The organism is Corynebacterium sp. TAE3-ERU2 (assembly GCF_019209955.1).
Classification (GTDB): domain Bacteria; phylum Actinomycetota; class Actinomycetes; order Mycobacteriales; family Mycobacteriaceae; genus Corynebacterium; species Corynebacterium megadyptis.
The window spans coordinates 1-57,671 of sequence record NZ_JAHUTL010000001.1; the positions used below are offsets into that span (position 1 = coordinate 1).

A 57,671-nucleotide genomic window follows, 5' to 3' on the forward strand; every position below is an offset into this window, starting at 1 on the left:
ACATGCGACCAAACAAACCCCAATCACAAGGGCACCTGATCCACACACAACCAAACACGCACACCACAACAAAAGCAGCACACATCAACAAAACAAAGCTGGCACACTATCGAGTTCTCAAACAACATCCGCACACCATCAAACACCACACACAAGCAGTGCCATCAAGCAGCGTGTCGAAAGCTTAATACACAAGCGCCATAACAGTCAAACCAACAACCGAACAACACCCGGTAAAACCTTCACCACCAACAAAACAACCAACACAACCGCGCCGGCCGCCTCGCTGACTCCGAAAACACTACACACAACCCCCACCCAACACCAAAACCCCAGCACAACACACAAAAACAGGTGCCAGTATGGCTACGATGTACACGTTTATAGCCGCCCCTCTGAGCGCCGGGGGCGTAGCGCCCATTGCCGGCAAACACCGGGAGATATACAGCCCCCTATGGCCTCATGCTCCTCATGCGAACGAGTGCCACCAACCCGTAGATCAGCCCTTCGACAACACGAGATTCATACGGAACGCCCTAGCTCTCTCCCCTCAAGTAGCGGCCCTAGCCACTCACACCTATTCTTCGCCCCGACCGCTTTACCCCCTCCCCACCTTTCTCCACCCCGCGCACCACAGAGTGTGGGCCACCCCCTTCGGGTGACGTAGAGCAAAGCAAACAACCGTTTTGTCCCCATGCGACCGTCACACTGTACGGAACAAGCCCTTACCTTCAGCTGTCGATTTCGGCCCGAACGCCGAAAAATGCTTTGCCCACACTACACACCCAACATAGGTTTGCCTACAATAAGTATGGTCGTTCATTATTTTATGCCCCACCCAGTGGCCACGGTGAGACCCCGCGGCCAAGAGGAGTGTGGATAGTGCCCGCTGAACAGCCACTACAAAGCGCCTCCATCGCCACAGCGTTCGCTTTATCGACTAAAGAACCGGGTGATCAAGTGGATGACTATCTGTGAGATGGAGCAGGTCACACAATGGCGCTGCAGTTAGCTGGGACAGCGGCTCACGTCGGTAGTACCGGCACTAATTAGAGAGAGCGGACGGCTTGGGTTTCCGTGATTCGCCGTCCTTGCACACCGTTCACCCCTCCGACCACCGCTGCATAGATGCAGCTTCAACCGAAAGGATACTGTTATGTCTAGCTCGAGTAACACTGCTTACAGCGCGGCAAAGAGTCGAACCCTGACTATCACCGACCTAATGACGATCGGTATTTTCTTCGTCATCAACCTGGTTGCCGGTGTTGCCATCTCCTTCATCGGCATCACCCCGGTGACCTACGTCATGATCACGTCCGCACAAGCCCTCATCCTCGGCATCCCAATGATGCTGTTCTTAGCCAAGGTGCATAAGCCGGGCATGGTTTTAATCTTCTTGGCGCTTGGCGGCATCGCAAGTCTGTTGCTTGGCTTGGGTGTGTGGGCACTAGTTCTCAGCCTAGTGATGGCCATAATCGCCGAGCTGGTGTTACGCGCCGGCAAGTACGAAAGCTCTATCCACAGCATTATTGCCTATGCCTTCATGGCGGTCGCCCCTACCGCGTCCTATATTCCACTGTTCTTTGCTACCCAGCAGTACGTTGAAGACAGCGATATAGAATCCAATTATGGCGCCAACTTCGCTGATGGCCTCGCTTCAATCGGCCAGATGAGCTGGCTATTTGCCATCATCGTTATTGTGACCTTCATCTGCGGCATCTTCGGTGGGTTACTTGGCCGCCGCATCTTCACTAAGCACTTCGAACGCGCGGGCATTGCCTGATGTCGCCGACCATGCCTGGGTCGGGTGCGCGAACCGCAGGACTCCATCTCGATCCACGCACCACGGTGCTCGTCATCCTTGTGGTCTCTTCGGTGTTGTTATCACCAGCGGGATCTGGCGGGGTACTGGGCAGCGTTGCGCGGTGGATCCTGATTGCCGTCCCCGGCGTGCTCTTCCTCGCGTCGGGTCTGCTGGCACCAGCACTACGCTACGCAATAACCTTCGCTGCACTCGCTGGCATTCCCAAGTTGATTGTGTTGACAGTGGCGGAACGCCACATTTTTGTCGATATTTTCGCCACGTGGTTCGGTGGCATATCGCTCATTATTCCCGGCATCACGTGTTGCTGGTACATGCTGCGCACCACCTCGGCCAGTGAGTTCGTCGCCGCTATGCAACGAATCCGCTGCCCCAACGCATTGTCCATTCCTACGTCGATTATCTTTCGGTTTTTCCCAACTATCGCAGAAGAGTACCGCGATATCCGCACTGCTATGCGGATGCGCGGCATCTCTGGTCTGCGTAATCCGGTTGCCATGCTCGAGTATCGCTTTGTGCCATTGTTGGTCTCCGTAGTTGGCATTGGCAATGAACTCGCGATGTCAGCGGTAACTCGAGGATTGGGATTGCCTCGCCGGCGCACCACCCTCTGCACTATTGGATTTCGTGCTGGTGACATCGTCGTTATTGCGGTTCTCGCCACCTGCCTGGGCTTACTGATAGCAAATAGGGTGATGGTCTCTTGATCGAGCTACGCAATGTATCGATGTCCTACGGAAGAAAGTCTGCCGAGCCGGTATTGCGTGAGCTCAACCTTACGATCCCCGAAGGCGAGCTAGTGCTGTTGTGTGGCGAGTCAGGCTGCGGTAAGTCCAGTCTGCTTCGTTTAATCAATGGGGTGGCGCACTCATTTTGCGATGCTCAGATATCTGGGGAGATACTGCTCGATGGAGAGCTGATCACTCACGCCGAGCCGCACGATATCGCCCAGTACGTCGGCTCGGTGTTCCAGAACCCCAAGTCGCAGTTCTTCACCCTTGAGGTGATAAGTGAACTGGCCTTTGGTTGCGAAAATCTCGGCATTGCCCCTGAAGAAATTCGAAGACGAATCGGGGAAGTAACCGACAAATTTAGTATGTCGCATCTCATCGACCGGCAGCTTTTCGCGCTCTCTGGAGGCCAAAAACAAAAGGTGGCGTGCGCGTCGGTAGCAGCAATGCAACCACAGGTACTACTTCTCGATGAACCGTCATCGAACCTAGACCTTAAGGCCATCGACGAGCTGCATGACATCGTTGCGCGGTGGAAAAAGCAGGGTCGCACGCTGCTGGTTGCCGAGCATCGGCTGTCCTACTTGGCTGATATCGTCGACCGAGTGCTCGTGATGCGCAGCGGTCAGATTGCCCAGGAATTCAGTGGTGACCAATTCCGTGACATGAGTGACGAAGAGTTGCACGAGATCGGATTGCGTTCCTCACGGCCAGTACCCGAGGTCGTCGACGAGCCCCGTCTTGTCGAGCACACTATGACGTTGGACAAGTTGCGATTCACCTACCCCAAAGCTTCCGTACCTGCGCTGAATATTGACCAGGCGGAGCTGCCAACAGCGCAGATAATTGGCGTGGTGGGGCGAAATGGCGCCGGCAAATCCACCTTCGTACGAGCCCTAACTGGCATCGAGCCCCGAGCAAAAGGCGCACTGCATGTCGGTGGTCGCAAGCTCTCGAGTCCTCGGCAGCGCCTGCGTCACTCTTACCTAGTGATGCAGGATGTTAATCACCAATTGTTCGGGGAAAGCGTAGACGCCGATGCCATGATCGGCACCGGCAGCATGAGTGCAGAGGAACAAGATCACCTGACCGAGGTTCTCAGCGAGCTTGATCTCGCGGATAAACGAGAGCAACACCCCATGTCGCTGTCCGGCGGTGAGCGCCAACGCGTGGCCATCGCCTCCGCATTGCTCAGTCAACGCGAGTTGCTTGTTTTCGACGAACCAACCAGTGGATTGGATCTGCGCAGGATGCGCCACGTAGCCCAGCTGCTGGACAACCTCGCCCGGCAGGGCAAAACCGTTCTGGTAGTCACCCATGACGTGGAGCTATTGGCGCGCTGTTGTGATTCGCTGCTGCTTATCGATGGCGGGAAGGTGTCCACAATAGAGGCGTGCGATAGTACTTCACTGGAACGCACAGTGCGTTTTCTGCGCGGTGACGAACACTAACTCCGTTGCGTCATCCCTACAAGAAAAGAGACTCGCAGGATTTCGCTGCGAGTCTCTTTCGTTATAGCGGGTAGGTGCTGGAGCGACGCCCTAGAGCTTCCATATATTGGCGTCGCGTTTTTCACCCCAGAAACTGCGGTAGCGCGGCGAAGACTCCATGAGCTGCTCGTGAGTACCAATAGCTTCGACGGTGCCGGTCGGGCTGAACACTACGATCTGGTCCGCATCACGGATCGTGTGCAACCGGTGAGCAATCACGATGGTGGTGCGCTGACGGGACAGCGCCTTCATACCATCCAAGACCATGTGCTCGTTGTGAATGTCCAGGGAGCTTGTCGCCTCGTCAAGCAGCACAATCGGCGCGTCCTTGAGCAGCGCTCGAGCAATAGAGACGCGCTGGCGCTCACCACCGGAGAGGTTCCGCCCGCCCTCGCTGATGAGGGTATCGAACCCATTGGGCAGGTTATCGGCAATCTCGGTCACACCTGCGAGCTCCGCGGCCTGCAGCACTTCCTCTCGGGTAGCGTCATGGCGGCCTAGACGAATGTTCTCGTACAGGGTGTCTTCGAATAGGTACACGTCTTGAAACACCATGGCCAGCGAATCCAACACCCCGCGGGTACCCAGTTCTCGCACATCAGCACCACCGATGCGGATAGTGCCGTGGTCGACGTCATAAAAGCGCGCAGCGAGCTTCAGCACAGTGCTCTTACCGCAGCCACTGGGGCCCACGAGTGCAGTGGTAGTGCCAGGCTGGACGCGGAAGGTAACGTCACGGATTACAGGAGTGTCTGGCACGTAACCGAAACCGACACTGTCGAATTCGATGCTGTGGTTATCCACCTGCGCGGGGGTTTCGGGTTCCGGCAGTGCTTCGGCATCTAGAATCTTCTGGATCTCCCCGAGAGTGTTGCGTGCGGCTTGCAGACCCTCGCCATAAGGCAGTCCTGCCATCGCCACGCGGGCAAGAATGAATACCAGCACGATGACGCCGATATAGGTTCCAACGTCCAACCAATCGTTGAGCAGCAACACGGTTGCGAGAGCATCGATAACGACGGTGCCAATCATGATGATCACCGCCAGTCGGCCCATGATCATCTCCCCAGTTTTCTGAGTGTGCTGCTGGGCGCTGAACTGCTCGCGAATTGCGGCACGCACGGCGCGCTCCCCCAGGGAATCCGGACCGGCCGCGCGCAGTACTGGTTGAACTTGGGCGAATTCGAGAACCTGAGCGGCCCCTTCTTCATTGCGTTCACCCTTCTGGCGCTCTGCGATGCGATACTGCTGCATGAGACGGTGGTAGGCGTACCAGACCACTGCGGCCACGGCGACGGTGGCAAGCCCCAATCGCCAATCCACAGCAATGAGGAAAACGCTCGCCAAACCTGCTGAGGCTGCGCCGTGCAGCATCGGCCGCAACATCATTGCCGGCGCGTTAGCAGCGAAGAGTGCGCCGCTCGTTGCCGTCACCCCAATCTGGCCGGAGCGGTCCTCATCGAAGTAGCCCAAGGGAAGCTCTACAGTGCGCTCCGCAATGAGTTCATGAATCCGCAGCACGTAGTCGTGGCCTAAGTCTTGGGCGATGACCTCGGTTGGCCAGTCAACAGCTGCGTACGCAATAACGGCAATGAGAATCCACGGCAGCCATGCGGCAGCCTGCGACGGCCCTTCGGTGAACAGGGTATCGAGGAACAAAGTGATGAGAATCAAGCCTGCGGCAAGAGCCAAAGACGACAACGTGATGAGCACGAGGACTAGTACCAACCGACGGCGATTGGCTGGGCTACCAAGTGAATAGAGTGTGCGGATCATTCGGCTGCCTCTCCGTAGACACCTGCTTGGGCTTTCTTATAGCGCTGCCACATCGTGGCGTAGCCCTTATCAGCGGCGAGCAATTCTTTGTGGGTACCTGATTCGGTGACTTCACCACGCTCAAGCATGAGGATCCGGTCAGCACCGGTGATGGTGTGCAATCGGTGCGCAATAACTACTAGGGTGCGCCCAGTGACGAGCTCGCTTATTGCCTTCTGGATGGCGGCTTCCGAGTCGGGATCGGCGAAGGCGGTGGCCTCATCGAGAACGAGAATCGGCGCGTCGAGCAGGATGGATCGGGCGATCGCTAGGCGTTGTTGTTCTCCACCGGAAAGTTGGGCGTCCTCGCCGATAACTGAGTCATAGCCGCGCGGCAGTGCGGTGATGCGTTCGTGAATCTGGGCGGCCCGCGCGGCGCGGATTATCTCCTCGTCGGTGGCTTCTGGATTGGCTAGGCGAATATTGTCACGCACGCTCAACTGCATCAGATAGGCGTCTTGGAAAACGAAACCCACCCGATCATAGAGCTGTGTAGAGCTGAGATTGGTGCTGGGAACACCGCCAATCCGCACCGCACCGACCGTCGGATCAAGCAATCGCGGGATAAGGGAGGCCAAGGTGGATTTTCCTGAGCCAGAGGGACCAACCACTGCGGTCACACTGCCGGGCTCAAGTTTTTCACTGATCCTAGTGAGCACTGGGGTGTCTTCGACATAAGAGAAGCCGAGATTATCGAATTCGATACCGGTATCGCTGGGTTCCTTATCGCCACTGGCTGGTGGCAGCACGGGGATGTTGAAGAATTCGGTTAGTTCCGCGGCTGCGGCTTTGGCCTCGGTGAACATGATATTGGTGCGCGAGAGCATCAGTAATGGGGCCGCGATGTTGTTAATCAACAAGAATGCCGCAAGAACATCGAGCACCGGCACCTCAGCTGAGCTAATCAGCCACGGCCCAGCCACAGCGACGACCAGCAGGCCAAATGCCGTGGAGGTGAAGATCTTCATCAGGGCCGTGGGGTGGACGGTGGAGCGTACCCAGTCGCGATAGAAGCTGCCAAAACGCTTGGAACGGGTGAGGAAGATGCTCTCGTCATAGCCCTCGGGGGTGAAGACTTTAATAACAGGGATGCCACGCACCAACTCAACGACAGCGGCGTCGAGCTGCTTCTGACTTGTTTTAAAGTGCTCGGCCTTTTCCTGAAACTGGCGCATCATGAACGGCATCGTCGCAATGGCCAAAAGCAACGGGATCAACCCAAGCAGTCCAATCCGCCAGTCGAGAACAAACATGTAGCCTAGGCTCAGCAGCGGCACGACGATGCCTGCGGAGTAATCGTGCGGACCGTGTGCAATGAGCTGGTGAATCTTGGTGACGTCGTCTTCGACGTAAGTCTTTACGGTGCCCGAGGGCGTTCGGGTGAACCAGGACAGCGGCAGTCGGCCCAACTTGGTGATCTGTCGTTGTCGTAGATGCTCGCCGAGTACCCCGTCAGCCTCGTGGCTGACTTGAAGGCTCTTCACAGTGGCCTGGCCGTGTAGCACGGTCGTGATGATGAGTGCTGCGAGCAATAGCCACAGTTGCGGGGCATTAATGGGTTGCCCGTCTACGGCTGGTAACACAGTGCGCACCAATTCGACGAGTGCTATCACCGGCACCAACGATAGGACAGCTGCCAGTATCGCCAGAAGGAATGAGATGGTGATCTGTTTGTGGGCAGGTTGCGATATCTGCCAAAAAGTAGTGGGCTTACCTGCCATCGGTATCTCCCTCGCTGAGTCGTCGGCAGCTGCATACCAATTGGAGTCTTTGCTCGGTATGCCTAACCTTAACACTAAGGAGCGAGACGTCGTTTTCACAACAAACAGAAGCGTTTTCTTGAGGTGGTTGTTACGTCTATCGTCTTTCTCGGCCGCAGGAGCCGGTAGCGCGCTGGCACTGCTCGGCACCATCCTGCGCTGCATCTTCGACAGCTCACCTCTCCCCTACACGCACAAAAAGGCGAGGACCGCGCGGGCTGTTCCCACGTGGTCCTCGCCGTGCAGCGCTACAGATGCGGCTATGTCAGCAGGCGCACGCCCGCGAAGTTCTTCTTGCCGCGGCGCAGTACTAACCAGCTGCCGTGCAGCAGGTCCTCGGCGCTGGGCTCCCACTCCGCGTCGGATACCCGCTCATTATTGGCGTAGGCGCCGCCTTCCTTAATGGTACGTCGAGCAGCACCCTTTGACTCGGCCAAACCGGAGGCCACGAGCAGATCGACGATGGTGTGCGGCTCATCGGCCGCGATATCCACGACCTCACCATTGGAGGTTTCGGTGACCGCAGCAGCCAGGGTCTTCTCGTCGAGATCGGTGAGTTCACCGCGGCCGAACAGGGCCTGCGCAGCACGTTCCACGGCCTTGCGGGCCTCCACGCCGTGCACCAAGTCAGTCATTTCCTGGGCGAGACGCTTCTGGGCCTCACGCTTGTAGGCGCGCTCGGCTACTTCCTGCTCGTACTCGGCGATTTCTTCCTTGCTGAGGAAGGTGAACCAGCGCATGTAGTCGATGACCACGGAATCGCCGGCGTTGATGAAGTACTGGTACCAGGCGTAGGCGCTGGTGAGCTTCGCGTCCAGCCAGAGCTTGCCGCCTCCGGTGGATTTGCCGAACTTCTGGCCATCGGCGTCGGTGACCAGCGGCACGGTGAGTCCGTGCACCTTCTTCTGATCGAGGCGGCGGTTGAGATCCACACCGGAGACGATATTGCCCCACTGATCGGAGCCGCCGATCTGCAGCGCACAATCGTAGGTGCGCTGCAAATGCACGAAGTCATTGGCCTGCAAGAGCATGTAGGAAAACTCGGTGTAGGACATGCCATCGCTGTCCAGGCGACGCTTCACGGTGTCGCGATCGAGCATGGTGTTGAGCGAGAAGTTCTTGCCCAAATCACGCAGGAATGCGATCACGCTCAGCTGGCCGGTCCAGTCGGCATTGTTAAGCATCAAGGCGGTGCCGTTGTCGCCATCGCCAAAGTCCACGAAACGCTCCAGCTGGGCTTTAATGGATTCGACGTTCTCCGCGATGGTCTCCTCGGAGAGCATGGACCGCTCCCCCACGTCGCGCGGGTCGCCGATCATGCCGGTGGCGCCGCCGGCGATAGCGATCGGGCGGTGGCCGAACTGCTGGAAGCGCTTGAGCATGATGAGCGGAACGAGGTGGCCGGCATGCAGCGAGGAGCCCGTGGGATCGAAACCGCAATACAGGGTGATCGGGTTCTCGCAGGCCTCGCGCAAGGCATCGAGGTCGGTGGACTGGTTAATCAGGCCGCGCCAGTGCAGCTCATCAATGATGTTGTCAGACATGAAGTCCTCAGGGCTAGAAGATGGATTATTTTTCGGGGAAGTCGCGTGCCTCGTCGGCGAGCAACACAGGGATGCCATCGTCGATGCGATAGGCAATGTGCAAGCGAGGGTTCACCAGCACATCCGCGTCGGCGTCATAGCTCAGCGGTCCCTTGTCTTGGGGGCAGGCAAGCACCTCGAGCAAATCGGGATCAATACTCATGGCATATCATCCTATCGCCCGATGACGGGTGTGGTGGCCCATTGCCGATACTCGGCCGCGAGCGTGTCGACGCGCTCGCGTTGCTCATCGACGCGCACCCCGGCAGTACCTCCGCGGGTGGTGCGGGAGGCGACGGCGCCATCGATGGTGAGGACCTCGCGCACCTTCGGGGTCAGCCGCTTATCCACACTGGCCAGCTCCTCATCGCTGAGATCAACGAGGTCCACCCCTCGGGACTCGGCGAGGCGCACGCAGGCGCCGGAGGCCTCGTGGGCTTCCCGGAAGGGCACGCCCTCGCGCACCATCCACTCCGCGAGATCGGTAGCGAGGGTGAAACCGGCGGGGGCGAGCTCGCGCATGCGCTGCTCGTTGAAAGTGAGAGTGCCCACCAGCCCAGTCATGGCGGGCAGCAACAACTGCAGCTGCTGCACGGAGTCCACGATGGGTTCCTTGTCTTCCTGCAGGTCGCGGTTATAGGCCAAGGGCATGGCTTTGAGGGTGGCAAGCAGACCCGAGAGATTACCGATCAAGCGGCCGGACTTACCGCGCACCAGCTCGGCGACATCCGGGTTTTTCTTCTGCGGCATGATCGAACTGCCGGTCGACCACGCATCGGCCAGGGTGACATAGTTGAACTCCGGTGTGGACCACGCAATGATCTCCTCGGCGAAGCGGGACATATCCACCGCGATCTGGGCCAGCACGAAGGCCGTCTCCGAGGCGAAATCGCGGGAGGCGGTGGCGTCCAATGAGTTATCGGCGGCGGAATCAAAGCCAAGCTCTTCGGCGATGGCCTCGGGGTCCAAGTGCAGCGAGGAGCCGGCGAGAGCACCGGAGCCATAGGGCGAGACGGCGAGGCGCTTATCTAGGTCCTGCAGGCGCTGGACATCGCGCAGCAGCGGGTGGGCGTGCGCGAGCAGCTGGTGTGCGAGCAGCACCGGCTGCGCAGCCTGGAAGTGGGTTTTGCCCGGCATGATTGCGCGGGGGTGCGCGGCTGCTTGGCGCGAGATGGCGTCGACAAGCTCGAGCACGCCGAGGCTGATCTCACGGATAGCGTCGCGGACCCACATGCGAAAGAGCGTGGCCACCTGATCGTTGCGGGAACGGCCGGCGCGCAGCCGCCCGCCCACCTGCGGACCGACGCGATCGATGAGGCCGCGCTCCATGGCGCCATGTACGTCCTCATCGCTGGGATCCGGGGTGAAGCTGCCATCGGCCACGTCGGCGCCGAGCTGTTCGAGGCCGGCGAGCATGGTGTCATAGTCCTCATCGCTGAGCAGACCCGCCTTGTGCAGCACCCGCGCGTGGGCCTGCGAGGCGAGCACGTCATAGGGGGCGAGGACCCAGTCGAAGTGGGTGGACACGCTCAGCGCAAACATCGCCTCGGAGGGCCCGCCGGAAAAGCGCCCGCCCCACAGCGCACCCTGGTTGGTTCCGTGCTTATCCATGTGAGTTCCTTTAATTGGTTGGTGGTACACAGCCGAGACGCCGACCCGAGGCCGCACAGGCTTCGAATCGGCGCACAGACTCTCTAGTTTAGGCCTCGCGGTCGCGCTTGCAGGCGATCTGGGAGGACAGGCCGTGGAGGTGGACGAAGCCCTTGGCCATGGACTGGTCGAAGGTGTCGCCGGTGTCGTAGGTGGCCAGGTTGAAGTCATAGAGCGAGCTCTCGGAGCGACGACCATTGACCACGATGCTGCCGGCGTGAAGCACGAGGCGGATATCGCCGGTGATGTTCTGCTGGGTGGAGTCGATGAAGGCATCGAGGGAACGCTTCAGCGGGGCGAACCACAGGCCGTCATAGACTTCCTCGGACCAGCGGGCGTCCACGCCACGCTTGTAGCGGGCGAGCTCGCGCTCCAAGCAGACGTCCTCGAGGGCCTCATGGGCCTTGATGAGGATCATGGCCGCGGGTGCCTCGTAGACCTCACGGGACTTGATGCCCACCAGGCGGTCCTCCACCATGTCCAGCCGGCCGACGCCCTGGGCGCCGCCGCGACGGTTGAGCTCCTCGATGGCCTCGAGCACGCTCACCTTGCGGCCATCGATGGCCACGGGCACGCCGTTCTCGAAGGAGACGATGACCTCATCGGGGGCGTTGCCGAGGGTGGGCTCTTCGGTGTAGGCGTAGAGATCCTTTGTCGGCGGGTTCCACAGATCCTCGAGGAAGCCCGTCTCCACGGCACGACCCCATGCATTCTGGTCGATGGAGAAGGGAGACTTCTTGGACTGCTCGATCGGCAGGTTGATCTCCTCGGCGAAAGCAATGGCCTTATCTCGGGTCCATGCGTAGTCACGGGCCGGGGCGATCACCTTCAGGTCCGGGTTGAGGTCGGCGAAGCCCACCTCGAAACGCACCTGGTCATTGCCCTTGCCGGTGCAGCCGTGGGCGACGTGGGTGCCGCCGTGCTCCTCAGCAGCCTGCACCAGGTGCTGCACGATCAGCGGCCGAGAGATAGCAGACACCAGCGGGTACTGCTTCATGTACATGCCATTGGCCTTGATGGTGGGCAGGCAGTAGTCCTCGGCGAACTCGTCCTTGGCGTCGATCACGATGGATTCCACGGCGCCACAGTCCAGGGCGCGCTGCCGCACGGACTCCATATCCTCGCCGCCCTGACCCAGGTCGATCGATACGGCGATCACTTCCCCGCCGGTCATCTTGGCCAGGTACGGAATAGCAACAGAGGTATCGAGGCCGCCGGAATAGGCAAGCACAACGCGGTTAGTCATAATCAGTCATTCTCCTTGGTGGTAGTCACCACAATGGTGTGTTTTCAGTGTAAGTATCTAGTTCTCGCTGCTGCGGAACATTCACAGTGTAGTCTGCTACTCCGCGATGATGAGGGTGCACGCGCGCACTCTGATCATCGCGGGAGGGTTAGCTGTTCTCGCGGCTGGTTTTGCGGAAGCGTTCGGCCAATTCCGCGCCGGTGAGCGGCTCCCTGGCCAGAACGAAAACCGTGTCATCGCCGGCGATCGTGCCTACTACCTCGTGCATCCCTACGCGGTCGATGAAACTCGCCAGGTATTGGGCGGCCCCGGGCGGGGTGCGCAGCACGGTGATATTGGCGCTGTGATCGACAGAGACGAGCAATTCTTCCAGCATCCGACGCAGTTTCTCTCGTGGCCCTCGCAGCTCATTGCTGGCGGCGGGTTCTTGGTATCCCACGGCATAGAAGGCACGGCCACCGTCGGGGCGCACCTTCTTCGCTCCCAGCTCATCGAGGTCGCGGGACAAGGTGGCTTGGGTGATATCGATGCCCTCGTCGAGCAAAAGCTCGGAGAGTTGCACCTGGCTGGAGACGCGGCTGTCGTTGAGGATCTCGAGGATCCGCGCCTGCCGGGCGGTTCTGGATACGGGCTGGCTCACGCGCTACCGCCTTCCTGGTGCTCCATCAGCCACACCATCAGTGCCTTTTGGGCGTGAAGTCGATTTTCCGCCTCATCAAAGACCACCGACTGCGGGCCATCAATCACCTCTGCGGTGACCTCACTGCCGCGATAGGCCGGCAAACAGTGCAGGAAGATGGCATCGTCCTTAGCCTGCGCCATGACCTCGGCATTGACCTGATAGGGCTGGAAGGGTGTGGTGCGGTCGATACCGTCTTCTTCCATGCCCATCGATACCCAGGTATCGGTGATCACCACGTCGGCGCCGGCAACATCGGCCACATCGGCGCTGACGGCAACGGTGGCTCCCGTGCGCTCGCCGATAGCGCGGCCACGCTCGACGAAACGCTGCTCCGGTTGGAAACCCTCGGGGGCAATGATGGTGATGTCCATGCCCGCGGTGGCGCAGCCGAGAATATAGGAGTTAGCCATGTTATTCGCGCCATCGCCGAGATACACCGCTTTCCTTCCGTGGAGTCCCTCCGGGCCCGCTTCGGGGCAGAGATGCTCCACGCAGGTCAGCAGATCGGCGAGGATCTGACAGGGGTGCAGATCATCGCTTAGGGCGTTGATGATCGGCACCGTGGCCGTGGTCGCCATCTGCTCGAGGTTCTCGTGGGCATAGGTGCGCCAGGCGATGAGCGAGACGAAACGCGATAGCACCGCGCCGGTGTCTTCGAAGGTCTCTCCCTTGCCCATCTGGCTGCTGCCGGTGTTCACCACGATGGGGCTGCCCTGGAGCTCGGCGATGCCGGCGTGGAAGGAGAAACGGGTGCGCGTCGAGGTCTTGTCCAGCAGCAGCGCTACGGTCTGCGGCCCAGCGAAGGTGCTTTTCGCATAGCGATCCTGCTTCAGCTCTAGGGCTAGTTGCAGCACCTCCGCCTGTTCGGCGGGGCTGAGGTCATCATCGGCGAGGAAATGTCGCACTGTGGTCATTGCTGTTCTACCTCTTTACAGGTCTCGGCGAGACGGACGATCGCGGTGTCAATATCGGATTCGGTGATGACCAGCGGCGGGGTCAGACGCAGCACGTCATCGCCGCAGGCGTTGAGGATCAGACCGTGGCGATAGCCGGCCTCTACCACCTTCTTCGCTAGCGGCTTGTGCAGTACCAGCCCCAGCATGAGGCCGCGACCTCGCACGTGATCCACCAGCTCTAGCTTGTCGACGCCGTCCGCGAGGCGCTCTCCCTTCTGCCGCACGCTCGCGAGGAAGGCGGGATCAGCAACAGTGTCCACCACGACGCGGCCAGCGGCGCAGACGATCGGATTACCGCCAAAGGTCGTGCCATGGGAGCCGGGCCCAAAGAGCTCAGCGGCACGCCCAGTGGCCATGCATGCCCCGAGCGGCAGCCCGCCGCCCAGGCCCTTGGCCATGGTGATCACATCGGGGATCACTCCCGCTTCGTGCTCGAAGGCCCAGAAGTCGCCGGTACGAGCAATGCCGGTCTGTACCTCGTCGACGATCATGAGGATCCCGTGGCGATCGCATAGCTCGCGTACGTCCCGCAGGAATCCCTTCGGCGCGGGCACCACGCCGGTTTCGCCCTGGATGGGTTCGAGCATGATGGCCGCCACGTCCTCGGGCGCGCGAGCAACCATCTCGCTTAGCGCGTCGATATCGCCATAGGGGTAGTACTCCACCCCTGCCGGCAAAGGCTCAAATGGGGCGCGCTTATCGGGCTGGCCGGTCAACGCCAGCGAGCCCATGGTGCGGCCATGAAAACCATGCACCGCAGTGAGCACACGCGAGCGCTTGGTCAAGCGCGCAAGCTTGAATGCGGCCTCATTGGCTTCTCCTCCGGAGTTGCAGAAGAACACCCGGGCGCTCTTCCCGGCCGCCTCGTCGAGACGGGACAGCTGGGCTTTGAGCTGCTGCGCCAAGTCCACGGTGGGGGCCGAAGCAAAGAGGTTCGAGACATGCCCGAGGGTCTGGGTTTGCTGCGAGACGGCGTCGACAAGCGCTGGATGTGCATGTCCCAACGCATTGACGGCGATGCCGGCGAGCATATCGATGTAGGTGTTGCCAGCGGCATCGCGCACGTGGGCGCCCTCACCGGAGGTCAGTTCCACCGCGGGCGTGCCGTAGGTGTTCATCAGCGCGCCGGACCATGATTCAAGAGCAGTCATGACTGGTTTAGGCGTCCTTTCTGAAAATAGTGGACTCGGGATAGTCCTCGGTGTCATAGGAATCCGGCAGCACCATGGTGCCAATACCGCCCTCGGTGAGCAGCTCCAGCAGCACGGAGTGGGCAATGCGGCCATCCACCACGTGGGCGGCATTGATGCCCTGATCGACTGCCCGCAGGCAGGATTCCATCTTCGGGATCATGCCCTCGTGCAGCTGCGGCAGGATCTTGGACAATTCCGAGGAGGTGATCTTCGATACCAGCGAGGACTTATCGGGCCAGTCGGTATAGAGACCCTCGACATTGGTGAGGATGAGCAGACGCTCCGCGCCAATAGCGCTGGCCAGAGCGCCGGCGGCGGTATCCGCATTGATGTTGTAGACCTCGCCGTCAAGCCCCGGGGCGATGGTAGAGACCACGGGGATACGGCCGGCATCAATGATGTCCATCAAGGCTTCAGGATTGACATCGACGATATCGCCCACGAGTCCGATATCGAGATGCTCGCCACCGACATCGACATAGCGCTTGGTAGCGGTGAACAAGCCAGCATCCTCGCCGGAGGTTCCCACCGCATAGGGGCCATGAGAGTTAATCAATCCCACGAGATCGCGGCCGACCTGGCCAAAGAGCACCATGCGGACGATCTCCATCACCTCAGAAGTGGTGACACGGAAACCTCCCTTGAACTCCCCCTCCAGGCCCACGCGGCTGAGCATCTTCGAAATCTGCGGGCCGCCGCCGTGCACCACGACGGGCTTGGCGCCCACGGTGCGCAAAAAGACCATGTCTGCGGCGAAGGCAGCCTTGAGCTCCTCGTCCACCATGGCGTTGCCGCCGTACTTGACCACCACGATCTTGTCGCGGAAGTGCTGCAGCCAGGGCAGCGCCTCAGCAAGCACATTGGCCCGGACTTCGTTGTCCAGATTCCTCGTTAGGTCGTTCGTCATCTCATCTTCTCTCGCAGCGATACCGCCGTGCGGCGGGGTCGCTAGATTATGTGCCCGAATGGAACACGCTGCACGTCGTGGGCGGCTATTTAGCTGGAGTAGGCGCTATTGATTTCGACATAAGCATGGGACAGATCAGTGGTACGCACCATGGCGTAGCCCTCACCGCCCGTGCCCAGATCCACGCGGACATCGATATCCGCGCCGGACAGATCCACCTCGCGGGCGTCCGGGGTGCCGCCGGTATCGATGCACACGGGGTGATCGTTGAAGTACACGGAGATGTGCTCCGGATCCATGTCCGCATCGGCCATGCCGACCGCGGCGAGCACCCGGCCCCAGTTGGGATCGGAGCCGAACATCGCGCACTTGAAGAGGTTATCGCGGCCCAAGGTACGGGCGGCGTTGAGCGCCTGAGCATCCGAGGTGGCGCCGGTGACCTCGATCTTGACCCGCTTGGTCACGCCCTCGGCATCGGCCTGCATGGCATCGGCCAGATCAGCGCATACCGCGAGCACCGCGGCATCCAGCTCCTCCTGGGTGGGCTCGATGCCCGATGCCCCCGAGGCCAAGAGGAATACGGTGTCATTGGTGGAGGTCGAGCCGTCAATATCGAGGGTGTCGAAGGTGACGGCGGTGGCCTTGTGGATCGCCTCATCGGCCATGGCGGCGGTGATCTTCGCATCGGTAGTCAGGCACGCCAGCATGGTGGCCAGCGAGGGCGCAATCATGCCCACGCCCTTGCCCATACCGGCCATGCACCAGCCCTCACCGCTGAAGAAGCTCTGCTTATCGGTGGTGTCCGTGGTCAGAATGGCCTGGGCGGCAGCGGCGCCGTGATCACCGAGATCACCCACCAGAGCGCGCACGCCAGCGCGGGCTTTATCCATGGGCAAAGGCTCACCGATCAGCCCGGTCGAACACGCCGCCACGTCCGTGGGACTGCACTCCAGAGCTGCGGCGACCTGCGCGGTGAGCTCCGCCGCGTCCTTGTCGCCCTGGACACCATTGCAGGCATTCGCGTTACCGGAGTTATACAGCACCGCGGTGAGCTGGCCATCAGCCACGGCCGTGCGCGATAGCTTCACCGGAGAGGCCACAATGCGATTGCGGGTAAAAGCGCCGGCGGCCACGAATTCCGGGCCTTGATTAACCACAAGTGCCATATCCGACTTGCCCGAGGGCTTAATGCCTGCAGTCGTTGCTGCAGCCACAAAGCCGGCGGGAGTGGTGATGCTCTGAGTGCTCATGGGCGAAAATCCTTGACGTTATGTGAGGGAATAAGAACAACAGTGGAAGGCCGAACGCTGGGCAGAGGGGATAATCCCCGCGCCCTTAGGGGGCCACACCCACCAAGGGTAGCCCCAGTGTTTCCTCCCAGCCGAGAGCCAGGTTCATGCACTGGACCGCGGCACCGGCGGTGCCCTTGGTGAGGTTATCGATCGCGGAGGTCACCAGTAGTCGGCCGGAGAGTTCATCCAGCTCCACCTGCACCTGGCAGCTATTCGCCCCCACCACATTCTGGGTCTGGGGCTGCTGGCCGGCGGGCAGCAGCTGCACGAAGGGCTCCTCGGCGTAGAACTGCTCATAGGCGGCGCGGGCGGAGGCCGCGCTCACCCCGGGACGAACCGGGGCGGTTGCGGTGGTGAGGATGCCGCGCGGCAGCGGGGCCAGCACCGGGGTGAAGCTAAGCGTGATCTCGCTGTCGGTGAACTCCGCGAGGTTCTGAATCATCTCGGGGGTGTGACGGTGCTTACCAGCGGTGTTATAGGCCTTGAGTGAACCCATGGTTTCCGATCCCAGCAGCGGCACCGCCGCCTTCTTGCCGGCGCCAGAGACACCCGTGATGGAGGTGATCGCAATATCGGGCTCGATGAGCCCTGCCGCCACCGCGGGCATCAGCGCCAAGGTGGCGCCGGTGGGAAAGCAGCCCGGCACGGCGATGCGGGTGGCGCCGCGCAGCTGCTCGCGGTGGCCAGGCATCTCAGGAATGCCATAGGGCCAGCTGCCTGCGTGCTCTGATGCGTAGTAGCGCGTCCACGCCTCTGGATCGCGGAGGCGGAAATCGGCAGCGCAGTCGATCACGATGGCCTCTTCCCCGACCTGGCGGGCGATCTCGGCGGAAAAACCATGCGGCAATCCGAGGAAAACCACATCATGGCCGGCCAGGTTCTCGGCGGTGGTCTCCTCGATGACGCGCTCGTGCAGCGGCAGCAACTGAGGCATCAACTCTGCCACGCTCTGGCCAGCCGTGGAATTCGCCGTGAGGGCGCCAATGCGCAGCTCTCCGCTGTGATAGGCGGGATGAGCGAGCAGCAGGCGCAGGATCTCGGATCCGGCATAACCTGTGGCTCCAGCGACGGCAACAGAAATAGTCATAGAAGCTAAGTATATCTTTTATGCAGCAGTTTGCAAACTATGCATTGCCGTGGCGTGGCGGGTGGAGGCCGGTGGTCGCGCCGGTGGGGACATAGCCCGCACCGCCTGCGGGGGATGCGGGGAACGAGGCGGCGGGGTGAACGACACACAAAAGCGGAGAACCCCCCCATGGGGTCCTCCGCTACTACGCATCAGAGCGTATCGGGGTGTGCAGGGCGTGAGCCCCGCTGGTGCGCTGCTAGGCGCGGATGGTGGCGTCGAGCTTTTCCTTGGCTAGATCCACGGCTGCCATGCGTGCGGCGTTGCACTCCTCGTCGGTGAGGGTGCGATCCGCGGCGCGGAAACGCAGCGCGAAGGCGAGGGACTTCTTGTTCTCGCCGAGGGCCTCGGAGCGGTAGATATCGAAGAGTTCGACATGCTCGAGTAGCTCTCCCGCGCCCTGGGCCACCACGGTGCGCACGGTCTCTGCGGGGATATCCTCATCCACCACGAGTGCCACATCCTGCAGCAGCGCCGGGTAGGCAGAGAGGACGGGCGCGGGGAAGTTCTCCTCCAGCGGCAAGGCGGTGACATCCAGCTCCATGGCGCAGGTACGCGGCGGCAGCCCGGTGTCCTTGCACACCTGCGGGTGCAGCTCGCCGGCATAGCCGACCACGGTGTTGTCCACGCGCAGCTCGGCGCAGCGGCCGGGGTGCCAGGGCAGCTGTTCGGCATTCGCCAATTCCAGCTCCACGCCCGCGGCAGCGGCGACGATGCGCGCGGATTCGATGGCATCCGCATAGGTGTAGGCACGGCCGGCACCCCACGGCCCCTCGGCCACCTTGTTGCCACAGGCGACCGTGGCCACGTGCAGTGGCTGATAGGGCAAGGAGGTGAGCAGCTGCTCGATCTCTTCTGCGCTGGGTCGCTGCGCTGTAGAGGGCATAGGAGAGCTGTCGGCGCGGTGGAAGGACACCTGCTCTTGGCCGAACAACGCCACGCTGGCGTGGCCCCGAGCAACATTGCGCTTTACGGCGTCGAGCATCGCCGGCAGCAGGGTGGTACCGAGTACGGAGTGATCCGATTCGAGCGGGTTTTGTACGTGCACGACGTTGCGGCGCTCATCCTCGGAGTCCAATCCCCACTGATCGAGGATTGCCGTTTCCATGAAGGGGGTGGGCAGAATCTCCGCGTAGCCGGAATAGGCCAAGGCATGGCCGATGGCGCGGCGGCGTCGCTGCGCGGGACTCAAACCCCTACCAGCAGGAGCGGTGGGCACGATCGAGGGAATCGATTCCAGGCCCTCGAGGCGCAGAATCTCCTCCACGAGGTCCACGTCCATGGTGATATCGGGGCGCCAGCTCGGCGGGGTGATGGCCAGGGTGGTGTTTTGTCGCGCCACCTGGCAGCCCACCTCCTCCAAGCGTGCCACCACCACGGACTCCTCGTAGTGCACACCGGCATAGCGGGAGGGGAAATCCACATCCATCATCACGGTCACGGGCTCGTGCTCGGCGACCTCCACGAGGGTGCGCTCTTCAGCGACCTCTCCCCCACCCAGGCGGGCAAGCAGGCTGGCGGCAACGTCGAGGGCCACCTCCACCAGCTGCGGATCGACGCCGCGCTCGAAGCGTCGAGAAGCCTCAGAGCTCAGCTTGTGTCGGCGGGAGGTGCGCGCCACCGTGATCTGATCCCAGATAGCGGCTTCGAGATAGATATCCGTCGAGTTCTCGTTCACCTCGGAGGAGCTTCCGCCCATCACGCCGGCCAGGGACTGCACGCCGTTGTCATCACAGATGACCACATCCTCGGGGTGCAGCTCGCGCTCCACGTGATCGAGCGTGGTCAGCGTCTCGCCCTCGGTAGCGCGGCGGACCACGAGGTTGCCGCTAATCAGCGAGGCATCGAAGGCGTGCATCGGAGTGCCGAGCAGCAGCATCACATAGTTCGTCACATCGGTGGCGAGGTTTACCGGGCGCTGACCGCACAGCATCAGCTCGCGCTGCATCCAGAAGGGCGTGGGCACGGCCGGGTCGATGCCCGTGACCTTACGCAGCCCGAAGCGCCGCGCCTTGGTGTCCTCGTGCACATCCACGTCGAGCAGCGAGCCGGCAACCTCGGGAACGGCGACCTCAATATCGGCCACCGCGGGAGTCTGCGCGGGGTCCACAAAGGGCATGTTCAGGCTCGAGGCGATCTCCCGCGACAGGCCACGGGCGGAAAGCGCATAGCCGCGATCCGGGGTGATATTCACTTCGAAGACGGTGTCATCTAAGCCGAGCACCGGGCGGGCGTCCGCACCCGGCTCTGCCACGCCCTCCGGCAGGGTGATGATGCCCGGGTTCTGCTTATCGGTCAGCCCCAGCTCCATAGCGGAGCAGATCATGCCGGCGGAGGTGTGGTCATAGGTAGTGCGTGCGGAGATCTCGAAACCACCGGGCAGCACGGTACCCGGCAGGGAGACCACCACATAGGAGCCCTCGGAGAAGTTTCGGGCGCCGCAAACAATCTCTTGGAGCTCGCCGGTGCCATTGGCCTCGCCAACATTGACATGGCAGAAGCGGATGGGCTTTTTAAAGCCCGTGAGTTCTTCAATGCTGTCCACCCGGCCGATCACGAGCGGGCCGGTGATCTCCGGCAGCGGCGCATAGCCCTCGGTTTCGAAGCCGACCCGCACGAAGGCGGCGTCGAGCTGCTCGGAGTCGATGCTGAAATCGGGCTGCTCGGCATAGGCGCGGAGGAGTCGGGTGATCCAGTTCTGAGAAATGAACATTGTGTCTTAGCTCTTTTTCCTTCTTAACTCTGCTGCGTACATCACGGTGCGGCACAGCACTGCGCCGCTCGCGTGATTTCTATGCCTGCACTCCGAAGGGCAAGGTGAAGCGCACATCGCCCTCGACCATATCGCGCATATCGGAGAGTCCATTGCGGAATTGCAGGGTGCGCTCCAGCCCCATGCCGAAAGCGAACCCAGTGTATTCCTTCGGATCAATACCGGCGGCGATCAGCACATTCGGGTTCACCATGCCGCAACCGCCCCACTCGATCCAGCCGGCGCCGCCCTTCTTATTCGGGAACCACACGTCCACCTCTGCCGAGGGCTCGGTGAAGGGGAAGTAATTGGTGCGCATACGAGTGCGGGTCTCCGGGCCGAAGAGGGTCTTAGCCAAATGATCGAGCGTGCCGCGCAGGTGCGCCATGGTCAGGCCCTTATCCACGGCCAACCCCTCCACCTGGTGGAATACCGGGGTGTGGGTGGCGTCGAGCTCATCAGTGCGGAACACCCGCCCTGGGCAAGCGATATACAGCGGCAGATCGCGCGACAAAAGGGTGCGCACCTGCACCGGCGAGGTATGGGTGCGCAGCACTTGGCGGGAGCCTTCGGGAGCAATATGGAAGGTGTCCTGCAGGGTGCGCGCGGGGTGGTCCGGGAGGAAGTTCAGGGCATCGAAGTTGAAGTACTCGGCCTCCACCTCGGGGCCCTCGGCGATTTCCCAGCCCATGCCGATGAAAATATCGGCGATATTCTCGCTTAGCGTGGTGATCGGGTGCAGCGCCCCCTTTTGACTGCGGGTGGTGGGCACCGTGACATCGACGCGCTCAGATTCCAGCACCTCGCGGTTGTGCTTCTCCTCCAACACGGTATGCGTCTGCGCATAGTGCTTTTCGACGCGACCACGCGCCATATTCACCAGTCGCCCCAGCTCTTTGCGCTGCTCCTTAGGCACCTGGCCGAGGCTGCGGCGGGCCTGGGGAATGGGGGCTTGATCACCTAGGTGTGCCTTGCGGGCCGCCTGCAGCTCCTCCAGCGAGGAGGCGGTATCAAAAGCGTCGATGGCCTCGGTGGCGGCCTTGTTTAAGCTCTCTTCGGTCAGTTGAATCTCAGACACCGTCTCTTCGTCCGAACCTTTCTGCGCGGCAGTACACATTCTGTGGGCATTGTAGTGGGTAGCAGTTTACTGCTCTGCCTGTTGCCTGCACAGCACAGGGGGTGGAACAGCACCCGCCGTATCGACTCATGCGCCCGCGCCTAGGTTCGCGCCCTCACCGGCGCAGGACACCGGATAGGGAGCATGAGCTCGCTAGGAGTTCAGGGCCTTCGAGGATTCGTACATGCAGATCGCTGCGGCGGTGGCGAGGTTCAAGGACTCTGCGCGGCCCCGCAACGGGATGCGGATGCGCACATCGGCCTGCTCGATCAGCTTCTCGTGCAAGCCATGCGCCTCATTTCCGAAGAGCCAAGCGGTGGGCTGTGCGAGAACCTCCTGGGAATCGTCCAGGCTGGTCTCACCTTCGGCGGTGGTGGCCACGATCTGTAGCCCCTTCTCCCGGACGGCGTCGAGAACCTTCGGGATATTGGGTTCGCGGGTCACGGGCACGTTAAACAGCGAACCGGCCGAGGAGCGCACCACCTTTGGGTTGAGCGGGTCCACGGTGTCCCCAGCGAAGAGCACATGATCGGCGCCGGTCGCATCGGCGACACGGATCAGTGTTCCCGCATTACCCGGCTCTGAGGTGTCCACGGGAATACTAACCAACGTAGGCGCGGGCGCCTCGGAAAAGGCATCGACGCGGGTGACGATCGGGGTGCACACAGCAATGATCCCCGTGCCCGAGACGGTGTCTGCCAGCTTTTTGGCAGCACGGTCGGTCACGGGGTGGACGTATACGCCCAAGGATGCGGCGGTATTGACGATGCCGGCGTGGCGGGCGTTCGCGGATTCCGTCACGAAAATATCGGTGGCTACTCCGCGGCGCACTGCCGCTTCCACCGCGTTTTCGCCTTCCGCGAGGAATCGCTGGGCCTTTTTGCGCCCAGCTGGGCGGAGCAATTTGGCGGCGGCCACCACGCGCGGGGTGCGTTCGGTAAAGGCATCGCTGAAGTCTAGGTGCATGGCCCTAGGCTAGCAGCACCGCCGCGGTTGCTCACTGGCGCTAGCTCAGCGGCACTCCATTAGCGTCGCGGTCATAGCCGCCCATGCCTGCCAGGATCATGATGAACTCGACAAAAGCCCAGATTCCCACGGCGATAAGGACGAATGCGCCGATGATCAACAGCAGACCCAGGTAGCCGAAGATGGTGCACACCAGCTGGGCCGCGCCGCGGCCATTCCGGCCGAGGTAGAAGTTGTGCACGCCGAAGGTTCCGAGGAAGAACGCGAGCACCGCGGCGAGAATTTTGGACTTTTGCTGCACCGGTGCCATGGTCTGGGGATAATTCCCAGCCATGCCGTACTGCTGTGCCGGAACCTGCTGGCCATACTGCTGTGCCGGAACCTGCTGGCCGTACTGCTGTGCCGGAACCTGCTGGCCATAGCCCTGGGGGTTCTGGCCATAGCCTTGGGGATTCTGGCCGTAGCCCTGGGGAGTCTGGCCGTAGCCCTGGGGATTCTGGCCGTAGCCCTGGGGAGTCTGGCCGTAGCCCTGGGGATTCTGCGCGTGGTTCGGGAAATCATAAACGGGACGGTTCTTCTCCACGGGCAAACCGTCCTTGTCGTACTCGATTTCAGCCATGGCCTTCGTCAAGCCACCTTTCTCTTACCTTTAGTTCTGTTCACCGGCACCTAGCTCGAGGCGCCCACTGGGTGGTGCGCACCGGCTCGGTCCGTGCCGATGATTCGTTCAATCTAACCATGTCGCCTCGGCCTTCGCAGCCATGACCACGAAAGTGAGGGTAATCTGGGCGAACGGCGTCGATAAGCATTGCCAACACTCGACACGATCGCGCCGGATACTATGCCTATATGCGTTGTTATCCTGCACAATCAACGCGTAACTCACACTAGACAACGCCCCGGACACCTGCCGGCGTGGCATCGCTTATGTGTTCGACACGTGGTGCGGAGATAGTGTCCTTGGTGCTCGGTCGGGCCCATAACGCAGACATCCACCCAGCACCAGAGATGGTGCGGGGTGGATAGTGCTGCGGTCGCTGCCCTTCTACAAGGCAGCGCCTGCTGCTTGAGCGATTAGGCAGCGTTCTTCGGGGCGTTGACGTCCTCCGGAAGAGCGGCCTTGGCTGCGTCGCAGATAGCGGAGAATGCAGCGAAGTCGTTCACGGCGAGCTCAGCAAGAATCTTGCGGTCAACCTCAATGTTGGCCAGGCGCAGGCCCTGGATCAGACGGTTGTAGGTGATGTCGTTCAGGCGCGCTGCCGCGTTGATACGAGTGATCCACAGGCGACGGAACTCACGCTTCTTGGTGCGACGATCGCGGTAAGCGTAGGTCATGGAGTGCAGCCACTGTTCCTTGGCCTTACGGTAGAGGCGGGAACGCTGGCCGCGGTAGCCCTTAGCGGAATTCAGAATCTTGCGACGCTTCTTCTTAGCGTTTACTGAGCGCTTGACACGTGCCACAGTGATACTTCCTTAACTGATCAATTAAAAGTGTTGGTGAATGAAGGGGTGCGGGTGGGTGAGGCTCTTAAGCCTTGCCCAGCATGCGCTTGACGCGCTTGACGTCCGACTTGGCAACGTCGGTGGTGCCCTTCAGACGGCGGGTACGAGTGGAAGGCTTACCCTCCAACAGGTGGCGGCGGCCGGCCTGCTCGCGACGGAGCTTGCCCTTGCCGGTGATCTTCACGCGCTTAGCCATACCCTTGTGGGTCTTCTGCTTCATAAGTCTTCTTCCTTAGAACCCTGTAAAAAGTTTCTGTCTAGTTACTTCTTGCCCTTGCGTACAGGGCCGAGAACCATGGTCATGTTGCGGCCGTCCTGCTTGGGACGGGCCTCGACGATTCCGATGCCGTCGACGTCTTCTGCAAGACGCTCCAGCAGACGGAAACCCAGTTCCGGTCGCGACTGCTCACGGCCGCGGAACATGATCGTCACCTTGACCTTGGAACCCTTTTCCAAGAATCGAACGACGTTATTCTTTTTAGTTTCGTAGTCGTGGTCGTCGATCTTCGGACGGAACTTCTGCTCCTTGACCACCGTCTGCTGCTGGTTACGGCGGGACTCACGGGCCTTTTGGGCCAGTTCGTACTTGTACTTGCCGTAATCCATGATCTTGCACACCGGCGGCTTGGCCTTAGGTGCAACCTCAACGAGGTCGAGGTCTGCGTCGTAGGCAAGCTTACGAGCGTCCTCAATACGGACGATTCCTACTTGTTCACCACCGGGGCCAACAAGTCGGACCTCCGGTACTCGGATTCGCTCATTAATGCGAGCTTCAGCGCTGATGGGGACTCCTCAGATCGACGAAAATAACGTGACTCTTGTTCTTTCACGCCCCGCCTTAGCCGGCGCGGCGCGTAACTGACCGCTTAATCGATATCTCGCGCAATGATCCCCGAACCTTCCCGCACCCACGGTGTGACAACACACGCGGAGCGGAAATAAGAAAACTCCCGTCCTTCTCGGCAGTATCCTGCGAGAAGAGCGGGAGATCCACTCAACACACCTCACTGGCGAACACACAGTGCTCGCCCGCTGTGGCGTGATGCAAACCCTGATCCTCACATATGCGGGCCTCGGGTGGGAGGGATCTCCACTTTGATTAATCCACAACAGCCGTAACACACGACTGTAAGCGGTAGTGCTCCACACCTTAACAGCTCACTGCGCCGAGAACAAATCCCCTCCGCGTACTACTCCGCCCAGCACTGCGACGGCACACCCCAGCGGCGGGAAGACACCCACCCAGATACCCCGTTCGGGGAGCACCCGTAGAGCAGTCTAGCTGGACTTCGTGCGCATGTAGTACACCCTTCATTGTCTTGCCGAGCGACGGTTTCACGGCTGGCTTAATCTATGTTTTATGGCAGAAAATTCTTATCCTTCTCCTCGTCCTCAGCAGCCACCCCACGGGCAACCACCTCAGGAGCAACCTCCGAATAAGCCGCCGTCACAGTCGCAGACAACGGATAGTGAGCGAGAACAGCTCTACCTCGCCTTAAATCAACTATCTCGCGCTGCTGACTCCATGCAGCAGGCAGTCTCCGTTATTCGGAGCTCGCTTGACTCTGGGGCGGCGCATCCTCTGCACTCCCCTCGCGGTGGCCGGCGCCCGGCAGGTGCACCACAGAACTGGAATCAGCCGAGCCCGCAGGCACAGACCGCGCCGAGTCCGCAGCCTTATGGCTATGGCTATCCGCAGCCCGGCGGGCAGCCGCCCTATCCCCCGCCACCACCTGGATATAGCTCCCCAGTACCGGCGGGCTATCCGGCGCAGGGCCAGGGACCGCGGCAGGGCGCGCCCATGGGCCCGCACCCAGGCCACACGCCTTATAGCAGCGGCCAGCCGGAGCACACAGCACGGAGACAGTGGTGGCGCGATGAGGTATCAACGCTGCGCGTCATCGCCGCCGGCGGCGGTATCCTCACCCTGTTCGGCGTCGGCTTTTTGGTTAATATCGCGATCTCGAATGGCTGGTTTGGCCCTGGGGCGCGGGTGGCGACGGCATATCTCCTAGCCGCAGTGATGCTTTTTATCGCTGTGCGCCACTATCGCAGCACCAGCACCGCCACAGGCGCCGTCACGGCGCTGGTGGCGACCTCCGCTGGCACCGCCTGTGTCACCACCCTGGCGCTCTACTCGCCTTTGGGCTGGATGCCCAGCTATCTCGCGGCAGCTCTGATTCTCTTGCTCAGCGCAGCATATGTGTGGTTGAGCCACTGGATGCGCGCCGAACTCGCCGTGGTTCTTTTGTCCACGGTCTCTGCACTATGTCTCATTTTCCTCGCCTCCGAGGGGGTCTCCTCCGGCGACAGTATCTTCGTGGCCGTCCTCCTGCTTGCCGTGATGGTCTACGGCGTCGCCTGGCTGCGCGGGTGGTCGAAGGCGCGCGTCGCCAGCGCGCTGATAGGCATGGTCGGCATCTACGCAGACCTCAACGCCGTGCTGCTGTTGATGGACGAGCGCGGGTTCGGACCCGGTGTTCTTCTGCTCTATACGGCGGCCGCCTACGCGTGGCTATGCCTCGCGGGTATTCACGCCGCCCGCCACCTCGCACAAACTGCAACCCAGCAGGGAGAACGCGCGGACGCCGCAGCCACCGAGCAGCTTCGCCGCTCTGTACTCTCGCATCTGCTCGTGGTGCTCCTCGTGGGTCTCACTATTGCGGGCAACTCCCCTGCCCTCTATCCCCTTCTGCTCATTCTCCCCGTGGCCATCGTGAGCGGCTACGCGGCATACACAGCACACGGCCTCGGCAGCATAATGACGAACACCGGAGATCTCGGCGGCGGCTGGGGGCTGCTGGCTCCGCTGCCTCCCGCCCCGCCGCAGCGTGGTCAGACACATCGCAGTAGCTATTCGCTCAACGAAGCCGCGCTGCTCTTCGCCCGCGGCTACTATGCCCTATTCCAGCTCCTGCTGCCGCTGGCAGCGGTAGTGGCCTGGTTCGCCGCTGATTTCTCCGCCGCTCATGCTGAATTGTTTGGTCTGGTCTTTCTCGCCGTGTCCATGATCTTGGTGTGGGCAGCCGTCCGCGTCGCCACGCTAGTGCCGATGTCTGCTTCCGGCAGGGCGCAGCTATGGGTGGGGTGGCTCATCGCCATCCAGCTGATCATGCTGTCTCAGACGCTGACCGTGATGACCCTCCTGGGCACTGCTTATACTCGCCTCGGCGAGCAGCCGCCGCTGTTCGTCGTGCTCACCACACTCGGGGTGCTGGGCGCCTTCCATGTGCCCTCACTTCTGCGGGGGCTATCGACACGGTCTTATGTGCTGGGCGGGGTGCTGACGCTTTCTCTATCGCTCACGCTCATTGTTCTCGCCGTCACCCGCGCCACCGCGACGCTTGCCCCCAGCATGATCTCTGCCGCATTCTTCACCTCGCATGCCGTGGCATCGGTGTGCTGGATGGTGGCAGCGGCACTCATCATTCTGGGCAAGACCCCCATCGCCCGCGACTATGAGTTTCCCGTCGGGCTATTGCTGGCCCTTGCCGCTACGGTCAAGGTGGTGTTCTTTGATCTCACCACTCTCGACTCTGTGGCACGCACGATCACCTTCCTCGGCTGCGGCCTCGTTCTCCTCGTGGTGGCGATCATTCGCTCCCGCACGATCAGCCCCTCCGCCACTGATACGACGGGCACGGCCGCGGCACCGCACCAGGCCCAGGACCCTGCCGCTGCGCAGCCAGCGATGGCCGCAGCGGATACCCGTCCCCAGCATCCCGATCCAGGCGCGGGCCGCTAGGGGCATTCCAGCTATGGCGGCGCTGGCTGCGGCTGCGCCGCCATCGCTGCGCCGGCGTAGCTCCGCTGGCTGCGGCTTAGACCGTGGCCAACAAGGGCTGGAGGAATTGACCGGTATAGGAGCCGGAGACCTGGGCGACATCCTCGGGTGTGCCTTCGGCTACCACCTGGCCGCCGCCGTCGCCGCCTTCGGGCCCCATGTCAATAATCCAGTCGGCAGCCTTGATCACATCGAGGTTGTGCTCGATGATCACCACCGAGTTGCCCTTATCCACTAGGCCTTGGATCACCAGCATGAGCTTGCGGATGTCCTCGAAATGCAGGCCCGTGGTGGGCTCGTCGAGAATATAGATGGTGCGGCCATTGGAGCGCTTCTGCAGCTCTGCGGCGAGTTTCACGCGCTGCGCCTCGCCACCCGAGAGCGTGGTGGCCGATTGGCCCAGCCGCACATAGCCCAAGCCCACTTCGGTGAGCGTGTTGAGATAGCGGTGGATCGAGGTGATCGGCTGGAAAAACTCCGCCGCCTCTGCGATGGGCATGTCCAAGACCTCGGAGATGTTTTTGCCCTTGTAGCGCACCTCGAGGGTTTCGCGATTGTAGCGCGCCCCGTGGCACACTTCGCAGGGCACGTAGACATCCGGCAGGAAGTTCATCTCGATCTTCAAGGTGCCATCGCCCTTGCATGCCTCGCAGCGGCCGCCCTTGACGTTGAAGGAGAAGCGCCCCGCCTTATAGCCGCGCACCTTGGACTCGCTGGTCTCGGCGAAGAGAGTACGAATCTTATCGAATACACCGGTATAGGTCGCCGGGTTCGAGCGCGGGGTGCGACCAATCGGAGACTGATCCACCTGCACCAACTTATCGAGGTGCTCGATGCCTTCCACGCGCTTGGCTCGCCCGGGCACGAGCCGAGCGCGGTTGAGCTCATTGCTCAATACCTTGGACACGATCTGGTTAATCAGCGTGGATTTACCCGATCCGGAGACACCAGTGACACAGGTCAGTACCCCGAGCGGGATGGTCACATCCACGTTCTTCAGGTTATTTTCCCGCGCGCCTACCACCTTGAGGCAGCGTTCTGGGTCAATCGGGCGGCGGTGTGCGGGCACTCCCAGCACCCTCGCCCCGGAGAGATAATCGCCGGTTAGAGAATCGGCGGCGTTGAGTATTCCCGCCGGCTCACCTTGGTAGACGATCTCGCCGCCGTATTCACCGGCGCGCGGTCCGATATCCACCAGCCAGTCAGCCGCCTTGATGGTGTCTTCGTCATGCTCGACCACGATGAGGGTGTTGCCGAGATCGCGCAGCCGCTCCAGGGTGGCGATCAGGCGCTGGTTATCGCGCTGGTGCAAACCAATGGAGGGCTCGTCCAGCACGTAGAGCACCCCCGCCAAGCCCGATCCGATCTGGGTGGCGAGTCGAATACGCTGCGCCTCACCGCCGGAGAGTGTGCCGGCAGCGCGGTCGAGGGTGAGATAGTTCAGCCCCACATCCAGCAGGAAGCGCAGGCGTGCTTGTACCTCTCGCAGCACTGCACCTGCGATCATTTCCTCGCGTTTATTCAGGGTGAGATTGTCGAGGAAGGCGCGGGCATCCTCGACCGATAGCGCCGATACCCCAGCAATGGATTGCTCGCCGTGGCCCTCCGAGGCGAGACGCACGGAGAGGATTTCGGGCTTGAGTCGCGAGCCCTGGCACGCGGGGCAGGGCACCTCGCGCATATAGCCGCGGAAGCGTTCCTTCTGGTGCTCGGAATCGGTTTGCTCGATCTTGCGCTCCACGAATGCGATCGCGCCCTCGAAGGGGGCGGTCCAGTCGCGGCGGCGACCATATCGGTTCTTATAGCGCACCCGCACCTCGGTGCTGGAGCCGTGCACGAGTGCCTTTTGCTGCTTCTTCGTCAGCGAGGAATAGGGGGCGTGCGCATCGAAGTCCATTGCCTCTGCCAGCGCCTCGACGAGCTTGACAAAGTATTTCTTATTCGGCGAGGAGTGCCACGGGGCGATCGCATCCACCACCTTGGCATCGACATCCGGAATCAGCAGCTCCGGATCCACGACTAGGCGGGAACCGAGACCATCGCAGCGCTCACAGGCGCCATAGGGAGAGTTAAAGGAAAAGGCGCGCGGTTCCATCTCATCGAGATGAAAGTCGTGGCCGTTGGGGCAGGCCATCTTTTCGGAGAAACGACGAACTCGGTGCGGGTCGGCGTCGTCAAGCCCCACAAAATCAAGGACGACTACCCCATCGGCCAAGTTCAGCGCCGTCTCGATGGAGTCGGTGAGGCGCTGCTTCTGCGATTCCTTCACCTGCAAACGATCAACCACCACATCAATATCGTGCTTGATCTGCTTCTCCAGCTTGGGCGGCGAGGATAGCTGGTGCATCTCGCCATCGACCATCACGCGGGCATAGCCCTGGGCGGCGAGATCCGCGAAAAGATCCACGAACTCGCCCTTGCGAGTGCGCACCACCGGCGCCAACACCTGGAACTTGGTGCCCTGCTCCATCTCCAGCACCTGATCCACGATCTGCTGCGGCGTCTGGCGGTCGATCACCGCATCGCATTCCGGGCAGTGCGGCGTGCCCGCGCGGGCATAGAGCAGGCGGAGATAGTCGAAGACCTCGGTAATCGTGCCCACCGTGGAGCGCGGGTTGCGGTTGGTGGACTTCTGATCGATCGACACGGCCGGCGAGAGTCCCTCGATCATCTCCACATCGGGCTTGTCCATCTGCCCCAAAAACATGCGCGCATAGGACGAGAGCGACTCCACGTAGCGACGCTGCCCCTCGGCGAAGATGGTGTCGAAGGCAAGCGAGGACTTGCCCGACCCAGACAAACCCGTGAAGACCACGAGCTTGTCGCGCGGGATATCAATATCTACCCCTTTGAGGTTGTGCTCGCGGGCTCCGCGGACAATGAGGCGTTCAGCCACAGGCTTTCCACTACCTTTCCTAGTGCACGACATCGGTGTTGATGCTGGGCATCGTCTCACTTCAACGCCGCTGATACACAATTCATTCCCGTGGAGGAGATACGGTCGTCTGCCCCACCGCCCCACGGCATAGTCGAGTGTTCCCCACCGCGTCCGACCACCGTCTCTGTGTCTCATCTAGTGTAGTACGCATGAGTGCCGAACTAATTTTGGATTCCCTCTCTGTATCCGAGATGGATAACAACTGCTACCTTGTGGTCGCTGGCGATGAGGCGATGCTTATCGACGCCGCCTCGAACCCAGACGCCCTCATGGAGCTCGCCGCCAAGCACAAGGCCACGATCACCACGGTGGTCACCACCCACCGCCATGGCGATCACGTGGGTGCGCTCCCAGAGATCCTGCAGCGCACCGGCGCCCGCCACATCTCTTCGAGTCTGGATGCGCCCGCGCTGCCCTGCGATGTGGACGAGGAGCTGGATCATGGCGATACCCTCAGCTTCGCCGGCCACGAGATCCCCGTGTTCATCCTCCGCGGCCACACCCCGGGCGGTCTCTGCTTGGAATTGACCATCGACGGCGAAACGCACCTCATCGTCGGTGACAGCCTCTTCCCCGGCGGCGTGGGAAAGACCAACTCTAAAGAGGATTTCGCCCGCCTGATCACCGACGTCAAGGAACGCGTCTTTGATGTCTACCCGCCCGAGGCGCACGTTCGCCCCGGCCATGGAGATTCCACCACGGTGGGGGCCGAAGCACCCCATCTCGACGAGTGGTGCGAGCGCGGCTGGTAGGCACCACAACGCTTATCGACGCAGCGTGCCAGATATTCCTCCACCTACCTGAGAACACGGCGCGCCTCGTCCTTATCTCCTTTTCGTCTAGGATGGTGTGAGGTAAAACTTCAGTTCGAGTCCGACACGGGCTAGGAACTACCAGAAAACATATAAGGAGCTGGAAGAACGAATGATCCGTAAGATCGCTCGCCCCATGGTGGCCACCGTCTACATCGCTGACGGTGTGGACACCATCACTAATACCGAGAAGCATGTCGAGGGCACCAAGACCATCCTCGACCGTCTGCGCTCGGTGCTGCCCAATGACTACAGCCGCAAACTGCCGGAGGATCCGGAGACCGTGGCCAAGGCCATTGGCGTGACCAAGACCAGCGCCGGCACCCTGCTGGCTTTGGGCAAGGCTCCGCGCCTGGCAGCCGGCACCCTGGCGCTGCTGTCTGTTCCCACTATTCTCGCTCGCCACGCTTTCTGGGAGACCCAGAACGAGGACGAGAAGGCCGCTCGCCGCAGTGGCTTTATGACGGACGTCGCTCTGTTGGGCGGGCTGTTCATCGCCTCCGCCGACACCGCCGGCAAGCCGGGGCTGAAGTGGCGCGCTAACCGTGCCGCTAAGGATGCCAACAAGACCATCCAGTCCGCTCTTCCGGGCAAGTCTGACACGGAAAAGTTCAAGGAGAACGTGGCCGAGCAGGCCTCCGCCGTCAACTCCGCCACCAAGGACTTCCTCTCCAGCACCTCCGAGAAGGTCTCCGGCTACGCCGACGAGGCTAAGTCTTATGTGGACGACAACAAGGATGACTGGTTGAATCTGGCCAAGTCCAACACCAAGACCGCTAAGAAGAAGCTGGTCAAGGCTGCCGACCAGGCCCAGAAGCGTGCCGAGAAGGCCCGCAAGGATGCCTCCAAGAACGCTCCGAAGCTGCAGAAGCGCGCCGACAAGGCCCTGCGCAAGGCACAGAAGAGCTTGGACAAGAAGGTCAAGGACTTCGCCTAAGCCAGCTCGGCACTGAGTATCAGTGCCACCATATCCAGCGACGCCCCAGTTGTGTCCCCGTGCGGGAGCAGCTGGGGCGTTATGCGTATCGAGAGCGAGGCGGGGTACGGTTCAACGCTGCGAGGTACCGGGTGGGAACAAACTCGATGCCTCGGCTGTTGGCTCTACTACGATGCTGTAGCTCATGCTGCCCGCCGCTGGCGTCGCCCCGCGGTAGTACCTGGCGCGTATGATCGTCATTTCTCGTATCCTGCATTCGATGTGTGTGACGTGATCAGAAAGGATCTCTCTTGCCGCATAGTCCGCACGGCCCTCTCCCCGACTCCGACGCTGCCCGCGATAACGCGGCGACCGCTGATGCTATCGCTACCGAGCAGCGCTATGTGGATGGTCTTTTCGATCATCTCGACGAGGACATCCGGGCCGCCCGCGAGCGCCTAGCGGCCGTGTCGCTGCGCCCCGAGGGAGTGGATCCGGACACAGATGATCTCATTCGCCGCGAAGCCGAGTACCACAGCCTCAATGAGAAGCTGGATCGTGCCGCGCTCGCCCAACTCGGATTAGTCTTTGGCCGCATTGATGTCGATGATCCCGATCCTGATGATCCCATCGAGCTCGATGGGCAGCGCGTGGATCGCCGCTATATCGGGCGCATGGGGGTTCAAGACGCGGCCGATAATTACCGATCGTTGCTCTTGGATTGGCGCGCCCCCATGGCACGCCCCTTCTATCTGGCCACCACCGTTAATCCGGCGGGGGTGCACCGTCGACGCCATATCCGCACCCGCGGCCGCACCGTCACCGCTGTCGATGAGGAACGGCTCCTCGGCCAGTCCCCAGCCACATCGGGTGGAGAGGCTCCCGCCGATATCGCCGGCGAGGCCGCTCTGGCGCACGCGCTCAATGCTGCCCGCTCCGGCCACATGAACACCATCGTGGAGACGATCCAGCGGGAACAAGACACCATCATCCGCGATAACAACCGCGGCGTGATGGTCGTCGATGGCGGACCAGGCACCGGCAAGACCGCGGTGGCGCTACACCGTGTGGCCTATCTGCTCTATACCTGGCGCGAACAACTGGCCAAGACCGGCGTGCTCATTGTGGGGCCTAACCGTCGCTTCTTGGACTATATTTCCCGGGTGTTGCCGGAGCTCGGAGAAACTGGCGTGGTTCTCTCCACCATTGGCGAGCTCTATCCATTGGTCACCCCCACCGGCCAGGACACCCTGTTGGCTAAGGAGATCAAGGGCTCCTCGGAGATGGCCTATATTCTGCGCGAGGCAGTCAAGGCCTATCAGCAGGTGCCCGCTGAGGAGATCCCTCTCACCGTGGATGGGGTATCGCTGCGGATCAGCCCGGCCATGGTGAAAAAGGCGCGCACCCGCGCCCGACGCTCGCGCAAGCCGCATAACCGCGCCCAGCCAATTTTTGCCGATAGGCTGCTCGAGCTGCTGGCCGAGCACATGGCCGAGGTGATCGGCGCCGATCCCTTGGGGAAGGAGAATCTGCTTTCTGCCGCGGATATCGCCCAATTGCACGATGATCTCAGTGAGGAGGCGCAGGTACTCGAGATCATCGACACCCTGTGGCCTAGGCTCAGCCCGCAGCAGGTGCTGGCGGAACTCACCTGCGACCACGATCGTCTCACCGCAGTGGCCGCCGACTATGACGAGGCCACCATCGAAGGATTGTTCCGGCCGGGCTATGATCCGAACGCCCTCGACGATGCGGTAATCGCGTGGACTCCAGCCGATGCCGCACTCCTGGATGAGCTCTCGCTGATCATCGGCATCGACAACCCCGAGGAGTCGGCAGAGCAGGCCGAGCAGCGGTGGCGCCAACAAATTGACGACGCCCAGGATGCGCTGGATATTCTCATCGGCTCCGCCAACTCGGACTTGGACGATGAGTTCGATGCCGAGGTGCTCTCCGCCCACGACGTGGTCGATGCCGAGACTCTCGCGCAGCGACAGCAGGTGCGTGATAATCGCTCCACGGCGGAAAAGGCCCGTGCTGATCACACCTGGGCCTTTGGCCACGTGGTGGTGGACGAAGCCCAAGAGCTCTCCGAGATGGAGTGGCGGATGGTGTTTCGCCGGGTGCCGAGCCGGTGGATGACCATTGTGGGCGATACTGCCCAAACTGGCTCCCCCGCTGGCGCGGATAGTTGGGCCGAGACCTTCGCCGAGTTCGTCGGCTCGCGGGTACGCCATCACGAATTGACTGTGAATTACCGTACTCCGGCGACGATCATGGAGCTGGCGCAGACACTCTTGCCGCTCATCGCCCCCGAGCAACAGCCCGCGCAGTCGGTGCGTGATGTCGATGGCGCAGTCACGCAGCTTCCCAAGGAGGCCTCTGTGCCCCGCATTGTGGAGGCACTCAAGGAGGAGCATCCAGAGCGGATGGTGGCCGTCGTCGCCGCCCCAGAGGTTCTCGACACGCGCGCCGACCTGCAGAATATGGATGAGGCCCGCAGCGTCGATGAGGTGAAGGGATTAGAGTTTGACCACGTTATCGTGGTCGAGCCGGAGGCCATCGCAGCAGCCTCGGCACGCGGGCTGAATGATCTTTATGTGGCGTTGAGTCGCGCTACGCAGACGGTGACGGTGGTGGGCGCGAGCATCGCCGACGTTGCTGCCGCCTATGCAGAGCTCTGATGCGTAGTAGACAAAGCACCCGCCCGAAGGGGCGGGTGCTTCTTAGGTGGTGGAGCGCTTAGCTGACGGTGTGAACGATCATCACATCGCAGTCAGACTGGCGGGCCACATCGGCGGGCACGGAACCCAGCAGGCGGCCGGTGAGGGAGTTGATGCCACGGTTACCGACGATGAGCAGATCTGCCTTGTACTCGTTAACGATGCCCATCAGTGCCTGCACTGGGGTGCCGGCCTTGAGCGCGGTCTCGATCTTGGTGGCACCGACCTTCTTGGCCACCTCGGCGGCGCTGTCGAGGTTCTTCTGTGCCGGGTCATTACCGAGAACGGTGACGGAGTCCTGGCGGAGAGTCTTGGAGGCTTCTTCCGTGCTCTCGTAGTAGGCGGAACCGATGACCAAGGTGGCGTCGAACGCCGCGGCAATGGAGGCAGCACGCTCGACGGCCAGTAGCGAAGACTTGGAGCCGTCGGTACCCACGACGATGGTCTGGTAGTTTTCGTTCATCGACAAAGAACCCCTTTAACACATACCTAGGTTGTATTTGCTGTTGGACTTTAGGTTACCACCGACGTGTCCGCATCGGCCCCAAGGTGAGCGTCGTGGTGCCGCTTGCCGGGATGGTGCAGAGAAGAAAGGGCGGCGTCGATAAGCGGCGCAGCACTTAGGCGCAGCGCATAGCCGCGGCACCGAACTGCGGTGCCAGACTAGATGCCGGCCTCGGTGATACCGCGTAGTTCTTTCTTCAGATCGCGGATCTCATCGCGCAAACGGCCCGCCAGCTCGAATTTGAGTTCCTTGGCGGCGGCAGACATCTCCGCGGTGAGCGAGTCAATGAGGCTGCGCAGCTCCTCTTGCGGCATGGAGGAGATATCGCGTTTATCCACCAGCGCAGCGTCGGCGGCCGCATCGGGGCGTGCCTCGCCCTCTTCGGCGTTGTCATAGACCTGGTCAAGGATATCGGCGATTTTCTTGCGCAGCGGCTGCGGGTCGATGCCGTGTTCGCGGTTATAGGCGAGTTGCTTCTCGCGGCGCCGCTCGGTTTCGTCGATCGCTGCCGCCATGGATTCGGTCACCTTATCGGCGTACATGTGCACCTCGCCAGAGACATTGCGGGCGGCGCGGCCGATGGTCTGGATCAGCGAGGTGGTCGAGCGCAAGAAGCCTTCCTTGTCCGCGTCGAGGATCGCCACCAGCGACACCTCCGGCAGATCCAGGCCCTCGCGCAAGAGGTTGATGCCGACCAATACGTCATAGTTGCCGGTGCGTAGTTGGCGCAGCAGCTCCACGCGCTGCAGCGTGTCGATATCGGAGTGCAGATAGCGCACCCGCACCCCATTTTCCAGCAGATAATCGGTGAGGTCCTCGGCCATCTTCTTGGTCAGGGTGGTCACCAGCACGCGCTCGTTTTTCTCAGTGCGCAGGCGAATCTCGTGGATGAGATCGTCGATCTGGCCTTCGGTCGGTTTCACCACCACCTTCGGATCCACCAGCCCGGTGGGGCGAATAATCTGCTCCACGAACTCGCCGCCGGTAGCGGCCAGCTCATAGGGGCCAGGGGTGGCGGACATGTACACGCATTGGCCCTTGCGGGCGTCGAATTCATCCCAGGTAAGCGGGCGGTTATCCAGCGCCGAGGGCAGGCGGAAACCGAAGTCCACGAGGTTGCGCTTGCGCGACATATCACCTTCGAACATGCCGCCGATCTGGGGCACGGTCACGTGGGACTCGTCGATGATGGTGAGGAAGTCTTCGGGGAAATAGTCGATCAGGGTCGCCGGAGCTGAGCCTGCGGGCCGCCCATCGACGTGCCGGGAATAGTTCTCGATGCCGGAGCAAAAGCCTACCTGCTGGATCATCTCGAGATCGTATTCCGTGCGCATCCGCAGCCGCTGCGCTTCGAGCAGTTTGCCGCGATTCTCGAGGTCCTCGAGGCGCTCTGCCAGCTCGGCCTTGATGTCTTCTACCGCCTTGGCCATGCGTTCCTCGCTGGCCACATAGTGGGTGGCGGGGAAAATGCGCAGCTCTTCTACCTGGCGGATCGGATCGCCGGTGACGGGGTGAATGTAGTAGAGGGAATCAATCTCATCGCCAAAGAACTCCACCCGCACCGCGAGCTCCTCATAGGCGGGAATGATATCCACCACATCGCCCTTGACGCGGAACGCGCCGCGCACAAAGGCCACGTCGTTGCGATCGTATTGGATGTCTACCAGCAGCCGCAGGAAGCGATCCCGCTCCACTTCTTCGCCCACGCGCAGCACCACCGAGCGATCCAGATAGGATTGCGGGGTTCCGAGACCATAAATGCAGGAGACGGAACTAACGACCACAACGTCGCGCCGCGAGAGCAGCGCCGAGGTGGCGGAGTGGCGCAGGCGCTCCACATCGTCATTGATGGAGGAGTCCTTTTCGATATACGTATCGGTCTGCGCCACATAGGCTTCCGGCTGGTAGTAGTCGTAGTAGGAGACGAAGTATTCCACCGCGTTATTGGGCAGCAGCTGCCGCAGCTCATTGGCCAACTGGGCGGCAAGCGTCTTATTCGGCGCCATCACCAAAGTGGGGCGCTGCACCTGCTCGATCAGCCACGCCGCCGTGGCCGATTTACCGGTACCGGTAGCGCCCATGAGCACCACGTCCCGCTCGTTGTTATTGATCCGAGCAGTGAGTTCCTCGATCGCCCGCGGCTGGTCGCCGGCCGGTTGATACTCCGAGATCACCTCGAATTTCCCGTTCGAGCGTTCCACCTCGCCTACGGGGCGAAACTCGGACTCGGACAACACTGGGTGCTCTGCTGCAAAAGCCATAGCCTCGAGACTACCCGCCCGTGTTGGCCCGCTCCCAGAGCTGCTCAACCTGGGCGGCTAACTCGTCTATGCTCCCGGAATTATCCAGCACCACATCAGCCGCCGCGCAGCGCTCCTGCTCCCCCATCTGCCGCGCAATACGATGACGCGCATCCTTTTCATCGAGCCCTCGCTTATCGACGAGGCGCTGCAGGCGCAGCTCCTCCGGGGCGGAGACCACCGCGGTGATGTCCACCGCGCGATCGAGTCCGAGCTCGATGAGCAGCGCCGAATCGTGCACGATCACCTCTGCCCCGCTCTCCGCTGCTTCGGCGAAGAGTTCGCGGGTGCGCTCGGCGATGCGCGGGTGGGTGATGGCGTTGAGGCGCTCGGTTCGCTTTTCATCCACGAAGGCCCGCTGCGCCAGAACTCTTCTGCGTAGTACCCCAGAATCGTCCACAATATCCTCGCCAAACTCGGCTGCGAGTTCCGCGAGTGCCGGCTGTCCGGGTTCGACGATCTCTCGTGCGATGAGGTCTGCGTCGATAATGAATGCCCCCTTTTCCTTGAGGATCGCCGTCGCTGTGGACTTGCCGGAGCCGATGCCGCCTGTGATGCCAATGATCGTCATGGTGTCTTAGTCTACGGGCGTAAGCTTGAACCGGTACATACTACGGTCGAGAGAAAGACGAGGTCACACATATGGTGTCGCCACATAAGCTCGTGGTGATCGGAGTTGGGCACGTGGGAAGCTATGTGCTCGCTGATGCGATGAAAATGGGACTTTTCGGCGAGATCGTGACGATCGACATCGCCGAGGGGGTGGCCCACGGCGAGGCCCTAGATCAGCATCACGCTACCGCCCTGAGTTCCATGACATCCACGGCGGTGCGCGCTGGAGACTATAGCGACTGCGCCGACGCGGATGTCATTATCTGCGCCGCCGGCCCCTCCATCATTCCTTCCGCAGAGAACAGCACTCCTGATCGTGCCGAGCTCGCCTCCATTAACGCGGCGGTGATCCGCGATGTGATGAAACAGGTGGTGGACTACACCCGCGATGCGGTGGTCATCATGATCACCAATCCCTTGGACACCACCCTTTACGTGGCGGAGAATGAATTCGACTACCCCGCCGGCAAGATCTTCGGTACAGGCACCATGCTTGACTCTGCGCGACTACGCAGAATAGTTGCGGACAAGCTCGGAGTGTCCCCGCTGAGCGTCAGCGGCTACATGATGGGCGAGCACGGCCTGTCCGCTTTCCCTGTGCTCTCGCATCTGAGCGTGGGCGGATTGTCCGTCGCCGAGCTGGAGCAGACCTTTACTGGGGTGCACCTCGATCCGGAGCGTCTCGCCGAGGACACCGTCCAGGCCGCCTACGAGGTATTGAACTCCAAGGGCTGGACCAATGCCGGTGTGGCGCAGTCCGCGGTACTCATGGCGCGGCATGTTTTGCTCGATGAAAAGGTGATCGTGCCGGCCTGCACCACCGCCCGTGGCGAGTATGGTTTCGATGGCGATGTGGCGTTCTCCATGCCCACCCTGCTGGGGCGCGGCGGCGCCGAGCGACGCTTCGCTGTCTCGCTCAATGACTGGGAAGAGGCCGCCCTGGAGCGCTCGGTGGCAGCGATCCGCACCGCGATCAGCGCCGCCCAGGCCACCTAGGACTTGCCCCACGAGGGGCGGCGAGGGGCGTGTTCTCCCCCATCAAGACACACGACAAGGGGCGCTGCGTGATCGCAGCGCCCCTTGTATTTGTGTGCTCCTCGCTGCCCGCTAGGCGGGCTAGAACTTAAGGAGCGGAGGTTTAAGCCTGAGGCTTATTTATCTTCCACGTCGAGGAACACGGTGCCGTGGGTGATGGTGCCATAATCGGCAACGACGTTGATAGCGCCCTGCTTCTTGTGGTTGGTCACCAGCACCGGGGTGATCGGCGAGTAGCCGGCGGCCTCGATGGCGGCGCGGTCGAACTTCAGCAGCGGAGTGCCGGCCTCGACCACATCACCCTTCTTCACGAGAACCTCAAAGCCCTCGCCCTTCATATTCACGGTGTCCAGGCCCACGTGGATGAGCATCTGCAGCCCATTGTCCAGCTTCACGCCCACGGCGTGACCGGTGGGGAAGGTCATAACGACCTCGCCGTCGCCCGGGGCGTATACGGTGTCGCCGGACGGATCGATGGACGCACCCTTGCCTACAGCACCCATGGCAAAAGCCTCATCGGGAGTGTCGGCCAGCGGCACCAGCGTGCCGTCCAGGGGAGCCTCGACCTTCTTCTCGGTCTTGACTGCGGTAGCGGTGCCAGCAGCAGCTGCACCAGCGGCAGGAGCGGCGGCAGCCGGAGCGGCCTCGTCCTCGGCGATGCGGGCGCGCACCTCATCCTTTTCTTCCTTCGAGCGGTAGTCGAAGAAGACCACGAGGAAGAAGGAGGTGAAGAAGGCGACAGCCAAACCGATGGCATAACCCAGGGTGGGGGTCATGACCGGGATGGTGAGCAGCGAGGTGAACACGAAGGTCTGAGCCTTAATGCCGAACAGGCCCATTACGACACCGCCGGCGAAACAGCCAGGAAGTAGTCGCAGGTAGGTCTTCTTAAAGCGCAGCACGATGCCGTACAAGCTGGGCTCGGAGATACCACCAAGCAGGCCGGCGGCAAGACCACCGGTGGCAACCTGACGCATCTGGCGGTTGCGCTCACGCACAGAGACCACCAGCACACCGGCGACGAGGCCGAAGCAGGCGAAGTTCCATGCACCCATGGGGCCCTGGATGACGTCGAAGCCGAAGGTGGCAATGTTCTGCAGCATGACGGCGTTGAGCGGCCAGTGCAGTCCCAGCGGCACCAGGAAGGGGTACAGCAGCGGGATGATGATAGCGAGGATGAACGGCGAGAACTCGTAGGTGTTCATGAACAGTCGAGCGATACCGTCACCGATGAAGATACCGAAGGGACCCACCACGAAGGCGGTCAGCGGAATCATGACCAACAGGGAGATGAAGGGCACGAACACCATCTGCACGGCTTCGGGGAGGACCTTCTTCAGGCCCTTTTCCACCCAGAACAGACCGATGGCGGCCAGCAGCGGCGGGAAGACTTGTCCACCGTAGTTATTGAGCACCAGGGTCAGGCCGGCGACATCGATCTTGTAGATATCGATACCCTCGGTCGCACCCTGCTCCACGACGGTGTGGATATTATCCTTCAGCCCGATGAACTCGGGAGTGAGCAAGGCGGCCGGAATTGCGGCGCCCACCCATTCATTTGCTCCGAGCTTCTTGGCTGCGGAGGCACCCACCATGATCGGCAGGAAGTAGAACACCGAGCGCCACATAGCGTGCATGAGCACGTAGACGCCGGACTGCTCCGCCAGCGGTTCATCGAATGCCTGGATGCCTGCGGTGTCGAGCAGCACCAAGATGGTGATGATCAGCGAGGCACCGAGCAGAGCCCACAGAATGGGACGGAAGGTATCGGAGAGGAATTCGAAGGCGAAGTCCACCCAGCCGAACTTGCCGCGAACACCGGCGTATTCCTTCTTCGCGGACTTCCTGGAGGCACCGCCTTCGCCGCCAGCAATGTGTTCCATGCCGGGCAGCTTGATGATGTCGTTGTAGTAGTTAGCTACGCCGCCACCCATGATCACTTGCAGACCATTGGATCCCTGCGGCACAACGCCCATCACTTCGGGAATATTGTCGAGAGCGTCTTGATCCGCCAATGAGCGGTCGCCTAGTTGCATACGCAGGCGAGTAGCACAGTGCGTAAACGAGTCAATGTTTTCAGGTCCGCCGAGATTGGCCAGTATGGCCTCAGCGGCTGACGCATTCTTAGTCGCCATTGCGTCTACCTTTCGTAGAGAGTTTATGAGAAAAGACTTAGGCCCACCCTACTTGGTAATCCGAAAAAGACTCGCGCCGCAGTTCGGCACACCAGCAGCATCAGTGGGCATATATGAGCCACCAATAGAAATTGTGGGTTTCTGTCCGATTCGCCACCATCGTGTGTGGCATCACGATAATTATAGGACACAAATCCACTCACACATAGCGCCGCTACTATGCCGTAAGTCACATTTACTTAGTGCTGCCTAATGACAATGAGAATAATAAACACCCAGTTAAAACGCCCTAGCGCTGGTTTTCACGGCTCCTGCCGCCCCGCGCTGCAGCATCTCCCACGCCACAGTAATGCCCTGTGTACGGGCATTTTATTAGTGCCCGAATAAACATTTTTCTTCCTATCGACCCCACACGAAGCCACACTGCATGGGTGTGCTACGGGGCTGTAGAAAAACTTCACACTCTCCTGCGTAGTGGCACAAAAAAGTGCCCTACCCCTGGGGGTAGGGCACTTCCTTATCGATGACGCGTGTAGCGGTCACCGAGTGGAGGCTTAGTTGCCTTCCAGCTTCTCCTTCAGAGCAGCGAGCTGCTCATCGGAAGCGAGGGAACCACCGGTGGTGGCTGCGGCCTCGGCTACGCCAGCGTCAGCGCTGGAGTAGTTGGAGGCTGCACCCTGCTGCTCGCCGGCCTCGGCGGCAGCCTCGGCTGCGGCGCGGTGACGCTCGATCTGCTGGGTGTGCAGCTGGAAGCGACGCTCGGACTCTGCGTAGCGAGCCTCCCATTCCTGGCGCTGCTCGTCGAAGCCCTCGAGCCACTCGTTGGTCTCCGGGTCGAAGCCCTCCGGGAAGATGTAGTTGCCGTTCTCGTCGTAGGAGTCGGCCATACCGTACTTGGAGGGGTCGAACTCCTCGGAGTAGTCGTCATCAGCCTGCTTCAGGGACAGGGAGATGCGGCGACGCTCGAGGTCGATGTCGATGACCTTGACCATGAGGTCTTCGCCAACGTTGACAACCTGATCCGGCACCTCGACGTGGCGCTGAGCCAGCTCGGAGATGTGGACGAGGCCCTCGATGCCCTCTTCGACGCGCACGAACGCACCGAAGGGAACCAGCTTGGTGACCTTGCCGGGCACGATCTGGCCCACAGCGTGGGTGCGGGCGAAGACGCGCCACGGATCTTCCTGGGTGGCCTTCAGGGACAGGGACACGCGCTCGCGGTCGAGATCGACGTCGAGAACCTCAACGGTGACCTCGTCGCCCACGGTGACAACCTCAGACGGGTGGTCGATGTGCTTCCAGGACAGCTCGGAAACGTGAACCAGGCCGTCGACACCGCCGAGATCGACGAAGGCGCCGAAGTTGACGATGGAGGAGACGACACCCTTGCGCACCTGACCCTTTTGGAGCTGGTGCAGGAACTCGGAGCGAAGCTCGGACTGGGACTGCTCGAGCCATGCGCGGCGGGACAGGACCACGTTGTTGCGGTTCTTGTCCAGCTCGATGATCTTGGCCTCGATCTCCTGGCCGATGTACGGCTCGAGATCGCGGACGCGACGCATCTCAACGAGGGATGCAGGCAGGAAGCCGCGCAGCCCGATGTCAAGGATCAGGCCACCCTTGACAACCTCGATAACGGTACCGGTGACGGGCTCGTCGTTGGCCTGGAGCTGCTCGATGGCGCTCCATGCACGCTCGTACTGAGCGCGCTTCTTGGACAGGATCAGACGGCCTTCCTTGTCCTCCTTGGTGAGAACAAGTGCGTCGATCTCGTCTCCGACCTCGACAACCTCTTCCGGATCGACATCGTGCTTGATGGACAGCTCACGGGAGGGGATAACGCCCTCGGTCTTGTATCCGATGTCGAGCAGAACCTCGTCGCGATCGACCTTGACCACGGTTCCCTCAACGATGTCACCATCGTTGAAGTACTTGATGGTGGCGTCGACGGCTGCGAGGAAGTCCTCAGCGGAGCCGATATCGTTGACGGCTACCTGAGGGGTGTTGTTGGTGGGCATATGTTAGTTGCTCCGAAAAATGTTGAAATAGGAATCTCGAATGGACAGGAAACGTATCTCTTGACGAGTAGATCGTGCGCCGTATTTGACGCTCTGACCAGCTTGTTCAATCTCACGCGCCCCATTTTCAGCCGTCCTATTACACCTGAAAACCGTGGACGCGTTGCGACACGCCTCCAACACTCTACTGCACGTTTTCGCTTCCGGCAAATAGAGTTACCTGCATGAACTCTCGTTTCACACCCGCCACATTTTCCGCAGCGAACCGATCGTGGTGGGACCACGACGCCGCCAATTATCACGCCCAACATCCCGAGTATCTCTCCTCTTTCTATTGGTGCCCAGAGATGCTGCACGAAGAGCAGGCGCAGCTGTTGGGTGATGTCTCCGACACCACGGTGCTAGAGCTCGGCTGCGGCTCCGCCCCCTGCAGCCGCTGGCTCGCCGAGCGCTTCCCCACCGCCCGCATCATCGGCGTCGATATCTCCGAGCAGATGTTGCGGCGCGCGGCGATTGACGACGCCACCCTGCACCTGCTCCACGCCGATGCCTTAGCTCTACCGCTGCGCCCTAGAAGCGTGGACACCGTTTTCTCGGTCTTTGGCGCGCTGCCCTTCATCGAGGATCTCTCCGCCGCCTTCGCCGAGGTCTCCCGTGTGCTGCGCCCCGGTGGGCGCTTCGTGTTTTCCGTCAATCACCCGATGCGCTGGATTTTCGCCGATGATCCCAGCGCCGAGGGCCTTCACGTGGCGTATTCCTATTTTGACGATGCATATACGGAGGCGGATGATCAGGGCGTGCTTTCTTATGCTGAAGGCCACCACACGGTCTCCGACTACGCTAATGGTCTGGTAGCCGCCGGTCTCAGTATTCGTCACATGATCGAACCCGAGTGGCCAGAGGATCTCGAGACCACTTGGGGGCAATGGTCGCCGCTGCGGGGACGCATCTTCCCGGGCACGCTCATCATTTCCGCGCGCAAGGACTAAGACAGCACTCCCGACCGGCCACCCTATAAGAAAGGACACTCGCGGGCCTCATGGGCGGCATTCTCACCAGCTACGGCATTATTCTCGGCCTGATCGCCGTGGGTTTCGCCGTGGGCTCTACACGGGTCATTGCGTCCGAGGAGCAGCGCACAGTACTCGACCGACTCGCCTTCTATGCCGCGCTGCCGGCCCTGTTATTCACGGTCTTCGCCCGCTCCACACCGGAGCAGATGTTTTCTCCTGTGGTGGTGGCGACCTCGGCGGCGGCGGTGATCACCGCGGCTGCCTTCGTGGCTATCGCCTGGGCTGGTGGCTGCCGGCAGCGGGCAGACCTGACGATTGGGGCGGCGTCGTCAAGCTATATGAACTCCAATAACATCGGTCTGCCGGTGAGTCTCTACGTGCTCGGCAGCGCGGCCTATGCGGCGCCGGTGGTGCTATTTCAGGTGCTGATCTATGCGCCGATTATTCTGGCGCTGATCGATCGCTCCTCCTCACTAGTGGTCGCGGTGCGCCACGCGGTACTCAGCCCGGTGGTGCTCGGCGCAGCCGCGGGGCTGGTGGTGGCGTGGAGTGATCTGACAGTGCCCGATATGGTGTTTCGCCCCATCGAGGTGCTGGGCGGGGCGGCCATTCCGCTGATGCTCATGAGCTTCGGCGCCTCGCTAACCACCGCCACCCCGCTGCGGGATCCGCAGGCGCGCACGCTAACTTTCTGGGCGGTGGGGCTGAAACAGCTGGGCATGCCGCTGGCCGCGCTCGCCGTGGGGCTGCTGCTGGGGCTGGATCACCAGCAGCTCTTTGCGGCCATGATTCTCGCGGCGCTACCGACCGCCCAGAATGTGTATAACTACGCATCCAACTATGGCCGCGATACCCGCGTGCCGCGCGATACCGGGCTGATCACCACCTTCACCGCATTACCGGCGATGATGGTGATAGCCGCATTCTTCGGTTAAACGCTGCTGCGTAGTAGCAGCGTCTAGTGCGCGGCGGCGTCCCAATTCACGCCGGCCCCGACGGAGACCTCCAGCGGCACAGACAAGCGCACAGCCTTGTCCATCTCTTCTTGCAGGATCTCCACGACGGTGTCCTTTTCCCCTGGGGCGACCTCCACCACGAGTTCATCGTGCACCTGCAACAGCAGCCGCGAGCGGAGCTTTTTATCCTGCATCACCTGGTACACGCGCAGCATGGCGATCTTGATGATGTCGGCGGCTGTGCCCTGGATGGGCGCATTCAGCGCCGCGCGCTCAGCGTTTTCGCGGGCGACACGATTGGTGGAACTCAGCTCCGGCAGGTAGCGACGCCGGCCGAAGAGGGTGGCCGTGTAGCTATCATTACGGGCCTGCACGACGACATCGTCGAGATAACGCTTCACCCCGCCGAAGCGCTCGAAGTAGGTGGACATGATCTCTTTGGCCTCCCCGGGCGAGATATCCAGCTGCTGGGAGAGCCCATAGGCGGACAGCCCGTAGACCAGGCCATAGGACATGGCCTTGACGCGGCGGCGGATTTCCGGGGTGACCTCGTCGACGGGCACACCGAATACGCGGGAGCCGACGAAGTTGTGTAGGTCCTCGCCGCGGCGATAGGCCTCGATGAGCCCGGGATCCTCGGATAGATGCGCCATCACGCGCATCTCGATCTGGGAATAGTCGGCGGTGACGAGGCATTCGTGGTCGCCATCGACGACGAAGGCGGAACGAATATGGCGGCCCACCACGGTGCGCACGGGGATGTTCTGCAGGTTCGGCTCGGTAGAGGACAAACGCCCCGTCGAGGTCACCGTCTGGTTGAAGGTGGTGTGGATGCGCCCATCCGGCTGCACGGACTTGATCAGCCCGTCCAGGGTGGTCTTCATCTTCTGATATTCGCGATGGGCCAAGAGGTGATCGAGGAAAGGATGCGGGTGGGTGCGGGCGAGGTTCTCGATTTCCTTGGCTGCGGTGGAATAGCCCGTCTTGGTTTTCTTCGTCTTGGGCATCTCGAGGGTCTCAAACAGCACCACCTGTAGCTGCTTCGGGCTGGAGAGATTCAGGCTCTCGTCGCCGGCGATCTCCCGGGCGGCCTGTACTTCCGCATCAACGTGCTCGATGAAGGAGTCGCGCTGCCGCTCTAGGCTGTCGATATCCACGGCGATACCGGTGTGTTCCACCTCGCCGAGCACGCTCACCAGGGGCAGCTCGAGATCCCGGTAGAGCTCGAAACTATCGATCTGCTGCAGCTGCGTAGTAAGTTCCTCGGCCAGCTCGATAATCGCCACGCCCTCCGCTGCCAGCAGCTCGGATTGCGCATCGTCGAGCAGGCTCATCTGGCCGCTGTCCTCGGCCTGCTCGAGCTGCCGCTGCAGATGGCGCTGGTAGATATCGTTGAGCGCATAGGTGCGCTGGCCCGGGCGCAGCAGATAGGCGGCGATAGCCACATCGTGGGCGATGCCGCCCAGGATCAGGCCGCGGCCACGCACCATGTGATAGACGGCCTTGGCGTCGTGCAGCAGCTTGGGGCTATCCGATTCCAGCCACGCGGCGAGTGCCTGCTCGTCCTCCGGATCCAGCTCGGGCACCTCGGCGATGACCGCACTACCCGTCGCATCCACCAGCGCAATGCTCTGCAGATCCCCGCGGCCGGCGGCAGCCGTGCCGCGCGCCGCCACAGCGAGCGGTTGCTGCTGGCGCTCCTGCATCCACTGCGCCAAGGAGCTGGGCTTATCGACGCTCACCTCCAGGCGCTGCTCCTCTTCTACGACAGCCGCATCCCCATCGCTGGGCAGCGCGCTGAGCACCCGCTCGCGCAGATTCGAGCCGAATTCCAGCTCATCGAAGCGCTCGGCCACATCAGCGGCGTCGGCCGGGCGCAGTTGTAGCTGCTCGGGAGTGATATCGAGGGAGAGATCAGTGACCATCCCGGTGAGTTCACGGTTGAGCTGCACCTGGTCCAAGCGAGCACGCAGGTTATCCCCGCGCTTGCCGCCGATATCGTCGGCATGCTCCACCACACCCTTCAGGCTGCCGTATTTCACGATCCACTGGGCGGCGGTCTTTTCCCCCACCAGCGGAATATTGGGCAGATTATCGGAGGGATCGCCACGCAGGGCCGCGAAGTCGGGATATTGGGTGGGGGTAAGACCGTATTTCTCTTCCACCGCCGCAGGCGTAAAGCGCTTGAGGTCGCTGACACCCTTCATGGGATAGAGCACCGTGGTCTGCTCATTGACCAATTGCAGATAGTCGCGGTCGCCGGTGACGAGCAGAATCTCGTAGCCCTCGGGCTCGGCCGCCTTGGTGAGGGTGCCCACGATGTCATCGGCCTCGTAGTTCTCCATCTCCACGGTGACGATATTGCAGGCTTCGAGCACCTGCTTGATCAGCCCGACTTGCCCCTTGAACTCCTCCGGGGTGGCCTCGCGCTGGGCCTTGTACTCGGGAAAGAGCTCCGTGCGGAAGGTGGTGCGGCCGACATCAAAGGCCACGCCCACGTGGGTGGGCTGCTCCTCTTTCAGCAGAGAGGAGAACATGGACATAAATCCGTACACCGCGTTCGTGTGCTGGCCGCCGGAGGTGGAGAAATTCTCCGTTGGAAGGGCATAGAAAGCGCGAAAGGCCATGGAGTGGCCGTCGATAAGCATCAGGCGTGGCGTCGGATCAGTCATAGTGTCTCAGTGTAGACAGCTTGCGCGATCCCGATGTAGCGCGGTCATGACTAGCCGCGGCGGGCAGAGAAAAAACCAGCGGAAGCGCCCCTCAAGTGGGTTGCTGCCTCCGCTGGCCACTGTGCCCCAGGTGAGACTCGAACTCACACTGGACGGGTTTTGAATCCGTTGCCTCTGCCAATTGGGCTACTGGGGCGCGAGACATCAGTATAGAGCACCCCATGAAGGAAGGATAAATCACCTGCCTAGGGCTTCACTATGGCCGTTCCCACACCTTCGCGGCGGCCACGAGTGTCGTTTCGGTGCGCCCCTTGCTGCTGTCGTATAGTCGCTACAGCACAGCACCGCGGCGGCAATGGGCCTGTGCCCCAGCCCCGCAGCCAAGACGAGAAAAGAGAGTCGCTGCACACCATGAGAATCAATCCTGTCGAAATCCTCAACAACGCCTTCCGCGGTGCACTCATTGCGCTGGCGGAGCTGGTCCCCGGGGTCTCTGGCGGCACGATCGCCCTCGTCGTCGGCGTCTACGAGCGCGCCATCGCCGCCGGTGATGGCATCTTGGCCGCCTGCAAGGCGCTGCTGAGCGACCGCAAGGAGGCCGCGGCCCGCTTTAAAAACCTCGACTGGGCGTTGCTGATCCCGCTGGTCGGGGCCATGGCGATCACCATTTTGCTCATGGCTGGGGTGATGGCGAGCTTCGTGGAGAACCAGCCGGAAATCGCCCGTGGTCTCTTCCTCGGCATGGTTGCCGCCTCCATCGTGGTGCCGCTGCGCATGGTGGACGCCGCCGCTTTGCGCCGCAAGCGCATCCCGGCGATCATCGCTTTTACTCTTGCCGCGATCGTCACCTTCATCGCCACCGGCGCGTCCTCGGCGCCGCAGAGCAACCCGGCGCTTCCGGTGTACTTCTTTGCCGCCATGGTCGCGGTGTGCGCCCTCGTGCTGCCCGGTGTCTCCGGCTCCTTCCTGTTGCTGGCGCTCGGGCTCTACCAGCCTGTTCTCAACGCGGTGCATGAGCGCGACCTGACGGTCATGGGCGTGTTCTTCCTCGGTGCCGTCACCGGTATCGCCCTGTTTATCAAGCTGCTCAACTACCTGCTCACCACCCACCGCACTCTCACCCTCATCACCATGAGTGGACTCTTGCTGGGCTCTCTGCGGGCCCTGTGGCCATGGCAGAATGACGCCGCCGAGGCCATGGCACCGGATGGAAATATGCTCATCGTGTTTGCCTTCACCCTCCTCGGGGCACTGATCGTTCTCGGCTTGGTATGGATGGAAACATTCACCGCACGCAAGGCTCCCGCCGCCATCTAGACCGTACTCACCGCGCCGCGACGTCGTGAAGCTGCTGCTCACTACGCAGCACACCGACTCAGGCGCGGTTTTTTCCTGTCTCCACAAGTATGCGCTAGGGTGAATATCATGCATAAGTTTTCAGCGCAGCTTCTTCGTCGCCTCACCGCCGGCATCCTCGCGGTGAGTGTGGCCTGCAGCGCGAGCGCGTGCGTGGTCAATGAAGAAAATGGGCACCCAGAAGGCTGGCAAGACATTCAGCCCGAGCCCAATCCGGATGTGGTTGCTCTCGTTCCCCCAGAGATCGCCGATAAAGGCGTGATCACCATGGCCACCAATCCGCCCTTCGCCCCCGCGGAGTTCAAGGACTCCCACGGCACCATCATTGGTTTCGATATTGATCTCGCGCGTGCCGCGGCCGCCACGATGGGACTGAAGCTCGATGTTCGTCAGCAGGACTTCAACATGATTCTGCCCGCCATCTCCTCGGGCACCATCGACTTCGGCGCCTCGGGAATGACCGATAACGAAGAACGCCGCCGCAAATACGACTTCGTGGACTATCTCACCGCCGGCATTCAATGGGCCGCGCCGCCGGATAGCGGCGTGGATCCCGATAACGCCTGCGGACTCACGGTGGCCGTGCAGCGCGGCACCGTCTCAGAATCGGATGATGTTCCCGCCCGCTCCGAGGCCTGCGTCGCCGCCGGCAAGGAACCGATCACGATCTTGGCCTATGATGACTCCGACTCGGCGGCCCTTGCCGCGGTACTGGGCCGCGCCGATGCCTACTCGGCGGACTCCCCCATCAGCGCCTGGGCGGTGGAACGCTCCGAAGGAAAGATCGAATTGATCGGAGACATCACCGACGCCGCCCACTATGGCTGGCCCGTGGACAAGGGCTCTCCCCTCGCCCCGGCCCTCGCCGCCGCCTTGCAATCGCTCATCGACTCCGGCGACTACGAGGCCATCATGACCCAATGGGGCATCTCCTCTGGACTGGCCGATAGCGCCGCCATCAATGGCGAGGACATCTAATCCCGCGGGCCGCCGCATCCCGCGGGGCGCCGCCTGCCACCTCTTGAACTCTTCGAGCACGTTAGACATTAGGACTATCTCATGACTCATCCCTCCACCGGCGCGAGCTCTGCTGCTGCCGCCGACGCCGCCCCCATCGTGGCCAAGCCGCTGCGCCACCCCGGGCGGTGGGTATTCGCCGCCATCTTGCTGCTGCTGACCGTGTGGTTCTTTATCTCTGCGGCGCGCAACGAGGCCTATGGCTGGGACACCTACGCCCAGTACATTCTCGATCGCCGCATCGCTATCGCCGCCCTGCACACCCTCGCCATCACCGTGCTCGCGATGATCATTGGCGTGGTGCTGGGCGCCCTCTTAGCGGTTTTGCGCATGTCGCCCAACCCGATCATGCGTGGTGTCTCCTCGATCTACTTGTGGATCTTCCGCGGCACTCCCGTCTACGTGCAGCTGGTGTTCTGGGGACTGCTGAGCTCGATCTACTCCTCGATCGGGGTGGCGGGCTTTGAACTCAGTCTGGAAGAAGCCCTGCGCAACACGTTTTTCCTCGCCGTGATCGGGCTGGGGCTCAACGAGTCCGCCTATATGGCCGAGATCGTGCGCGCCGGTATTCAATCCGTGCCCGAGGGCCAGACCGAGGCCTCGAAGGCGCTGGGCATGAGCTGGTGGCAAACCATGCGCCGCACCGTGCTCCCTCAGGCGATGCGCATCATCATTCCCCCGACGGGCAATGAGCTGATCTCCATGCTCAAAACCACCTCGCTGGTGGTGGCCATCCCCTACGCCGGGGAGCTCTATGGCCGCGCCACCGACATCGCCAACGCGATCTTCGAACCCGTCCCGCTGCTGCTGGTAGCCGCCACCTGGTATCTGCTGGTCACCTCCATACTCATGGTGATTCAGCACTATGTGGAACAGCACTTTGATAAGGGCTCCAGCCGCGAACTCACCGCCCGCCAACTGGCAGCGCTGGCCGACGCCGAGGGCGTTCCGCCGAATAATGTCACCATCAGTAACTCGACCACCCCGAAAAGGAAGTAATTACTCATGACACTCATGGTTGACGCCCAGAAGGTTGTGAAGAACTTCGGGCAGCTGAAGGTTCTCAAAGGCATCGACATGCAGGTGGAAAAAGGCAGTGTCACCTGCCTCATCGGCCCCTCCGGTTCCGGTAAATCCACCATGCTGCGCTGCCTGAACCACTTGGAGCGCATCACCGCGGGGCGGCTCTACGTCGATGGCGAGCTCATCGGCTACAAGCAGCGCGGCAACACGCTCTATGAAATCTCGGAGAAGGAAGCCGCCCAGCAGCGCGCCGATATCGGCATGGTGTTCCAGAACTTCAATCTCTTCCCCCACCGCACCGCCTTGGAGAACATCATGGAGGCACCCATGGTGGTCAAGGGGGTTTCGGCCGCCGCGGCCAAGAAGCGCGCCCAGCAGCTGCTCGAGGAAGTCGGTCTCGGGCACAAAGCCGAGGCCTATCCCCTGCAGCTTTCCGGCGGCCAGCAGCAGCGCGTGGCCATCGCCCGCGCCGTGGCCATGGACCCGAAGCTCATGCTCTTCGACGAGCCCACCTCCGCCCTCGACCCCGAACTAGTCGGCGAGGTCCTCGGCGTGATGCGCCGCCTCGCGGAACAAGGAATGACCATGGTCGTGGTCACCCACGAGATCAACTTCGCCCGCGAAGTCGCCGATCAGGTGGTGTTCATGGCCGATGGTGTGGTGGTGGAATCCGGCACGCCCGAGCAGGTGATTGATCATCCCACCCAGGAGCGCACCAAAGAGTTCCTCTCCTCCATCCTCTAGTGCTACTACGCATCAGAGTTCGTGCGCGGCGCGCAGCCGCTAGGCGAGGCTGAGTACTCCGCGAATCAGCGCAGACAGCCCACCGGCCGTGGCCAGAATGAGTGCCAGCCGGTGGGCTTTATCGCGCGGAATCAATGCGGCACAGCGCACCCCGAGATAAATACCGAGCAGCATCGCCACCACTCCCACCGGCCAGATCTGTACCGGGGTACTCGACAAGCTGCCGGCTCCGAGCACGAGCTTCATAATGAGCGAGACCAGGCCGGAGACAATAAAGATCGGCTGCAAGGTGGCGGCATAGCTGCGCTGCTCCCAGCGGCTGGCTGCGGCATAGACGGTGATGGCCGGCCCCGCGACCCCCGCGATAGTGTTCATAAAACCGCCCACTACCCCAGAGATCGCGGCGGGCAGCGCCCCAGAACACTGCGGCACCCAGCGTTTGCCATAGGTTACTACGCACAACGCCACCAGCAGCAACGTCCCAACCAGAATCATCAACCACGCCGCGGAGACGGCCCGAATCAGCAGCGCCGCGGGAATAGAACCAAGCACCAGAACGGAGCTGATGATGCTGAACATGCGCCAATCCACCCACTGCCGCACCGTGCCGGTGGTGATCGCCGCATTGACCACGGCCAGCACATTGAGCACCATGATGCCTTCGATCGGCCCGAGCAGCACGCTCAGCACCGGCGCGGCAATCAGCCCCAGCCCCATGCCGGACACGCGCTGCAGCAAGGAGCCGAGCACCACAATGAAGAAAACTATGAACGCACTGAGCATTCATTTAACGTAGCGGAGCAGAGCCGTGCGCGCTGCCATGAGGTGCGTGCTGCAGGCGCTTATCGACGTCGCCCCGCCGCCCTAGCAGCCACAGCCACAAGCACCTACTCTTGGGCGAGTTTCTCCGCCATGGCTGCCGCCACCGGTTGCGGCAGCATGCTGGACACATCGCCGCCATAGCGGGCCACCTCCTTGCACAGCGTGGAGGAGATGTGGCCATAGTGCTGCTCGGTGAGCAGGAAGAAGGTATCGATCCCGCTGAGCCGTTTATTCATCTGCGCCATGGGCAGCTCATATTCATAGTCGAGGGAGCTACGCAGTCCCTTGACGATGACGTCGATGCCTTCTTTTTGGGTGTAATCCACCAGCAGTCCGGTCCAGGTGTCCACGCGGACATTGGGCAGATGCGTAGTAGCTTCCTGCACCAACTGGGCACGCTCCTCGACGCTAAACATGCCCTGCTTGTGCGGGTTGTGAGTGATGAGCACGACCACCTCGTCGAAGGTGGCGGCGCTGCGGGTGATGATATCGAGGTGGCCCAGGGTGACGGGGTCGAAGGAGCCGGGGCACACACTGCGGGTGGGGGTGGGCATGGAGGCGTTGTCTTTCTAGCTGGTGCTGGTCGCAGCAGACTCTGCCGCATCGGCGCTGGTATCGGCGCTGGTATCGACGGCGCTGGCGTCAAAGACAGCCATGTCCATCCGGGCGATGCCATAGGTGCGCTTTTTCAGCTTCTGCCCGGTCGGGGTGAAACAGGCCGGCCACGCGGTCTCGGGAGAGTCGATATGGCGCTCCACCACCACGGCGGCGCCATCGCGCAGCGTCGGAATGAGGGCGCGCACCATCTCGGTGACGGCCTCATCGGCGAGATCATAGGGCGGGTCGGCGAGCACCATGTCGAAGTAGTCGCGCGGGGCCGAGGCCAGATAGCTGGAGGCGGCGCGCTCCTCGATGTGGATATCGGCGTGCGGGATCATGTCCGCGTTGCGCCGAATCACGGCGGCCGCCGGCGGGTGATTCTCCACGAAGACGGCGCCGCGGGCACCGCGGGAGACGGCCTCGAGGCCAAGGGCACCGGACCCGGCGAAGAGATCCAGCACCATCTTGTTCTCAAATCCGAAGCGCACCTGGAGGGAGGAGAACAATCCTTCCTTGGCGCGGTCGCTGGTGGGGCGCGTGCCCTTGGCGGGCACCGCGAGCTTTCGGCCGCGAGCCCAGCCGGAGATGATACGAGGGGAACCCATGATGTCGTTAAGCCTCCTTGGTGGCGGGGTCAGATGCGGTGGAGGTGGCGTCGAGAAGCTCGAGCAATTCATCGCCACCGAGACAATCACCGAAATTCTCGATAGCGAGTGCGCCCACTACCCCAGGACCTGGGGCGTACACCGCGGTTTCGAGCTTCACGGCCTCGATGATGGCGAGCTCATCGCCGGTGCGGACCTGCTGGCCCGGCGTCACCGTGAAACGCACGATGCCAGCAAAGGGGGCGAAAATCTTCATGCCCCACAGCTTAACAACGCTAGGACTTCTCGATGAATTCTTGCGTATCCTCCTCGACCTCACTCACCAGCTCGCGGGCCCAGTCGGGATCGGTACGCACATAGTCCATGGCATCGGCATAGGCCTGCTCGATGATGTCCCCATCGTCGATCAAGCTCAAAAGCTTGACTCTCCGGTGTCCTCCGGACTGGTCGGTGCCGAGCACATCGCCTTCTTGCCGAGTGCGGAGATCCAACTCTGCGAGAGCGAAACCATCGGTGGTCTCCGCGACGCGACGCAGACGTTCAGCCGAGGGGCTCTCGGCGGGCTGCGCGGTATGGAACAGGCACAGCGCAGCGTGCGCGCCACGGCCGACGCGACCGCGCAGCTGGTGCAGTTGGGACACACCGAATTTATCGGCTTCGCGCACATACATCACCGTGGCATTGGGCACGTCGATGCCGACTTCGATGACGGTGGTAGAGACCAGCACATCGATGCCGCCGGCGGCGAAATCGCGCATCACATGATCCTTGGTGGCCGACTCCATCTTGCCGTGCAGCATGCCCACCTCCAGTTCGGGGAAGATCTGGCTGGAGAGCTGCTCATGCATCTCATAGACCCCGCCCTCGCCGTCGATGCGCGGACACACCACGAAGCATTGCCGGCCCTGCTGCACCTCCTCGCGAATGCGTTCCCAGGCCCGGTTCACCCAAGCGGGTTTGGACTCGGGCACCACCGAGGAGGTGATCGGGCGGCGACCGCCCGGGAGTTCCCGCAGCATGGAGATCGCGAGATCACCGAAGCTCGTCATGGCGATGGTGCGTGGGATAGGCGTGGCCGTCATCACCAGCATGTGCGCCTGCAGGCCATCGCCGCGGGCCAGCCGCAGTTTATCGCGCTGCTCCACACCGAAGCGATGCTGCTCATCGACCACCACGAGCCCGAGATCGAAGAACTCCACACCTTCCTGCAAAAGCGCGTGGGTTCCGACCACAATATCGGCCTCGCCGGAGACGATATCGAGCAGCGCTTGGCGCTTGGTGGCCGTCGGCGCCGAGCCGGTGAGGCAGGTGATGTGGACTCCGCCTACCCCGCCCATGCCGGCCGCATCCAGCAGCGCCTGCAAAGAGCGGGTGTGCTGCACCGCGAGTACCTCCGTGGGGGCGAGCAAGACGGCCTGGCGGCCGGCATCGACCACCTGCAGCATGCCGAGCAGGGCCAGCACGGTTTTACCGGAGCCCACCTCGCCGAGCAGCAGCCTACTCATCGGCTGGGTTCGGCCGAGATCCTCGCTGATCTCGCGGTGCACCGCCTGCTGGCCGGTGGTGAGACTAAAGGGGAGGCGATCCAGTAGCTGGGCGCTGCGCGACCCAGCGGCATCGGTAGTGCCGGTGCTGTCCACAGCAGGGCAACTCGGCGCAACTTTCTCCGCATTGTCCACGGTGCGTAGTGCCATCACCAACGCTAGGGTGAGCGCCTCGTTATATTTCAGCCGCTGGATAAACGGCAGCGGCCCCCGGCTATCGGGTTGGTGAATACCGCGCAGCGCCGCATCAAGGCTGGGCAGCCCGTGCGGGGCAGGCTCGCCGAGGGGATCGGGAATGTGCTCGAGCGCGCCCAGCACGCGATCGACGGCGGCCATGAAACGCCACGAGGTGACGCCTTTGCGCATGGGATAGACCGGCAGGTAGTCCATGGTGGCGAAAAGCTGCTGGATGGCCTCGCCATCGCCATAGGATTTCAGGTCATTCATGTTGCTCACCGGCACCTCGCCGGAGTCCGGGTCCGGCAGGGTGTGGAAGCTGGGATGGCTCAGCTGCGGCCGGCCGCGGTAATACTTCACTTTGCCGGTGAAAATCGCGCGAGTGCCCACTTCGAGGGTGCGGTCGAGCCAGTGGGAGTTAAAGAAGCTGATACCGATGAGTGTGCGCCCATCGGAGACAGTAATGCGGGTCAGCCGCTTCGGCTTCTTCCCCTGCTCGGACGCCAGATAGCGGGAATTGGCCTGCACCACGGTGCCGACGCAGGTCACCACATCGCCTTCTTCCACCGATTCCGCCAGCACATCCGAGCCATAGCGCGACCATGCCCGCGGATAATGCTCCAGCAGGTCCGTGACGGTATACAGCCCCAGTTTCTCCCGAATGACGCGGGCTTCTTTCGCCGGCAGCAGCGTCGATAGGCGCCGCTCGTCCTTCCAGCCCAGCACGGTCTATTCCACCCCGATCTCCGCTGCGTAGTTCATCCCCCGCGCCG

Annotated in this window: 47 protein-coding genes and 1 tRNA gene (1 of these 48 running past the window's edge); 15 read left to right on the forward strand and 33 right to left on the reverse strand. The window is 61.8% G+C overall.

Annotation, left to right across the window (positions count from 1 at the left end; translation table 11 throughout):
* From KRX12_RS00005 to KRX12_RS00020, 4 genes are all read left to right on the forward strand, one after another.
* A partial coding sequence (locus KRX12_RS00005) for a hypothetical protein (protein ID WP_218365324.1) occupies positions 1 to 188 on the forward strand: 188 nt, incomplete at its 5' end.
* A gap of 968 nt (positions 189 to 1,156) precedes the next feature.
* Positions 1,157 to 1,783, forward strand: coding sequence for an MptD family putative ECF transporter S component (locus KRX12_RS00010; RefSeq protein ID WP_218365325.1), 627 nt, complete (start codon positions 1,157 to 1,159; stop codon positions 1,781 to 1,783).
* A gap of 11 nt (positions 1,784 to 1,794) precedes the next feature.
* The gene (locus KRX12_RS00015; RefSeq protein WP_255550023.1) at positions 1,795 to 2,529 is read left to right on the forward strand and encodes an energy-coupling factor transporter transmembrane component T; all 735 of its coding nucleotides are present in this window, start codon (positions 1,795 to 1,797) and stop codon (positions 2,527 to 2,529) included.
* Positions 2,526 to 4,004, forward strand: coding sequence for an ABC transporter ATP-binding protein (locus tag KRX12_RS00020; protein ID WP_218365327.1), 1,479 nt, complete (start codon positions 2,526 to 2,528; stop codon positions 4,002 to 4,004). The genes KRX12_RS00015 and KRX12_RS00020 overlap by 4 nt, the downstream gene beginning before the upstream one ends.
* A gap of 90 nt (positions 4,005 to 4,094) precedes the next feature.
* Here KRX12_RS00020 and KRX12_RS00025 read toward each other — a convergent pair whose 3' ends face one another.
* From KRX12_RS00025 to infC, 19 genes are all read right to left on the reverse strand, one after another.
* A complete protein-coding gene (locus KRX12_RS00025) occupies positions 4,095 to 5,819 on the reverse strand; it encodes an ABC transporter ATP-binding protein (protein WP_218365328.1) in 1,725 nt (574 codons plus the stop codon).
* Positions 5,816 to 7,579, reverse strand: a complete 1,764-nt coding sequence (locus KRX12_RS00030; RefSeq protein WP_218365329.1) for an ABC transporter ATP-binding protein — start codon at positions 7,577 to 7,579, stop codon at positions 5,816 to 5,818. Before KRX12_RS00030 ends, KRX12_RS00025 begins: the two co-directional genes overlap by 4 nt.
* A 299-nt stretch (positions 7,580 to 7,878) precedes the next feature.
* Positions 7,879 to 9,162 (reverse strand): tyrosine--tRNA ligase, encoded by a 1,284-nt coding sequence (tyrS, locus tag KRX12_RS00035; protein ID WP_218365330.1) that lies wholly within the window; start codon positions 9,160 to 9,162, stop codon positions 7,879 to 7,881.
* Between the two features lie 25 nt (positions 9,163 to 9,187).
* A complete protein-coding gene (locus KRX12_RS00040) occupies positions 9,188 to 9,364 on the reverse strand; it encodes a Trm112 family protein (protein ID WP_151530246.1) in 177 nt (58 codons plus the stop codon).
* A gap of 11 nt (positions 9,365 to 9,375) precedes the next feature.
* Entirely contained in the window at positions 9,376 to 10,812 is a 1,437-nt protein-coding gene (gene argH / locus KRX12_RS00045; RefSeq protein ID WP_218365331.1) for an argininosuccinate lyase, read from the reverse strand.
* 88 nt (positions 10,813 to 10,900) lie between these two features.
* Positions 10,901 to 12,097, reverse strand: coding sequence for an argininosuccinate synthase (locus KRX12_RS00050; protein ID WP_218365332.1), 1,197 nt, complete (start codon positions 12,095 to 12,097; stop codon positions 10,901 to 10,903).
* Positions 12,098 to 12,245: 148 nt separating this feature from the next.
* Positions 12,246 to 12,737, reverse strand: coding sequence for an arginine repressor (locus KRX12_RS00055; RefSeq protein ID WP_151550165.1), 492 nt, complete (start codon positions 12,735 to 12,737; stop codon positions 12,246 to 12,248).
* Positions 12,734 to 13,693: an ornithine carbamoyltransferase gene (gene argF, locus KRX12_RS00060; RefSeq protein ID WP_218365333.1), complete on the reverse strand. Its 960-nt coding sequence runs from the start codon at positions 13,691 to 13,693 to the stop codon at positions 12,734 to 12,736. The genes KRX12_RS00055 and argF overlap by 4 nt, the downstream gene beginning before the upstream one ends.
* Entirely contained in the window at positions 13,690 to 14,886 is a 1,197-nt protein-coding gene (locus KRX12_RS00065; protein WP_218365334.1) for an acetylornithine transaminase, read from the reverse strand. Before KRX12_RS00065 ends, argF begins: the two co-directional genes overlap by 4 nt.
* Positions 14,887 to 14,893: 7 nt before the next feature.
* On the reverse strand, positions 14,894 to 15,835 hold the full coding sequence (argB, locus tag KRX12_RS00070) for an acetylglutamate kinase (RefSeq protein WP_151530252.1): 942 nt from the start codon (positions 15,833 to 15,835) through the stop codon (positions 14,894 to 14,896).
* An 89-nt stretch (positions 15,836 to 15,924) separates the two neighbouring features.
* Positions 15,925 to 17,085 carry a bifunctional glutamate N-acetyltransferase/amino-acid acetyltransferase ArgJ gene (gene argJ / locus KRX12_RS00075; protein WP_218365335.1) on the reverse strand — a complete coding sequence of 387 codons (1,161 nt, stop codon included), beginning with the start codon at positions 17,083 to 17,085 and terminating at the stop codon, positions 15,925 to 15,927.
* Between the two features lie 85 nt (positions 17,086 to 17,170).
* Positions 17,171 to 18,214, reverse strand: coding sequence for an N-acetyl-gamma-glutamyl-phosphate reductase (gene argC, locus KRX12_RS00080; protein WP_218365336.1), 1,044 nt, complete (start codon positions 18,212 to 18,214; stop codon positions 17,171 to 17,173).
* Positions 18,215 to 18,452: 238 nt separating this feature from the next.
* Positions 18,453 to 20,966: a phenylalanine--tRNA ligase subunit beta gene (pheT, locus tag KRX12_RS00085; RefSeq protein ID WP_218363694.1), complete on the reverse strand. Its 2,514-nt coding sequence runs from the start codon at positions 20,964 to 20,966 to the stop codon at positions 18,453 to 18,455.
* 79 nt (positions 20,967 to 21,045) lie between these two features.
* The gene (gene pheS, locus KRX12_RS00090; RefSeq protein WP_192796224.1) at positions 21,046 to 22,122 is read right to left on the reverse strand and encodes a phenylalanine--tRNA ligase subunit alpha; all 1,077 of its coding nucleotides are present in this window, start codon (positions 22,120 to 22,122) and stop codon (positions 21,046 to 21,048) included.
* Between the two features lie 153 nt (positions 22,123 to 22,275).
* Complete coding sequence (locus KRX12_RS00095; RefSeq protein ID WP_218365337.1) at positions 22,276 to 23,088, reverse strand: RNA methyltransferase; 813 nt, start codon at positions 23,086 to 23,088, stop codon at positions 22,276 to 22,278.
* Between the two features lie 40 nt (positions 23,089 to 23,128).
* Positions 23,129 to 23,707: a TM2 domain-containing protein gene (locus KRX12_RS00100; RefSeq protein WP_218365338.1), complete on the reverse strand. Its 579-nt coding sequence runs from the start codon at positions 23,705 to 23,707 to the stop codon at positions 23,129 to 23,131.
* Between the two features lie 455 nt (positions 23,708 to 24,162).
* Complete coding sequence (gene rplT / locus KRX12_RS00105) at positions 24,163 to 24,549, reverse strand: 50S ribosomal protein L20 (RefSeq protein ID WP_151530259.1); 387 nt, start codon at positions 24,547 to 24,549, stop codon at positions 24,163 to 24,165.
* Positions 24,550 to 24,616: 67 nt separating this feature from the next.
* Positions 24,617 to 24,811: a 50S ribosomal protein L35 gene (gene rpmI / locus KRX12_RS00110; RefSeq protein ID WP_018019889.1), complete on the reverse strand. Its 195-nt coding sequence runs from the start codon at positions 24,809 to 24,811 to the stop codon at positions 24,617 to 24,619.
* Between the two features lie 41 nt (positions 24,812 to 24,852).
* On the reverse strand, positions 24,853 to 25,374 hold the full coding sequence (infC, locus tag KRX12_RS00115) for a translation initiation factor IF-3 (protein ID WP_151530260.1): 522 nt from the start codon (positions 25,372 to 25,374) through the stop codon (positions 24,853 to 24,855).
* A gap of 742 nt (positions 25,375 to 26,116) precedes the next feature.
* On the opposite strand from infC, the gene KRX12_RS00120 reads away from it, so the two are divergent.
* The gene (locus tag KRX12_RS00120; RefSeq protein WP_218365339.1) at positions 26,117 to 28,336 is read left to right on the forward strand and encodes a DUF2339 domain-containing protein; all 2,220 of its coding nucleotides are present in this window, start codon (positions 26,117 to 26,119) and stop codon (positions 28,334 to 28,336) included.
* Positions 28,337 to 28,412: 76 nt separating this feature from the next.
* Here KRX12_RS00120 and uvrA read toward each other — a convergent pair whose 3' ends face one another.
* Positions 28,413 to 31,271, reverse strand: a complete 2,859-nt coding sequence (uvrA, locus tag KRX12_RS00125; RefSeq protein ID WP_218365340.1) for an excinuclease ABC subunit UvrA — start codon at positions 31,269 to 31,271, stop codon at positions 28,413 to 28,415.
* A 191-nt stretch (positions 31,272 to 31,462) separates the two neighbouring features.
* On the opposite strand from uvrA, the gene KRX12_RS00130 reads away from it, so the two are divergent.
* The 3 genes from KRX12_RS00130 (at position 31,463) to KRX12_RS00140 (ending at position 35,725) form a co-directional block, all read left to right on the forward strand.
* The gene (locus KRX12_RS00130; protein WP_218363698.1) at positions 31,463 to 32,065 is read left to right on the forward strand and encodes an MBL fold metallo-hydrolase; all 603 of its coding nucleotides are present in this window, start codon (positions 31,463 to 31,465) and stop codon (positions 32,063 to 32,065) included.
* Positions 32,066 to 32,237: 172 nt separating this feature from the next.
* Positions 32,238 to 33,062, forward strand: a complete 825-nt coding sequence (locus tag KRX12_RS00135) for a DoxX family protein (protein ID WP_218365341.1) — start codon at positions 32,238 to 32,240, stop codon at positions 33,060 to 33,062.
* Positions 33,063 to 33,352: 290 nt separating this feature from the next.
* Positions 33,353 to 35,725: an AAA family ATPase gene (locus KRX12_RS00140; RefSeq protein WP_218365342.1), complete on the forward strand. Its 2,373-nt coding sequence runs from the start codon at positions 33,353 to 33,355 to the stop codon at positions 35,723 to 35,725.
* 58 nt (positions 35,726 to 35,783) lie between these two features.
* Here the strand turns inward: KRX12_RS00140 and KRX12_RS00145 are convergent, their stop codons facing one another.
* From KRX12_RS00145 to coaE, 3 genes are all read right to left on the reverse strand, one after another.
* A complete protein-coding gene (locus tag KRX12_RS00145) occupies positions 35,784 to 36,227 on the reverse strand; it encodes a universal stress protein (protein ID WP_151530266.1) in 444 nt (147 codons plus the stop codon).
* Positions 36,228 to 36,427: 200 nt separating this feature from the next.
* Positions 36,428 to 38,530 carry an excinuclease ABC subunit UvrB gene (gene uvrB, locus KRX12_RS00150; protein ID WP_218363701.1) on the reverse strand — a complete coding sequence of 701 codons (2,103 nt, stop codon included), beginning with the start codon at positions 38,528 to 38,530 and terminating at the stop codon, positions 36,428 to 36,430.
* A 10-nt stretch (positions 38,531 to 38,540) separates the two neighbouring features.
* Positions 38,541 to 39,140: a dephospho-CoA kinase gene (gene coaE / locus KRX12_RS00155; protein WP_218365343.1), complete on the reverse strand. Its 600-nt coding sequence runs from the start codon at positions 39,138 to 39,140 to the stop codon at positions 38,541 to 38,543.
* Between the two features lie 71 nt (positions 39,141 to 39,211).
* Between coaE and KRX12_RS00160 the strand changes: the two genes are divergently transcribed.
* Positions 39,212 to 40,177 carry an L-lactate dehydrogenase gene (locus KRX12_RS00160; protein WP_218365344.1) on the forward strand — a complete coding sequence of 322 codons (966 nt, stop codon included), beginning with the start codon at positions 39,212 to 39,214 and terminating at the stop codon, positions 40,175 to 40,177.
* Between the two features lie 155 nt (positions 40,178 to 40,332).
* Here KRX12_RS00160 and KRX12_RS00165 read toward each other — a convergent pair whose 3' ends face one another.
* Positions 40,333 to 42,351, reverse strand: coding sequence for a glucose PTS transporter subunit IIA (locus tag KRX12_RS00165; RefSeq protein WP_218365345.1), 2,019 nt, complete (start codon positions 42,349 to 42,351; stop codon positions 40,333 to 40,335).
* Positions 42,352 to 42,905: 554 nt separating this feature from the next.
* A complete protein-coding gene (rpsA, locus tag KRX12_RS00170) occupies positions 42,906 to 44,369 on the reverse strand; it encodes a 30S ribosomal protein S1 (RefSeq protein ID WP_151550145.1) in 1,464 nt (487 codons plus the stop codon).
* Between the two features lie 224 nt (positions 44,370 to 44,593).
* On the opposite strand from rpsA, the gene KRX12_RS00175 reads away from it, so the two are divergent.
* Together KRX12_RS00175 and KRX12_RS00180 are read left to right on the forward strand one after the other, a co-directional pair.
* Complete coding sequence (locus tag KRX12_RS00175; RefSeq protein WP_218365346.1) at positions 44,594 to 45,358, forward strand: class I SAM-dependent methyltransferase; 765 nt, start codon at positions 44,594 to 44,596, stop codon at positions 45,356 to 45,358.
* Between the two features lie 50 nt (positions 45,359 to 45,408).
* The gene (locus tag KRX12_RS00180) at positions 45,409 to 46,317 is read left to right on the forward strand and encodes an AEC family transporter (protein WP_218365347.1); all 909 of its coding nucleotides are present in this window, start codon (positions 45,409 to 45,411) and stop codon (positions 46,315 to 46,317) included.
* Between the two features lie 23 nt (positions 46,318 to 46,340).
* Here the strand turns inward: KRX12_RS00180 and polA are convergent, their stop codons facing one another.
* Positions 46,341 to 49,010: a DNA polymerase I gene (gene polA, locus KRX12_RS00185; protein WP_218365348.1), complete on the reverse strand. Its 2,670-nt coding sequence runs from the start codon at positions 49,008 to 49,010 to the stop codon at positions 46,341 to 46,343.
* 122 nt (positions 49,011 to 49,132) lie between these two features.
* A tRNA-Leu gene (locus KRX12_RS00190) sits at positions 49,133 to 49,206 on the reverse strand.
* A gap of 215 nt (positions 49,207 to 49,421) precedes the next feature.
* Between KRX12_RS00190 and KRX12_RS00195 the strand changes: the two genes are divergently transcribed.
* From KRX12_RS00195 to KRX12_RS00210, 4 genes are all read left to right on the forward strand, one after another.
* Complete coding sequence (locus KRX12_RS00195; protein WP_218365349.1) at positions 49,422 to 50,327, forward strand: DUF368 domain-containing protein; 906 nt, start codon at positions 49,422 to 49,424, stop codon at positions 50,325 to 50,327.
* Positions 50,328 to 50,435: 108 nt separating this feature from the next.
* Positions 50,436 to 51,344 carry an ABC transporter substrate-binding protein gene (locus KRX12_RS00200; protein WP_218365350.1) on the forward strand — a complete coding sequence of 303 codons (909 nt, stop codon included), beginning with the start codon at positions 50,436 to 50,438 and terminating at the stop codon, positions 51,342 to 51,344.
* Positions 51,345 to 51,425: 81 nt separating this feature from the next.
* Positions 51,426 to 52,382 carry an amino acid ABC transporter permease gene (locus tag KRX12_RS00205; protein ID WP_218365351.1) on the forward strand — a complete coding sequence of 319 codons (957 nt, stop codon included), beginning with the start codon at positions 51,426 to 51,428 and terminating at the stop codon, positions 52,380 to 52,382.
* Positions 52,383 to 52,388: 6 nt separating this feature from the next.
* Positions 52,389 to 53,150 (forward strand): amino acid ABC transporter ATP-binding protein, encoded by a 762-nt coding sequence (locus KRX12_RS00210; protein ID WP_151550138.1) that lies wholly within the window; start codon positions 52,389 to 52,391, stop codon positions 53,148 to 53,150.
* Positions 53,151 to 53,189: 39 nt separating this feature from the next.
* Here KRX12_RS00210 and KRX12_RS00215 read toward each other — a convergent pair whose 3' ends face one another.
* From KRX12_RS00215 to KRX12_RS00240, 6 genes are all read right to left on the reverse strand, one after another.
* A complete protein-coding gene (locus tag KRX12_RS00215; RefSeq protein ID WP_218363711.1) occupies positions 53,190 to 53,933 on the reverse strand; it encodes a sulfite exporter TauE/SafE family protein in 744 nt (247 codons plus the stop codon).
* A gap of 104 nt (positions 53,934 to 54,037) precedes the next feature.
* Positions 54,038 to 54,526 (reverse strand): pantetheine-phosphate adenylyltransferase, encoded by a 489-nt coding sequence (gene coaD, locus KRX12_RS00220; RefSeq protein ID WP_218363712.1) that lies wholly within the window; start codon positions 54,524 to 54,526, stop codon positions 54,038 to 54,040.
* 15 nt (positions 54,527 to 54,541) lie between these two features.
* Positions 54,542 to 55,177 carry an RsmD family RNA methyltransferase gene (locus KRX12_RS00225; protein WP_218365352.1) on the reverse strand — a complete coding sequence of 212 codons (636 nt, stop codon included), beginning with the start codon at positions 55,175 to 55,177 and terminating at the stop codon, positions 54,542 to 54,544.
* A 7-nt stretch (positions 55,178 to 55,184) separates the two neighbouring features.
* Positions 55,185 to 55,433, reverse strand: a complete 249-nt coding sequence (locus tag KRX12_RS00230; protein WP_218365353.1) for a biotin/lipoyl-containing protein — start codon at positions 55,431 to 55,433, stop codon at positions 55,185 to 55,187.
* A 19-nt stretch (positions 55,434 to 55,452) separates the two neighbouring features.
* Positions 55,453 to 57,624 (reverse strand): ATP-dependent DNA helicase RecG, encoded by a 2,172-nt coding sequence (locus tag KRX12_RS00235; protein WP_218365354.1) that lies wholly within the window; start codon positions 57,622 to 57,624, stop codon positions 55,453 to 55,455.
* 3 nt (positions 57,625 to 57,627) lie between these two features.
* On the reverse strand, positions 57,628 to 57,671 hold the 3' portion of the coding sequence (locus KRX12_RS00240) for a DAK2 domain-containing protein (protein WP_218365355.1). Its footprint extends 1,543 nt past the window's final position; the window shows 44 of its 1,587 coding nt (coding positions 1,544-1,587); its start codon lies off the right edge, out of view; it ends in the stop codon at positions 57,628 to 57,630.

Excerpts from the sequence above, each read along its gene's own strand:
- argC (WP_218365336.1), bottom strand. The coding sequence starts at position 18,214 with ATGACTATTTCTGTTGCCGTCGCTGGAGCCACAGGTTATGCCGGATCC.
- KRX12_RS00180 (WP_218365347.1), top strand. The coding sequence starts at position 45,409 with ATGGGCGGCATTCTCACCAGCTACGGCATTATTCTCGGCCTGATCGCC.
- KRX12_RS00210 (WP_151550138.1), top strand. The coding sequence starts at position 52,389 with ATGACACTCATGGTTGACGCCCAGAAGGTTGTGAAGAACTTCGGGCAG.
- KRX12_RS00095 (WP_218365337.1), bottom strand. The coding sequence starts at position 23,088 with ATGCACCTAGACTTCAGCGATGCCTTTACCGAACGCACCCCGCGCGTG.
- KRX12_RS00165 (WP_218365345.1), bottom strand. The coding sequence starts at position 42,351 with ATGGCGACTAAGAATGCGTCAGCCGCTGAGGCCATACTGGCCAATCTC.
- KRX12_RS00230 (WP_218365353.1), bottom strand. The coding sequence starts at position 55,433 with ATGAAGATTTTCGCCCCCTTTGCTGGCATCGTGCGTTTCACGGTGACG.
- uvrB (WP_218363701.1), bottom strand. The coding sequence starts at position 38,530 with ATGGCTTTTGCAGCAGAGCACCCAGTGTTGTCCGAGTCCGAGTTTCGC.
- KRX12_RS00010 (WP_218365325.1), top strand. The coding sequence starts at position 1,157 with ATGTCTAGCTCGAGTAACACTGCTTACAGCGCGGCAAAGAGTCGAACC.
- KRX12_RS00135 (WP_218365341.1), top strand. The coding sequence starts at position 32,238 with ATGATCCGTAAGATCGCTCGCCCCATGGTGGCCACCGTCTACATCGCT.
- KRX12_RS00130 (WP_218363698.1), top strand. The coding sequence starts at position 31,463 with ATGAGTGCCGAACTAATTTTGGATTCCCTCTCTGTATCCGAGATGGAT.
- argH (WP_218365331.1), bottom strand. The coding sequence starts at position 10,812 with ATGGATAAGCACGGAACCAACCAGGGTGCGCTGTGGGGCGGGCGCTTT.
- KRX12_RS00065 (WP_218365334.1), bottom strand. The coding sequence starts at position 14,886 with ATGACTGCTCTTGAATCATGGTCCGGCGCGCTGATGAACACCTACGGC.
- KRX12_RS00100 (WP_218365338.1), bottom strand. The coding sequence starts at position 23,707 with ATGGCTGAAATCGAGTACGACAAGGACGGTTTGCCCGTGGAGAAGAAC.
- rpsA (WP_151550145.1), bottom strand. The coding sequence starts at position 44,369 with ATGCCCACCAACAACACCCCTCAGGTAGCCGTCAACGATATCGGCTCC.
- argF (WP_218365333.1), bottom strand. The coding sequence starts at position 13,693 with ATGACCACAGTGCGACATTTCCTCGCCGATGATGACCTCAGCCCCGCC.
- KRX12_RS00215 (WP_218363711.1), bottom strand. The coding sequence starts at position 53,933 with ATGCTCAGTGCGTTCATAGTTTTCTTCATTGTGGTGCTCGGCTCCTTG.
- KRX12_RS00225 (WP_218365352.1), bottom strand. The coding sequence starts at position 55,177 with ATGGGTTCCCCTCGTATCATCTCCGGCTGGGCTCGCGGCCGAAAGCTC.
- pheT (WP_218363694.1), bottom strand. The coding sequence starts at position 20,966 with ATGTTCATTTCTCAGAACTGGATCACCCGACTCCTCCGCGCCTATGCC.
- coaE (WP_218365343.1), bottom strand. The coding sequence starts at position 39,140 with ATGACGATCATTGGCATCACAGGCGGCATCGGCTCCGGCAAGTCCACA.
- KRX12_RS00025 (WP_218365328.1), bottom strand. The coding sequence starts at position 5,819 with ATGATCCGCACACTCTATTCACTTGGTAGCCCAGCCAATCGCCGTCGG.
- KRX12_RS00040 (WP_151530246.1), bottom strand. The coding sequence starts at position 9,364 with ATGAGTATTGATCCCGATTTGCTCGAGGTGCTTGCCTGCCCCCAAGAC.
- KRX12_RS00195 (WP_218365349.1), top strand. The coding sequence starts at position 49,422 with ATGAGAATCAATCCTGTCGAAATCCTCAACAACGCCTTCCGCGGTGCA.
- KRX12_RS00030 (WP_218365329.1), bottom strand. The coding sequence starts at position 7,579 with ATGGCAGGTAAGCCCACTACTTTTTGGCAGATATCGCAACCTGCCCAC.
- KRX12_RS00015 (WP_255550023.1), top strand. The coding sequence starts at position 1,795 with ATGCCTGGGTCGGGTGCGCGAACCGCAGGACTCCATCTCGATCCACGC.
- rpmI (WP_018019889.1), bottom strand. The coding sequence starts at position 24,811 with ATGAAGCAGAAGACCCACAAGGGTATGGCTAAGCGCGTGAAGATCACC.
- tyrS (WP_218365330.1), bottom strand. The coding sequence starts at position 9,162 with ATGTCTGACAACATCATTGATGAGCTGCACTGGCGCGGCCTGATTAAC.
- KRX12_RS00145 (WP_151530266.1), bottom strand. The coding sequence starts at position 36,227 with ATGAACGAAAACTACCAGACCATCGTCGTGGGTACCGACGGCTCCAAG.
- KRX12_RS00175 (WP_218365346.1), top strand. The coding sequence starts at position 44,594 with ATGAACTCTCGTTTCACACCCGCCACATTTTCCGCAGCGAACCGATCG.
- KRX12_RS00050 (WP_218365332.1), bottom strand. The coding sequence starts at position 12,097 with ATGACTAACCGCGTTGTGCTTGCCTATTCCGGCGGCCTCGATACCTCT.
- KRX12_RS00200 (WP_218365350.1), top strand. The coding sequence starts at position 50,436 with ATGCATAAGTTTTCAGCGCAGCTTCTTCGTCGCCTCACCGCCGGCATC.
- pheS (WP_192796224.1), bottom strand. The coding sequence starts at position 22,122 with ATGTGTACTGCCGCGCAGAAAGGTTCGGACGAAGAGACGGTGTCTGAG.
- KRX12_RS00120 (WP_218365339.1), top strand. The coding sequence starts at position 26,117 with ATGCAGCAGGCAGTCTCCGTTATTCGGAGCTCGCTTGACTCTGGGGCG.
- KRX12_RS00160 (WP_218365344.1), top strand. The coding sequence starts at position 39,212 with ATGGTGTCGCCACATAAGCTCGTGGTGATCGGAGTTGGGCACGTGGGA.
- polA (WP_218365348.1), bottom strand. The coding sequence starts at position 49,010 with ATGACTGATCCGACGCCACGCCTGATGCTTATCGACGGCCACTCCATG.
- KRX12_RS00205 (WP_218365351.1), top strand. The coding sequence starts at position 51,426 with ATGACTCATCCCTCCACCGGCGCGAGCTCTGCTGCTGCCGCCGACGCC.
- argJ (WP_218365335.1), bottom strand. The coding sequence starts at position 17,085 with ATGAGCACTCAGAGCATCACCACTCCCGCCGGCTTTGTGGCTGCAGCA.
- argB (WP_151530252.1), bottom strand. The coding sequence starts at position 15,835 with ATGACGAACGACCTAACGAGGAATCTGGACAACGAAGTCCGGGCCAAT.
- coaD (WP_218363712.1), bottom strand. The coding sequence starts at position 54,526 with ATGCCCACCCCCACCCGCAGTGTGTGCCCCGGCTCCTTCGACCCCGTC.